The sequence below is a fragment of the Antrihabitans auranticaus genome, assembly GCF_016481275.1.
GTDB lineage: Bacteria > Actinomycetota > Actinomycetes > Mycobacteriales > Mycobacteriaceae > Antrihabitans.
Window position 1 is genome coordinate 230686 of record NZ_JAEMNW010000001.1, and the last position, 57671, is coordinate 288356.

General features: G+C 65.5%; 43 protein-coding genes and 1 riboswitch (2 of these 44 only partly in view). Of the genes, 21 read left to right on the top strand and 22 right to left on the bottom strand.

Annotation, left to right across the window (positions count from 1 at the left end):
- On the bottom strand, positions 1-350 hold the beginning of the coding sequence (metF, locus tag JGU72_RS00955) for a methylenetetrahydrofolate reductase [NAD(P)H] (protein WP_199681889.1). The gene continues 619 nt to the left of window position 1, outside the view; only the first 350 of its 969 coding nucleotides appear in the window; it begins with the start codon at positions 348-350; the stop codon falls past the left edge of the window.
- Between the two features lie 72 nt (positions 351-422).
- On the opposite strand from metF, the gene JGU72_RS00960 reads away from it, so the two are divergent.
- The 4 genes from JGU72_RS00960 to JGU72_RS00975 all read left to right on the top strand — a co-directional run bounded on the left by JGU72_RS00960 (position 423) and on the right by JGU72_RS00975 (position 5805).
- Positions 423-1535 (top strand): polyprenyl synthetase family protein, encoded by a 1113-nt coding sequence (locus JGU72_RS00960; RefSeq protein WP_374101087.1) that lies wholly within the window; start codon positions 423-425, stop codon positions 1533-1535.
- Positions 1535-3070, top strand: a complete 1536-nt coding sequence (gene crtI, locus JGU72_RS00965) for a phytoene desaturase family protein (protein ID WP_307828254.1) — start codon at positions 1535-1537, stop codon at positions 3068-3070. The genes JGU72_RS00960 and crtI overlap by 1 nt, the downstream gene beginning before the upstream one ends.
- Positions 3071-3202: 132 nt before the next feature.
- A complete protein-coding gene (locus JGU72_RS00970) occupies positions 3203-4840 on the top strand; it encodes an alpha-(1->6)-mannopyranosyltransferase A (RefSeq protein ID WP_199681891.1) in 1638 nt (545 codons plus the stop codon).
- Complete coding sequence (locus JGU72_RS00975; protein WP_199681892.1) at positions 4837-5805, top strand: phytoene/squalene synthase family protein; 969 nt, start codon at positions 4837-4839, stop codon at positions 5803-5805. The genes JGU72_RS00970 and JGU72_RS00975 overlap by 4 nt, the downstream gene beginning before the upstream one ends.
- Before the next feature lie 4 nt (positions 5806-5809).
- Here JGU72_RS00975 and JGU72_RS00980 read toward each other — a convergent pair whose 3' ends face one another.
- Positions 5810-6178 carry an Rv2175c family DNA-binding protein gene (locus tag JGU72_RS00980; protein ID WP_199681893.1) on the bottom strand — a complete coding sequence of 123 codons (369 nt, stop codon included), beginning with the start codon at positions 6176-6178 and terminating at the stop codon, positions 5810-5812.
- A 178-nt stretch (positions 6179-6356) separates the two neighbouring features.
- Here JGU72_RS00980 and pknB point away from each other — a divergent pair, with 178 nt between their 5' ends.
- Positions 6357-8459 carry a Stk1 family PASTA domain-containing Ser/Thr kinase gene (gene pknB / locus JGU72_RS00985; RefSeq protein WP_199681894.1) on the top strand — a complete coding sequence of 701 codons (2103 nt, stop codon included), beginning with the start codon at positions 6357-6359 and terminating at the stop codon, positions 8457-8459.
- 10 nt (positions 8460-8469) lie between these two features.
- On the opposite strand, the gene JGU72_RS00990 is transcribed toward pknB, so the two are convergent.
- Positions 8470-9858, bottom strand: a complete 1389-nt coding sequence (locus JGU72_RS00990; RefSeq protein ID WP_199681895.1) for a class II 3-deoxy-7-phosphoheptulonate synthase — start codon at positions 9856-9858, stop codon at positions 8470-8472.
- Positions 9859-10083: 225 nt separating this feature from the next.
- Between JGU72_RS00990 and JGU72_RS00995 the strand changes: the two genes are divergently transcribed.
- Both JGU72_RS00995 and JGU72_RS01000 read left to right on the top strand, forming a co-directional pair.
- Positions 10084-10587 carry a polyadenylate-specific 3'-exoribonuclease AS gene (locus JGU72_RS00995; protein WP_199683121.1) on the top strand — a complete coding sequence of 168 codons (504 nt, stop codon included), beginning with the start codon at positions 10084-10086 and terminating at the stop codon, positions 10585-10587.
- A gap of 73 nt (positions 10588-10660) precedes the next feature.
- Positions 10661-11938, top strand: a complete 1278-nt coding sequence (locus tag JGU72_RS01000) for a glycosyltransferase 87 family protein (protein ID WP_199681896.1) — start codon at positions 10661-10663, stop codon at positions 11936-11938.
- On the opposite strand, the gene JGU72_RS01005 is transcribed toward JGU72_RS01000, so the two are convergent.
- The 10 genes from JGU72_RS01005 to JGU72_RS01050 form a co-directional block, all read right to left on the bottom strand.
- Positions 11935-12666: a lysophospholipid acyltransferase family protein gene (locus tag JGU72_RS01005; protein WP_199681897.1), complete on the bottom strand. Its 732-nt coding sequence runs from the start codon at positions 12664-12666 to the stop codon at positions 11935-11937. The genes JGU72_RS01000 and JGU72_RS01005 overlap by 4 nt on opposite strands.
- Positions 12667-12760: 94 nt before the next feature.
- Positions 12761-13753: an ROK family protein gene (locus JGU72_RS01010; RefSeq protein ID WP_199681898.1), complete on the bottom strand. Its 993-nt coding sequence runs from the start codon at positions 13751-13753 to the stop codon at positions 12761-12763.
- The gene (locus JGU72_RS01015; protein WP_199681899.1) at positions 13735-14289 is read right to left on the bottom strand and encodes a hypothetical protein; all 555 of its coding nucleotides are present in this window, start codon (positions 14287-14289) and stop codon (positions 13735-13737) included. The genes JGU72_RS01010 and JGU72_RS01015 overlap by 19 nt, the downstream gene beginning before the upstream one ends.
- On the bottom strand, positions 14286-15572 hold the full coding sequence (locus tag JGU72_RS01020) for an ArsA family ATPase (RefSeq protein ID WP_233531337.1): 1287 nt from the start codon (positions 15570-15572) through the stop codon (positions 14286-14288). The genes JGU72_RS01015 and JGU72_RS01020 overlap by 4 nt, the downstream gene beginning before the upstream one ends.
- A complete protein-coding gene (locus JGU72_RS01025; protein WP_199681900.1) occupies positions 15569-16006 on the bottom strand; it encodes an SRPBCC family protein in 438 nt (145 codons plus the stop codon). Before JGU72_RS01025 ends, JGU72_RS01020 begins: the two co-directional genes overlap by 4 nt.
- A 105-nt stretch (positions 16007-16111) precedes the next feature.
- Positions 16112-16486, bottom strand: a complete 375-nt coding sequence (locus JGU72_RS01030; RefSeq protein WP_199681901.1) for a polyketide cyclase / dehydrase and lipid transport — start codon at positions 16484-16486, stop codon at positions 16112-16114.
- A gap of 71 nt (positions 16487-16557) precedes the next feature.
- Complete coding sequence (locus tag JGU72_RS01035; protein WP_199681902.1) at positions 16558-17685, bottom strand: glycosyltransferase family 4 protein; 1128 nt, start codon at positions 17683-17685, stop codon at positions 16558-16560.
- A gap of 9 nt (positions 17686-17694) precedes the next feature.
- Positions 17695-18957 carry a hypothetical protein gene (locus tag JGU72_RS01040; protein WP_199681903.1) on the bottom strand — a complete coding sequence of 421 codons (1263 nt, stop codon included), beginning with the start codon at positions 18955-18957 and terminating at the stop codon, positions 17695-17697.
- A 98-nt stretch (positions 18958-19055) separates the two neighbouring features.
- Complete coding sequence (locus JGU72_RS01045; protein ID WP_374101052.1) at positions 19056-20114, bottom strand: NlpC/P60 family protein; 1059 nt, start codon at positions 20112-20114, stop codon at positions 19056-19058.
- 324 nt (positions 20115-20438) lie between these two features.
- Positions 20439-20999: a C40 family peptidase gene (locus JGU72_RS01050; RefSeq protein ID WP_199681904.1), complete on the bottom strand. Its 561-nt coding sequence runs from the start codon at positions 20997-20999 to the stop codon at positions 20439-20441.
- A 15-nt stretch (positions 21000-21014) separates the two neighbouring features.
- A riboswitch (cyclic di-AMP (ydaO/yuaA leader) is annotated at positions 21015-21179 on the bottom strand.
- Positions 21180-21849: 670 nt separating this feature from the next.
- Here JGU72_RS01050 and JGU72_RS01055 point away from each other — a divergent pair.
- Both JGU72_RS01055 and JGU72_RS01060 read left to right on the top strand, forming a co-directional pair.
- Positions 21850-23544 carry a DEDD exonuclease domain-containing protein gene (locus JGU72_RS01055; protein WP_233531338.1) on the top strand — a complete coding sequence of 565 codons (1695 nt, stop codon included), beginning with the start codon at positions 21850-21852 and terminating at the stop codon, positions 23542-23544.
- Between the two features lie 48 nt (positions 23545-23592).
- Positions 23593-23868 carry an Lrp/AsnC family transcriptional regulator gene (locus tag JGU72_RS01060; protein ID WP_199681906.1) on the top strand — a complete coding sequence of 92 codons (276 nt, stop codon included), beginning with the start codon at positions 23593-23595 and terminating at the stop codon, positions 23866-23868.
- On the opposite strand, the gene trpD is transcribed toward JGU72_RS01060, so the two are convergent.
- Together trpD and JGU72_RS01070 are read right to left on the bottom strand one after the other, a co-directional pair.
- Positions 23865-24941: an anthranilate phosphoribosyltransferase gene (gene trpD / locus JGU72_RS01065; protein WP_199681907.1), complete on the bottom strand. Its 1077-nt coding sequence runs from the start codon at positions 24939-24941 to the stop codon at positions 23865-23867. The two genes, JGU72_RS01060 and trpD, sit on opposite strands and share 4 nt — an antisense overlap.
- 67 nt (positions 24942-25008) lie before the next feature.
- Complete coding sequence (locus JGU72_RS01070) at positions 25009-25485, bottom strand: hypothetical protein (RefSeq protein WP_199681908.1); 477 nt, start codon at positions 25483-25485, stop codon at positions 25009-25011.
- 126 nt (positions 25486-25611) lie between these two features.
- Here JGU72_RS01070 and ctaE point away from each other — a divergent pair, with 126 nt between their 5' ends.
- From ctaE to JGU72_RS01100, 6 genes are all read left to right on the top strand, one after another.
- Positions 25612-26223, top strand: a complete 612-nt coding sequence (gene ctaE / locus JGU72_RS01075; RefSeq protein ID WP_199681909.1) for an aa3-type cytochrome oxidase subunit III — start codon at positions 25612-25614, stop codon at positions 26221-26223.
- Between the two features lie 63 nt (positions 26224-26286).
- A complete protein-coding gene (gene qcrC, locus JGU72_RS01080; RefSeq protein ID WP_199681910.1) occupies positions 26287-27168 on the top strand; it encodes a cytochrome bc1 complex diheme cytochrome c subunit in 882 nt (293 codons plus the stop codon).
- A complete protein-coding gene (qcrA, locus tag JGU72_RS01085) occupies positions 27165-28370 on the top strand; it encodes a cytochrome bc1 complex Rieske iron-sulfur subunit (protein ID WP_199681911.1) in 1206 nt (401 codons plus the stop codon). The genes qcrC and qcrA overlap by 4 nt, the downstream gene beginning before the upstream one ends.
- The gene (gene qcrB, locus JGU72_RS01090) at positions 28367-30058 is read left to right on the top strand and encodes a cytochrome bc1 complex cytochrome b subunit (RefSeq protein ID WP_199681912.1); all 1692 of its coding nucleotides are present in this window, start codon (positions 28367-28369) and stop codon (positions 30056-30058) included. Before qcrA ends, qcrB begins: the two co-directional genes overlap by 4 nt.
- Before the next feature lie 109 nt (positions 30059-30167).
- The gene (locus JGU72_RS30510; protein WP_307828256.1) at positions 30168-30539 is read left to right on the top strand and encodes a VOC family protein; all 372 of its coding nucleotides are present in this window, start codon (positions 30168-30170) and stop codon (positions 30537-30539) included.
- A gap of 26 nt (positions 30540-30565) precedes the next feature.
- Positions 30566-31738 carry a zinc-binding dehydrogenase gene (locus JGU72_RS01100; RefSeq protein ID WP_199681914.1) on the top strand — a complete coding sequence of 391 codons (1173 nt, stop codon included), beginning with the start codon at positions 30566-30568 and terminating at the stop codon, positions 31736-31738.
- A 58-nt stretch (positions 31739-31796) separates the two neighbouring features.
- On the opposite strand, the gene JGU72_RS01105 is transcribed toward JGU72_RS01100, so the two are convergent.
- A complete protein-coding gene (locus JGU72_RS01105; protein WP_199681915.1) occupies positions 31797-32213 on the bottom strand; it encodes a cytochrome c oxidase subunit 4 in 417 nt (138 codons plus the stop codon).
- Between the two features lie 50 nt (positions 32214-32263).
- A complete protein-coding gene (ctaC, locus tag JGU72_RS01110) occupies positions 32264-33331 on the bottom strand; it encodes an aa3-type cytochrome oxidase subunit II (protein ID WP_199681916.1) in 1068 nt (355 codons plus the stop codon).
- A gap of 230 nt (positions 33332-33561) precedes the next feature.
- On the opposite strand from ctaC, the gene asnB reads away from it, so the two are divergent.
- A complete protein-coding gene (gene asnB, locus JGU72_RS01115) occupies positions 33562-35487 on the top strand; it encodes an asparagine synthase (glutamine-hydrolyzing) (protein WP_199681917.1) in 1926 nt (641 codons plus the stop codon).
- Here asnB and JGU72_RS01120 read toward each other — a convergent pair.
- Positions 35484-37082, bottom strand: a complete 1599-nt coding sequence (locus JGU72_RS01120) for an AMP-binding protein (protein WP_199681918.1) — start codon at positions 37080-37082, stop codon at positions 35484-35486. The genes asnB and JGU72_RS01120 overlap by 4 nt on opposite strands.
- A 187-nt stretch (positions 37083-37269) precedes the next feature.
- On the opposite strand from JGU72_RS01120, the gene JGU72_RS01125 reads away from it, so the two are divergent.
- Positions 37270-38061 (top strand): LuxR C-terminal-related transcriptional regulator, encoded by a 792-nt coding sequence (locus tag JGU72_RS01125; protein WP_199681919.1) that lies wholly within the window; start codon positions 37270-37272, stop codon positions 38059-38061.
- Here the strand turns inward: JGU72_RS01125 and JGU72_RS01130 are convergent.
- The 4 genes from JGU72_RS01130 to JGU72_RS01145 are packed head-to-tail and all read right to left on the bottom strand — an operon-like array spanning position 38058 to position 54018.
- Positions 38058-38918, bottom strand: coding sequence for an ABC transporter permease (locus tag JGU72_RS01130; protein ID WP_199681920.1), 861 nt, complete (start codon positions 38916-38918; stop codon positions 38058-38060). The two genes, JGU72_RS01125 and JGU72_RS01130, sit on opposite strands and share 4 nt — an antisense overlap.
- Entirely contained in the window at positions 38918-39727 is an 810-nt protein-coding gene (locus tag JGU72_RS01135; protein WP_199683124.1) for an ABC transporter permease, read from the bottom strand. Before JGU72_RS01135 ends, JGU72_RS01130 begins: the two co-directional genes overlap by 1 nt.
- 5 nt (positions 39728-39732) lie before the next feature.
- Positions 39733-40713, bottom strand: coding sequence for an ATP-binding cassette domain-containing protein (locus tag JGU72_RS01140; RefSeq protein ID WP_199681921.1), 981 nt, complete (start codon positions 40711-40713; stop codon positions 39733-39735).
- 33 nt (positions 40714-40746) lie between these two features.
- Positions 40747-54018, bottom strand: a complete 13272-nt coding sequence (locus tag JGU72_RS01145) for a non-ribosomal peptide synthetase (protein WP_199681922.1) — start codon at positions 54016-54018, stop codon at positions 40747-40749.
- Between the two features lie 341 nt (positions 54019-54359).
- Between JGU72_RS01145 and JGU72_RS01150 the strand changes: the two genes are divergently transcribed.
- The 4 genes in view from JGU72_RS01150 to JGU72_RS01165 are tightly spaced (at most 9 nt apart) and all read left to right on the top strand, a layout consistent with a single transcriptional unit that may run on beyond the window.
- A complete protein-coding gene (locus tag JGU72_RS01150) occupies positions 54360-55778 on the top strand; it encodes an APC family permease (RefSeq protein WP_233531021.1) in 1419 nt (472 codons plus the stop codon).
- 9 nt (positions 55779-55787) lie between these two features.
- On the top strand, positions 55788-56270 hold the full coding sequence (locus tag JGU72_RS01155; protein ID WP_199681923.1) for a peroxynitrite isomerase: 483 nt from the start codon (positions 55788-55790) through the stop codon (positions 56268-56270).
- Positions 56271-56278: 8 nt separating this feature from the next.
- Positions 56279-57580 carry a serine hydrolase domain-containing protein gene (locus JGU72_RS01160; RefSeq protein ID WP_199681924.1) on the top strand — a complete coding sequence of 434 codons (1302 nt, stop codon included), beginning with the start codon at positions 56279-56281 and terminating at the stop codon, positions 57578-57580.
- Positions 57577-57671, top strand: partial view of a phytoene desaturase family protein gene (locus JGU72_RS01165; RefSeq protein WP_199681925.1) — the start only. The gene runs 1318 nt beyond the window's last position; 95 of the gene's 1413 nt are visible here — the first part of the coding sequence; the start codon lies at positions 57577-57579; its stop codon lies beyond the right edge, outside the window. Before JGU72_RS01160 ends, JGU72_RS01165 begins: the two co-directional genes overlap by 4 nt.

Consider the following 57671-nt stretch of genomic DNA (forward strand, 5'->3'; position numbering starts at 1 on the left):
GCGTATGCGCCCACCAGCGAACGCAGTTCGTCGACGCTGTGCCCGACGGCCGTGAGATGGGCGACCGGCAGCAACGTCGTCTCTTCGGCCAACTGACCGGTCACACGAACCGTGCGGTCGCGGGTCGAGCCGCCGGCGCCGTAGGTCATCGAGACGAAGGCCGGTCCCATCCGTTCGAATTCCCGGACGGCTCGCCACAACCGGGCCTCGGCAGCGGCGTCGCGCGGCGGCGAGAACTCCACGGAAAACGGCACTCGACCGGAGTCCGCGGTGCGCAGCCGATCGACGATCGAAGGCGTGCGGGAAACCCAGCCGGCGCTTGCGCGGCCCCGTACGGAATCGAATGTCACCGACTCAGCATACGGAGGCACCGCTGCACTGCTCTATTGTGGAGGTGCCCCGCCGCTCGTTCTCGCCCGATCCTGGAGGTTGAACTGTCCACTGGACTCGTCCCGACCTCGACAGAGCCCAGGGAACTCACGGCGGCCTTCGAGCAGACGCTGCGTGTGTTCTTCGCGTCCCGCCGAGCGGTCGTCGATTCGATCGGCGGAGACTTCGCGCCCGCCGTCGACCAGCTGGAACAGTTCGTGCTCCGCGGCGGAAAACGCGTCCGGCCCGCCTTTGCCTGGACCGGCTGGCTCGGCGCCGGAGGCGATCCCGCCGAACCGCACTCGGCCGCCGTACTGCAGACCTGCGCGGCGTTGGAGCTCGTCCAGGCCTGTGCGCTGATTCACGACGACATCATCGACTCCTCCCGCACCCGACGCGGATTCCCAACCGTGCACGTCGCGTTCACCGACCGGCACAGGTCGCGTGGCTGGTCAGGTGAGTCCGCGCAGTTCGGCGATGCGGTCGCGATCCTGCTCGGTGACCTTGCGATGGCCTGGGCCGACGACATGGTCCGCGAATCCGGACTGACGCCCGATGCTGCGCTGCGGTTGGGTCCGGTGTGGTCGGCGATGCGAACCGAGGTGCTGGGCGGACAGTTTCTGGATATCACCGGCGAGGCCAGCGGCGACGAGACCGTGGCCGGCGCGCTCCGAATCAATCGCTACAAGACCGCTGCCTACACGATCGAGCGCCCGCTGCACATCGGTGCCTGCCTCGCTGGTTCCCCCGACGACCTCATCAGCGCGTACCGCAGCTTCGGTACCGATGTCGGCATCGCGTTCCAGCTTCGCGACGACCTCCTCGGCGTCTTCGGGGACCCCGCTGTGACGGGTAAGCCGTCCGGCGACGACCTGCGCGAAGGCAAACGAACGGTCCTGTTCGCCGTCGCGCTGACTCGCGCCGACGCGACCTCGCCGGCGACCGCGAAACTGCTGCGAACCAGCATCGGAACTGATCTGTCGGCTGCCGAGCTCGAACAGATCCGCGGCCTCTTGACCGACCTCGGAGCTGTTGCCGAGGTAGAACGACAGATCACCCAGTTGACCGAGCGCGCACTCCATGCGCTCGACGGATGCACGGCGACCACGCAGGCAAAGGAGCGTTTACGCGCAATGGCGGTTTCGGCGACTTCGAGGGCGAGCTAGTGGTCAAAACTGTTTCTGGGCCGACCGATCGGGTGGTTGTCGTCGGAGCCGGCCTCTCGGGTCTCGCCGCGGGCCTGCATCTGCTCGGCTCCGGCCGGGATGTCACGATCCTCGAGCGCAGCGACCGGCCGGGCGGCCGGGTCGGCAGCTTTACCGGTTCCGACTACGTAATCGATACCGGCGCAACCGTTCTCACGATGCCCGAGCTCATTGCGGATGCGCTTGCCGCCGTCGGTGCAACGTTCGAGACCACTACACCGCCGCTGCGTGTACGGCAACTCACACCGTCCTATCGCGCGCGGTTCGCGGACGGTTCGACCATCGACGTGCTCGCCGACGCGGACGCGATGGCGGCCGAGGTCGAGCGCACCTGCGGTCCCGAGGACGCCGAGGGCTATCGCCGCCTGCGGTCGTGGCTCGCCACATTGTTCGACGCCGAATTCGGCACTTTCATGGACGCCAACTTCGATTCGCCGCTGGACCTCGCCTCGTCGCGATCGTCGTTTGCTGATCTGCGCAAGTTGCTCGCGCTCGGCGGATTCGGCAAGCTCGGCCCGAAGGTCGAGGGGTTCATTCGTGACGAGCGCCTGCGGCGCCTCTTCACCTTCCAGGCGCTGTACGCAGGCGTCGCACCGCGACAGGCATTGGCCGTCTATGGCGCCATCCCCCACATGGATACCTGTCTCGGCGTCTATTTCACCGACGGCGGCATGCGCTCGATAGCTGCTGCGATGACCGACGCGTTCACCTCCGCCGGTGGCCGGGTGGAACTCGGCGCGGAGGTGACGGGAATCGAGTTCGACGGCACCCGTGCACGCCGGATTCGATCCGCCGACGGGCGCGAATTCGATTGCGATGCTGTGATTCTCACGACAGATCTCGGGTCGGTTCGACCGCTTTTCGGCGCCCGGGCACCACGCCGGCGCAAGCTGGTCGCGTCCCCGTCGGCCGTCGTCATGCACGGCACGGTGCCCGCCGACATCGCGTCGAGTTGGCCGGTCCAGGCACATCACACGATCGAGTTCGGCGCAGCGTGGAAGCAGACGTTCGAAGAGATCACCGCGCGCCCCGGCCGCGGAAAACTGATGACAGATCCGTCGCTACTGCTGACCAGACCGGCGCTGACCGATCCGGAACTGACGATCGACCGCGACGGCCGCGCGTACGAACCGCTGTCGGTTCTCGCACCGTGCCCCAACCTCGTCAGCGCGCCACTGGAGTGGGACTACCTGACCACGGCCTATGTCGGCGAAATCCTCGCCGAGTTGGAGAGCCGCGGCTACACGGGAATTGCGACTTACTTCACGGTCGACAAGGTGGACACCCCGCAGACATGGGCCGACCAGGGCATGCTCGACGGCAGTCCGTTCGCCGCCGCCCATCTTTTCCGGCAAACGGGACCTTTCCGGACGCGGAACCTCGTAAGAACGACAGCCAACGTCGTTCTTGCCGGCTGTGGAACTACACCCGGCGTCGGGGTGCCGACCGTCCTGCTGTCGGGAAAGCTCGCGGCCGCCCGGCTCGGCGACCGCTGAACGCGTGCCGGTGACTACGTCTGCGAGGCAGAAGCAAGGATTACGCCGCGGGGATACTAAACTGTTGCCTCGACCGGATACTTTTGCGGCCGCTGCCGCTGTCGCGACACTTGGGGAGAGGCACGTGGATTGATGTCTCCCCTCCGAACAGAACCTCGAGCACCGCGACTGCGCCGGTCTCTCGCGACCGCCGGAGTATTTCTCCGAAGTCCCGAAGGTCACGCGGCCCTGCTCGGCTTCGCCGGATCGGTGATGATTCTCGTCGGTGGGCTGGGCGCGGGAAGCGTTCGCCGGCGCGATCCGCTCCTCGAATGGGGTCATCTCTCCTGGTTGCGGTTCGGCCACGGCCTGGTGCTTTCCACACTGCTCGTGTGGGTCGGTGTGATCTTGATGATCACCGCCTGGGTTCGCCTCGGCCGGACAACCATCGCCGGCGGCGTCTCGCTGAACGAACTTCGCGCGATCGTGCCGATGTGGATCGGTCCGCTGCTGTTCTCGGTCCCGATGTTCAGCCGCGACGCCTATTCCTATCTCGCTCAGGGCGCGTTGCTGCGCGACGGCTTCGATCCCTACGAGGTCGGTCCCGTCGCGAATCCAGGGATTCTGCTCGACAACGTGAGCAACGTGTGGACCACGACGACAGCGCCGTACGGTCCGATTTTTCTGCTTCTCGGGCGCGGCGTGACGACAATCACCGGCGACAACGTCGTCGCGGGGACCATGCTGCTGCGCATCATCATGCTGCCCGGCCTGGCGCTGATGATGTGGGCCATTCCGCACATTGCGAGCCACCTGGGTGGCAAGACAGCTGTTGCGCTGTGGCTCGCGGTTCTCAATCCGCTCGTTCTCATTCACCTCATCGGCGGCGTCCACAACGAGATGCTGATGGTCGGCTTCATGGCCGCGGGTATCGCGCTCGTGCTGGAACGCCATCACGTCGCCGGCATCAGCGTCGTGGCAATCGCTGTGGCAATCAAAGCGACTGCGGCAGTTGCGCTGCCGTTCCTCGTGTGGATCTGGATGATGCACGAACGCGAGCGGCTGGCCGCGCTCGCAGAACAGAACGGTAGTGCGAAGAACGGCCGCTATCACGCCTTCGCAGTGTTCGTACGTACCGCCAGTGCGGGCGTCGCCGTGTTCGCCGCGGTATTCGCGGCGGCGTCACTGGCTGCGGGTGTCGGAATCGGCTGGCTGACGGCGCTTTCCGGTTCGCAGAAGATCATCAACTGGCTGTCGCTTCCAACGATCATGGCGCACCTGATAAGCATCGTCGCGTCGTGGTTCTCCGAGGTCCAGCCAGGCAGTACCCCACCACGCGAAATGCTCGACGTGACCCGTCTGATCTGCGGAATCGCGCTGGTGCTCATCCTTGCGTGGACCTGGTGGCGCTATCGCCGGACCGAGCGCGAGGCGGTGCTGGGCATCTTGATCGCGTTCGTCGCGATCGTCATCCTCTCTCCCGCGGCGTTGCCCTGGTACTACTCCTGGCCGCTGGCACTGGCTGCGGGTTTCGCGTTGTCGACGACGACTCTGATGATCATCGTCGGCCTTTCCACTTGGTTGATGCTCGTTTTCCAGCCCGACGGCTCGATCGGGCTCTATACCTTTCCGCACGTCGCGGCGGCAATTTTCGTCGCAGTGGTTGCTGCCCTTTCCCTGCGCACCGTCGACCCGCTGCGATTGCGGTCGACCCCGGAAGAAACACCACTCCCACCCGTCGAACCACGCAAAGCCGTCGACGGCGTAGTCGAGAATCGAGCTCCACGATGACTGTCGTACCGATCGCCACCGACGCCGAGTTGCTCGAGGCCTACGACAAGTGCCGCCAGGTCGCCTCCGGCTACGGGCGGACGTACTACCTGGCGACGAAGCTTCTGCCGCCGGCCAAGCGCCCCGGCTTCCACGCCCTCTATGCCTTCGCGCGGGTGGTCGACGACCTCGTCGACGTCGAAGCCGGTTCCAGCCGCACCTGGGCCGAATGCGCGGCCGAGGTGGACCGCGTCGAATTGCAACTGCGTGAACTGCTCGACCATCCCAGCGCACACACAGCCCTCGACCCCGCCTGGCGACCGAACCTCATCGCGTTCGCGGACACGATGAACCATTACGACATCCCGAGAGAGCACGTCTGGGCCTTCCTGCGGGCAATGCGCATGGACCTGCCCGGCACGCCAGAGTTTCGCGCAAAGTACGACACGATGGAGCAACTGCGGGACTACATGGCCGGTTCCGCCGCGGCGATCGGTCAGCAACTGTTGCCTATCCTCGGCTCGGTCGTGCCCAGGGAGGTCGCCGCGCCGCGTGCTGCGGCGCTCGGCGAGGCTTTCCAGTTGACCAACTTCATCAGGGACGTCGGTGAGGACCTCGTCCGTGACCGGCTCTACCTACCCGCTGACGAGCTCGCCGTGTTCGGCGTCGACTACGACCTCCTGAAGTACTGCCAGGCGCACGAGAAGACAGATCGGCGCGTGCAGAACGCTCTCGCGCACTTCGCGGCGATCAACCGGTCCATCTACCGGCGTGCGCTGCCCGGCCTGGACATGCTGGATCCGCAGGTGCGACCGTCGATGCGGGCCGCGTACACGCTCTACTCCGACATTCTCGAGGAGATCGAAAAGGCGGAGTATCGCGTCCTCGACCGTCGCGCGGTCGTCCCCAAACGCCGCAGGTTCGCTGTTGCAGGACCGGAGCTGTTGCGGGCGCTTGCCGTTCGCCGGTCCGCGCGCGCCAACTGAACGCTCAGAAAGCCATCGCCTGCGCCCGGCGCAGGACTTCACGCGCCAGATGCCCACGCAATGCTGCCGCCGGTGTGCCGGGCAGGCTGTCGTCCTCGGTGAACATCCACCGCAGCGACTCCTCTTCCGAGTAGCCGCCGTCCTTCAGGACGATCAAAAGCCCCGACAGTTGCTTGACGACCTTGCCGTCCTTGGTGAAGAAGAGCTCGGGGACACCGATGACGCCGTCGCGCTTGACGGCCACGAGTTGCCGATCACGCAGCATCTGATGAACGCGCGTCACCGGCAGCCTGAGCGTCTTGGCGACATCCGGAAGTTGCAGCAACGAAACCGACTCGGGGACGACATCGTCGCAGTAGGGAATTGCACTCACGGGCACAACGTTAACGGTTCGCGTCCGCGGAGTGCACAAGGATCGGCGTCCCAACGGCCGTGTTTCGCTGCAGCCCGTGCGATATCGGCGATGAATGGCTTCGAACAGATTGTGGATACCATCGATGTTTGAGACTGCGCATGTCGACGCGGTCGACGGTGACCGAGAGGGGGTGTAAATGAGGATCGATGGACATCATTTGATCGGCGAGGTACTCGACCGGCGTTATCGCGTGGATGCACGAATCGCACGTGGCGGTATGTCGACGGTGTTCCGCGGGCTCGATCTGCGGCTCGACCGGCCCGTGGCGATCAAGGTTATGGACGCTCAGTTCGCGGCCGACCCGAAATTCCTCGCTCGTTTCGAATTCGAGGCGCGCGCGGTCGCACGGCTCAAGCACCCAGGCCTCGTCGCGGTGTACGACCAGGGCCACGACGGCGAGTTGGCGTTCCTTGTCATGGAACTCGTCGAGGGTGGCACGCTTCGCGAGCTCCTTCGCGAACGCGGCCCGATGCCGCCGCACGCGGTGTGCGGCGTCGCCGAACCGGTGCTGAGCGCGTTGGGCGTCGCCCATGCGGCGGGGCTGGTGCACCGCGACATCAAGCCCGAGAACGTTCTCATTTCCGACAACGGGGACGTGAAGCTGGCCGATTTCGGTCTGGTCCGGGCTGTCGCCGCCTCGAACGTGACGTCCAACAGTGTCATCCTCGGCACAGCGGCGTACCTGTCCCCCGAGCAGGTGTCGAACGGCTATGCCGACGCCCGCAGCGACGTCTACTCGATGGGCGTCCTCGTTTTCGAAATGCTCACGGGCGGAACACCGTTCAACGCGGACACGTCACTGTCGGTGGCCTACCAGCGACTCGAGAAGGATGTGCCGAGCCCTAGCGACTTCATCGAGGGCGTGCCGCACGAGTTCGACGAGTTCGTCGCCGAGGCGACATCACGCGAACCGAGCCACCGTTTCGCCGATGCCGCCGAGATGGCCGGCGCACTTCGCACGATCGGGCGGGCATTGGAACTTCCCGAGTATCGGGTCCCAGCGCCCGAGCGTTCCGCCGAGCACGCAAGCGCCCGACCCGCACCCGTCAGTCCGCCGTTCGACGATCCCGAGCGAACAGACCCGCACAGGCGCAGACCCGACCAGCAGCGACCCGTCGACGTGCGCTCTGCAGGTCCGCATCCGACGACGGCGGAATTCGCGAACTCGGCGACCGCAATCGTGCAGCCCGTCGGACCGCACGCGGTCGACCGACCCGTGCAGCACCAACCGGTTCACCACCACACAAAGGTCGTCACGGGACCGACTCCGCGGCGCCCCGACGCCTACCCAGGTCCATCGGTACCCGACGAACCCGACCAGCGGCAGTATCCCTACCCGGACTTCATCGAGGACCGCAGGCGCTCGCGCCGCACCATGATCGTGTGGTTGCTCATCATCGCGCTCCTTGCAGTGGCGGTCGGGGTCGGTGGCTGGTGGCTCGGGTCCGGCCGCTATACGGCGGTACCGGTGATCAGCGGCCTCGACCGCGCCGCAGCGACCGAGCGGCTCACAGACGCGGGATTGCGGACCGAACTCCGCAACGAACACTCGGACATCGTGCCGGTCGACGCGATCATCGGCACCGATCCCGCAGCGGGATCACGGGTCGTCCGCGATTCGACGGTCGCCCTGTTGATCTCGCTCGGTAAACCCGTCGTTCCCGACGTCGTTCCCGGCGAGGCCGTCGACGTCGTCGAGCAGCGCCTGCGAGACGCCGGTCTCCGCCCGATCGATGGCGGAACCGCGTACAGCACGAACGCCGCCGCCGGGTCTGTCGCAACGCTCGATCCCGCCCCAGGGACCGAAGTTGCGGTCGACTCGGAAGTGAAGGTCGTGCGCAGCAAGGGCTTACCGCCGGTGACCTTGCCCGATCTGAAGGGACAGACCGAAGCCGAGGCGCGCCGCACACTCGAGACGCAGGGGATCACACTGCGCGCGAGCCAGGTGATCTTCGATTCCAGCGTGGATGGCGGGTCCGTGATCCGGTCCGAGCCCGCCGCCGGAGCTCAGGTTGCCGGTGGTAGCGAGGTCACGCTCGTGGTGTCCAACGCAGTGAAGGTCCCCGACGTCACCGGCCAGAGCGTCAACTCCGCCCGCGACGATCTCACAGCTGCCGGTTTGGACGTCGACGTGCGACAGCTCGCGCCGATCAACGCATCTCTCGTGATCGCTCAGAATCCGGCCGGCGGGAAACGGGTGCAGCCAGGTAGTTCGGTCACCATCACGTCGTTCCCCTGACCGGTCCGGGTCAGCCGCGCAGCATCTCCGCCACAAGGAACGCCAGCTCCAGCGACTGCTGGGTATTGAGGCGGGGATCGCACGCGGTCTCGTAGCGTCCCGACAGATCGAGATCCGAGATGTCCTGCGCGCCGCCGAGACACTCCGTGACGTTCTCGCCTGTCAACTCGACGTGAATGCCACCCGGGTGTGTACCGAGATTGTGGTGGACCTCGAAGAAGCCCTGCACCTCGTCGACGATCCGATCGAAGTGCCGAGTCTTGTAACCGGTCGACGCCTCGTGGGTGTTGCCGTGCATCGGGTCGCACTGCCAGATGACCTGGTGACCGGTCGCCTGCACCTTCTCGATGATCGGAGGCAGCAGGTCCCGGACCTTCGAGTTGCCCATGCGGGAAATCAGCGTGAGGCGTCCGGGCTTGTTCGTCGGGTCGAGACGCTCGACATATTCGACGGCCATTTCCGGCGTTGTGCTCGGGCCGACCTTGAGTCCGATCGGGTTCGCAAGCAACTCGGCAAATGCGATGTGGGCACCGTCGAGCTGGCGGGTCCGGTCGCCGATCCACAGGAAATGCGCAGAGAGGTCGTAGAGCGACGGGTTGCCGGCCTCGTCATGCGACAGCCGGAGCATCGCGCGCTCGTAGTCGAGCACGAGAGCCTCGTGGCTCGCGAAGATCTTCGCGGACTGCAGATTCGGATCGGTCACACCGCAGGCGTTCATGAACGCGAGCCCGCGGTCGATCTCGGTAGCCATCTGCTCGTAACGCGCACCGGCCGGCGAATTCGCGACGAACTCGCGGTTCCAGTCGTGGACCTTGTGGAGGTCGGCCATCCCCGCACCGGTCAGCGCCCGAACGAGGTTCATCGCGGCGCTCGCGTTCGCGTACGCCCGGACGAGCCGCGACGCATCGTGGACGCGGACCGCCGCGTCGGCAACCAGCGAGTTCACCATGTCGCCGCGGTAGGACTTCAAACCGAGAGCATCGATGTCCGCCGAGCGCGGCTTCGCGTACTGCCCGGCAATGCGCCCGACCTTGACGACGGGCAGGCTCGCACCGTAGGTGAGGACGACAGCCATCTGCAGCAACGTGCGGATGTTGCCCTTGATGTGCGGCTCGGTGTTGTCGGCGAACGTCTCGGCGCAGTCACCGCCCTGCAGCAGGAAAGCCTCGCCGCGCGCGACCTGCGCGAGCCTGTCCGAGAGCTCTTCGACCTCGGACGGCACGCAGATGGGCGGCACGCTCTCGAGCACGGTGCGCATAGCCGCAGCTTGCCCCTCGGGCCAGTCCGGCTGCTGTGCGGCCGGCTTCGCGAGCGCGACATCCAGCTTTTCGCGCATCTCGGGAGGCAACGGCGGCAGTTCGGGCAAGCGGTCGATCGGCACGTCGACAGTCCAGTTCACCATTACAGGATATTCGCATTCGGGCCGGTCGAAGGTGTCGGGATAGATCACCTTTGGTTATGGGTCGCGAGCGGGGTCTCACCGCGGCCGCGCGGGGGTCGATGCGGCGTTACCGTATGGGTACGGGGACTGGCATAGTGTGCGGCGACCACCTAATTCGTAGAAGTGACAAATCCGTTCCGGCACATACGAATCCGAATGCTCGTCGACGAGGAGAACCAGCGGTTGCGCTATTTCTATGATTGCGAGTTCATCGAAGACGGCGTCACCATCGACCTCGTCTCGATCGGCATCGTCGCCGAGGACGGGCGGGAATACTACGCTGTATCAACCGAATTCAACCCGGACAAGGCCGTGCCGTGGGTGCGTAAGAACGTGCTGCCGAAGCTGCCGCCCATGTCATCGCCCCTCTACAAGAGCCGGCAAAAGATCCGTGACGACGTTCTCGCGTTCCTGGTTCCGCGCCCGACCGTCGAGCCGGAACTATGGGCCTGGGTCGCTGCCTACGATCACGTTGCTCTGTGCCAGCTGTGGGGTCCGATGACGGCGCTGCCACGCGCACTGCCCCGATTCACCCGCGAACTGAAGCAGTACTGGGAGCAGTACGGCTGCCCGCCGATCCCGCCGGCCCCCGTCGATGCCCACGACGCGCTTGCGGACGCGCGCCACAACATGGCCAAGTTCGACGCCATCGAGGCCTATCGCTCGCGCTCGGTTGCGAGCAATTAGCGCAGGTCGCAAGTGGTGACCCGCGCGCCGGTTATGCTCTTTGGCGGAACAATTTCGGAAAACAAGGAGAATTATGGCGCGGGGACTACGGACTGCGGCCGGTAAGAATCTGGCGCAGCCACGTTGGACCAGCGCGTTTCAGGTCGGGAGCGGCGCGGCCTGGCTCCTGATGCTGATCGGCATTCCGGTACTGCTCGTCGGGCTCGAAGGCAGCGGGATGATCGATCTCGCGGTCTATCGAACCGGCGGGCGGGCCTGGCTCGAAGACCTCTCCCTGTATGCCAAAGATTTCCCCGGCACTCTGGGCGGACCGCGACTTCCCTTCACCTATCCCCCGATCGCCGCAGTCATTTTCGGCGGTCTAGCGGTAATGCCGCTCTGGGTGGCGAAGACACTGATCTGCGCAGGCACCTTCCTCGCGCTCTCGGGTACTTGCTGGGCCGTCACCGCGAAGTTCGACCTGCGAACCGGCATCGCACTCCCGCTGGCCGGTACAGCCGCGGTCCTCGCGGTGCTCTCTCAGCCGTTCCGCTCCACACTGGACTTCGGCCAGGTCAACGCGTTCCTGATGGTCCTCGTAGCGGTCGATTGCCTCGCTGTCCGCGATCGCCGGTTCCGCGGCATCCTGGTCGGCCTCGCGGCGGCCATCAAGCTGACGCCGGCAATCTTCGTCCTGTACTTCATCCTGCGTCGCGACTGGCGTGCCGCGATCACGACGTTCGTGTCGTTCGTCGCCTTCAGCCTGCTCGGATTCGCTCTGGCACCGCGCGACACCATGAACTACTGGTTCGACGCCCTACTCGACCCCAGCAGGGTCGGCGGCCTCGCGTACGCCTACAACCAGTCGCTGCGCGGCGTGCTGCACCGTTTCGATCCACCCGCGTCCGTCGAGTCGCTGTTGTGGGCAGGTCTCGCTGTTGCGGTGCTCGTCGTCGCGTGGCAAGCGGGTAAACGCGCTGTCAACGCAGGCAACGATGTGGGTGCACTGGTTGCAATCGCGACTGCCGGTCTCCTGGTTTCGCCTGTGTCCTGGGCCCACCACTGGGTCTGGATCGCGCCGGCAATGTTGCTCGTCGGCTGGTCGATCTGGCGCGCAAACGCGTGGCGCCTCGTTCCCTTCGCGCTCGCGGCATGCGCGATCTTCTATATCGGACCGTTCGAATGGTTGCCGCAGGAGAACAATCGTGAGCTCGATTGGTCGGTCTGGGAGATCATCATCGGCAACAGCTACGCCTGGCTGGGGATCGTGCTGCTCGTCGTGATGGCCTACTTCTGGCGCTACAGCCCGTCCGAAGCAGCGCCCGCCGTGGTCGACGAGGACTCGACGCCGACCGCGCAGGGTTCGCGCTAGCTCGCTCGGGTGTCCGGAATCCGGTCGGCGATCGCCTTCTCGGCGGCGGGCTTGCCGTCCGTCTTCTTCAACGACGAACCGTAGATGTCGACATATTCCTGACCGGACAGCTGCATCAGCTCGTACATGACTTCGTCAGCGACGGCGCGCTCGATGAAGCGGTTGCCGCCGAGGCCTTCGAAGCGCGAGAAATCCATCGGCTTGCCGACCCGTACCGTGACCTTGGCCGGTTTGAACTTCTTCGTTCCGGGCGGCGTGACGAGGTTGGTGCCGATCATGGCAACCGGAATCACCGGTACGCCGGTCTCGAGAGCCAGCCGCGCAAGGCCCGTCTTCCCCTTGTAGAGCCTGCCGTCGGGCGACCGTGTGCCCTCGGGGTACAGACCGACAAGCTTCTCCTTTTCCAGGTACCGCTTGGCGGTGATCAGCGCGGACTCGGCGGCGTCGGCACCGCTGCGGTCGATCGGTACCTGACCGGTCGCTGTGAAGAACCAGCGCTGCAGCAAGCCGGAGAGACCGGGCGTCGTGAAGTACTCACTCTTGGCGAGGAACGTGATGCGGCGACGCGACATCAGCGGGAGGAAGAGCCAGTCCTGAATGGAGAGGTGATTGCTGGCCAGGATGGCCGCGCCGTCCTCGGGAATATTTTCCAGACCCTCGATCCGCGGACGGTTGTACAGGCGAAGAATTGGTCCTACGAACACAAACTTCAACAGCCAGTACGCCATGGCGTCCTTCCCCGATCCGGGCAGATTTTCCAACAAGACTTCCGACGAGTAACTCTACCGAGCAATCAGAACCACTTCTACCTGCGCGGGAGGCTCAGCCCGACGACTCGGTCAGCACAGCGCGCGCCAGCGCCGCAGCGCCGATCATCGCGGCTGCTTCACCGAGCTGAGTTGTCCGAATTCGGGCCAGCGGACGGTGACCCGCACCCGTCACGAGCGCCGCATAGTGCTCCCGCGCTTCGTCGAGGTACAACGGCGCGGAACTGCTGACACCACCGGCAATCACGATGAGGTCGGGGTCGTAGATATCGCTGACGAAGGCGAACCCGATCCCGAGCCAGTGCGCGAAATCCGCGATCGCCTCGAGCGCGACCCGGTCGCCATCCTGCGCTGCGCCCGCAACCCGCCGACCCGTCAGCGAGCCCGGATCACGGACGACCTCGCGCGCCATGATCGCCGACTTCGCGGGGTTCGCGGCCAATAGCTCGATAGCCGTGTCTGCCAAGGCCGTTCCGCTGCAATACCGTTCCCAGCAGCCGCGCTTTCCGCACGCACACGCCCTACCGTCGGGAACCACCTGAACGTGCCCCAGTTCCGGCGCAACACCGTGGCTGCCCCGGTACAGTTCGCCGTCGATCAGCAGCGCCGCACCGATGCCGGTCCCGATCGCAACCATGACGACGTTGCGACCGCCCGCCGCCGAACCGAACTTGTGCTCGGCCCAGACTGCTGCGTTCGCGTCGTGCTCGAGGATCACGGGCAAGCCGAGCCGCTCACCGAGTTCGCGGCCGACCGGTGCGTTGATCCACGGGAGGTGTGGTGCGAACCGAACCGTCGTGCGGTCGCTCGTGATGAATCCCGCAACGGCCAATCCGACAGCACCGATGTTGTGGCGCCCCGCCAACTCCCGCACCGCTCGATCGAGACCGTTCTCGAGAGCACGCGCGGATTGGGGCGTCGGCGCCTGTGTCATGTCCAGCACCTGGCCGTCCGAGTCGACGACTGCCGCACGGATACTTGTGCCGCCCACGTCTATGCCGACGGTCAGCGACGCTTTCTTGCCGCGGTTCACACCACGGGTGCCCATGAACCGGGATTGTCCCCGTTCGAGTGCAGTTTCGTGCTGGATGTCGGATTGATCGTGATCGGAATGTTCACGAACTTGACGGCTTCCGGCCTGGCAGTGGTCCGTGGCGCCTCGGAACCGTTCTTTGGGCTGGGCGTGGTCTTCGCCAGATCAGCCGGAATCCTGGGCTCGACGGGGACGCCGGCGAGCGCTTCCCGAAGAACCACGATCACCGACGTGCCGTGGTCGGCGAGCGTGCCCAGAATGTCGTGGTGCTCCCCGCGGACCAGCGCGGTCACGGCGCAGACCGGGCACCAGTCGCAGCTCGACCACGCCTCTCTGCTGGCGCCGACAGCAGCGCGGCGCAGCGTCGGTTCGACGCGCTCGAGAAACGCTTCTGCGAGCAGCCGCAACTCGTCGCCGAAGTGCGGATGGTCATCGTGCGGAATCTCTTTGCCGGCAGCTCCGTCGTTCACGGCGCCGTTTTGTGCAGCGCCGTTATTTGCAGCGCCGTTGTGTGCAGCGCCGTTATTTGCACTGTCTTTCGCGTCGCTCATTTGGGCCATACCTTCGCATCCGGACGGAATCGGACAATCAAGCTGTCACCGGCCAGTTCGGCGGCATCGACAGTGCATCGGCGCAGCACCGACGCCAACCGAATCCGGCGACGGAAACCGTCGGCTCCGACTATCAAATCGTCCTCCGCTCGCGCTAGGCGCAGGCTCGACTTATCCACGACCGGCAAATGCAGCCGCATCGCGTACACCGAATCCACACCCGTTCCTGACTCCAGCGACACCGAGACGGTCTGCTCCGCGCCGTTGCGATCGGCGACCGTGTCGGTCATGTCGGCGTTCACCGCGTATGCGAGTGCGCCCAGAGACGACAACCCTACCGGCTCGGGACCCGTGTGCTGAGCCATCAGAATCGTCACGCCCAGCATCGACTCTTCGATCGAGGCGACCACGTCGAGTTGCTCGCCGCGGCGATTTCGGTACCACCGGACGGCGGGGTGGATGTCGTCGGACGGCAAATCACCAGGCGGATCCAGGGGCGGCAGCACCTTGTTGACGACCACGGCGTCGATCCGCATGCCGAGCAGCGCGAGCGCGGACCTGATTCTGACGGTCTCCGCAGCCGAGATTCGCTCGGGTTCGGTGATCAAACGCACACCGGTGCGGTCCCGGTCTGCGAGGAGGTCGCGCACGGTCCCGACCTCCGAAACGATCTTCTCCACGGTGGCCGCCAGGACCGCGCGGCGGATGTCGGTGCCGATCGCCGAAGCGATTCGGCGGTGCTTGGGCCAGATGCGTTCGAGGTAGCCGAGGAACATGTCCGGCCCAGCGAGGGTTCGCAACGTGTCGGCTGTCGGTCCGCAGTCGACGACGATGATGTCCCACTGGTCGTCCGAGCCCAGGTCCGCGATCTCGGCCAGGCCGAGGAGTTCCTGAACGCCCGGCAGACCGGTCAGCTCGCCGGCGTCCAACGTCGTGAATTCGGCGCCGTGATCGTGTCCGCCGCCCTTGCTCAGCAGTCCCGACGCCTCGCGGTACCGGTCTTCGAGCAGTGCCAGGGTGTCGATTTCGATGACTTCGAGGCCCGGCATCACCTGCTGCACGCCGGCGGTCGTGCCCGGATCGTGCGCGATCTGGATGCCGAACGCGTCTCCCACGGAGTGCGCGGGGTCGATCGATGCGAGTAGGACGTTCTCGCCCGAGCGGGCGTGTGAGATCGCGGTCGCCGCCGCGAGCGTCGTCTTTCCGACACCGCCCTTGCCGACGAAGAACTCGATCCGCGCGTTCTTTCGAGCTTGGCGCTCAGCGCCGGCCGAGCCGCTCAGCCTTCCACTCGTTTCTTCAATTCCTTCAACGCAGTGTCGGTGATGACCTTCTCCGCCTTCCTCTTGAAAGCGCCGATCATCGGAATGTTGAGATCGACACTCAGCTCGTAGGTCACCTCGGTGCAACCGTTCGGCTTGTCGACGAGCGTGTAGGAACCGTGCTGCGCCTTCTGCAGGTCGCCTCGGACGAGTTCCCAGCTGACCGACTTGCCATCGCCGGCCCAGTCGTAGACGAGATCGTAGCTTTCTTTGAACACACCCGCATCCAGGACGAAGCGAACCAGCTTTGCCCGGCTGTCACTGCCCGCTTCGACGACCTCGACGGTCTTCGCTGCCGCCACCCACGCCGGGTATCGATCGAAATCGGCAATCACGTCCATCACCAGCTTCGATGGTGCGCCGATGACGATCGACCTCACAGTACTGTCGGCCATCCGCTACCGATTCCTTTCGCGAAATGTTGCATGCGATCCTGACGCCGATCGCGGATCGCGTGACTATCACACACGAAACAGGCCATCCAGGACAATCGGGGGGATTCAGCCGACCGGCTCACCCGGCTTCCGGCCTGCTTCGAGCTCACCCTTGATCTCGAACGACATCTTTTTGCCCGCAACACGTCGAATTCTGTTCAGCTCCAACACCTTGCGACTGTCGAACGCGCCTGTCGGTTCCGCGTGCAAGAAGTAGTGCAGGATCACGCCGTCGAGCGCAGGTTCGAGCCATACCTCCATGGTGCCGGTCAACGCGCCGCTGACCGCCCAGCGAATCCCCTGCTCCGCCCGGTCCTCGCGGACCTCCAGTGAGAGGTCGGGCCACCACTGCCGCCACCTGTTCGGCGCCGCAACCGCGGCTCCGACGCGGACCGGCTGCGCCGCCACAAATGTCTGATCTGCGACCTGAATCGTGCTCATGGCGTCGAAGCATAGGGGCTTCGCTCCCGTGCGCGGTTAGCGAGTCCAGGGACTCTGCAACCGCGCACGGGTCAGCGCAGCAGTGCTTGCAGGCGCGCGGCGAGGACGTCCCATCGCCAGTTCTCCGCCACCCATGTCCGCCCGGCCGCCCCCATGGCGGCGGCGCGGTCTCGGTCCGCCAGCACGTTGACGACTGCTTCGGACACGGCGGCGACCGACCTTCCCTCCACGACATGACCGGTTTCGCCTTCGACGACGGTTTCCGGCGCACCGCCCGAATTACCGGCGATGACCGGCACACCCGTCGCCGACGCCTCGAGGAACACGATGCCGAGCCCCTCGACGTCGAGGCCGGCGCCACGCGTCCGGCACGGCATCACGAACACGTCGGCGATCGTGTGGTGTGCGGCAAGTTCGGCCGCCGGTACGCCGCCGGTGAAGACGACATCCTTGGCCACACCGCTGGACTCGGCCAATTGGCGCAGTGTGTCGCCGTACGGTCCGCCGCCGACGATCACCAGAACGACACCGTCGATCTGCTTCTTGATCGCGGGCAGTGCCTTGATCAACACGTCCTGTCCCTTGCGGGGTACCAGTCGGGACAGGCACACGATGGTCGGACGTTCGCCCAGCCCGTACCGGGTCCGCAGTTCGGCGCGGGCCGCCGGATCGGGACGGAACACGTCGGTGTCGACCCCGGGCGGCAGGTGCTCGAGCGCGGCCTCGGCGCCGAAGGCCGCCGCAAACCGGCCGCGGGTGTAGCGGCTGACATAGGTGACTGCGTCGGTGTGGTCACCGATGACGCGCAGGGCCTGGCGCGCTGCGGGCAGCATCGACCAGCCGACCTCGTGGCCGTGGGTGCTCGCGACGACACGCTGCGCGCCCGCCCGCCGAACGACCGGTGCCAGCAGTGCCAGCGGCGCGGCCGCGCCGAACCAGGCACTGTCGCACCCGGTCGACGTCATGAGCTGCGCAGCCCGGCGGGCGACGAACGGGGTCGGGACCATGAGGGTCGTCGGGTGACGGACCACCTCGAACGGCTGCTTGGCGTCGAACTTGATGTGGCTGTCGCCTCGCCAGCGCGGCGCGTAGACGACGAGGTCGTCGGCGGGCAGCTTGCCTGCGAGCGTGTGCAGGTAGGACTGGATGCCTCCGGGACGCGGCGGGAAGTCGTTGGTCACCAGGAGGGTGCGCGGCATGGGGTGACCTTACCCAGGAGCATTCGACAGAAGTCGGCTGCTTGTCCATTTACGCCAGCCGTCCAGGAAATCGGCCGTCCCCATGCCGAGAACCGCTCGAAAGGCGGCGTCCACCCCTGCCTCGTCGACCGGTCCGCGGGCGAGTTGCCGATAGAGGTCGACCAGGGCGCGCTCGCCGAAGTCGGCCGCCAGGTATGCGCACGCGGACCACGCCGTCTCGTACGCGAGCCCAGCGCTCTCTGGAGCCGCGAAGTCGGCGTCGGTGGGCAACGAGGTGGGCAGCGCGCCGTTCGCGACCTGACGCGCCAACGTCGGGGCTGTGCGCGCAAACGCCAGCTCCGAGTCGCGATAGCCCGAATAATCGGCAAAGCCTTCCAGGATCCACATGGGCGATCCGTCGACGGTCGCTGCACGCGCCGCGACGTGCGTCAACTCGTGCCGCAGCACCGATCGCCGGGTCACAACGGTCAGCCGATCTGCCGATTCGGGGCTGAACACGATCCGCTGGCCGGTCACGGGCGAACCCTGCGTGACCGCGTCGGATACCGACACAGCCGCGACATCGAGGCCGCTGCGGGGCGCTCCGGCAAGGGCGGCGAACTCTTCCTGGCTCGCCGCCGCAAACACGAGCGCGGAGCCCACCCACCCCGGCCCCCACAGGGACGACACTGCCGGGACCGCGGTCGCCAGCTCAGCCGCGAGGGCGTCGACGGTCTCGTCGGTGTGGCCGAGCACGACCGATGTCCGACCATCGGCCGTCGGGACCGAAACAGCGGTGAGCGGCCCGAAGTCCCACGGCCCACGCCAGGTGGTCCTGCCGCCTGCGGGCGCGTCGGACACCAACTTCCAGCCATCGCCCCGCCGCGCCACCGTCAGAGCGACAGGTTTGCGCGTCGGCATTGTGTCCGGTCCGGCCACTGCGTACCGCAGATAGACCGGCGGAGTCCAGACGTCGGCGGCACCGAGTGCGTCGGCAACGGCCGGATCGACGGGTTGCTCGGGTTCGGAACCGATTTCGAAGCCCCAGTCGGCAAGCGGAACGCCGGCGAGGTTGTGCGCACGTGCAATCTCGCGGTCCAGGAAACCGGGTTCGGCCTGCACATCGAAGAGCGGTAAGAGCGCGTCTGCGTCATCGGCACGCACAGCCGCTGCCCAGGCGTCGAGGACGGTCTGCAGCCCCTGGCGGCGTTGTTCTTCGTAAGGATTCGACGATGGCGTGCGGGTCGCCGGACCCGTGCCGGCCGACTCGGTCGAACCGCGCACAAAGACCATCACCGTGACGGTCAACGCCACAACGAGCCCGAAAAGTGCTGCAATTTCCCAGCGGCGAATGCGCCGCTTACCGGAGTTGAACGAATCCGTTTCGGTCGTCAGTATCGGCGAGCGCCGTAGTACGGGCCGCCCGCGCTGAGCGGGACGATCGCGACCGGCACACCGAACGTCGAAGCGTGCAGCAGCATGCCGTTACCTGCGTAGATGCCCACATGCGACGCGTCGGAATAGAACCCGACGACATCACCCGGTTGCAGATCCTTCTTGTCGACCGGCGTGCCCCCGGCCATCTGAGCCTGGCTCGAACGCGGCAAGTTCTTGCCGATCTGGCGATACGCCCACACGACGAGTCCGGAGCAATCGAACGAACCCGGACCTGTCGCACCCCACGAGTAGGGGCTGCCGATCTTCGTGATGCCCGCGCGCAGCGCGTCGACCCCCCCGCCGGTCAAACCCTGCAGCAAAACGAGTGGATCGAACCCGGGTGGCAGCGCCGAGCCGGCAAACATTCCCTGTTCGGCGGTCGAGAGCTGGGTCCAGGCCTGCAATACCTGCGCGATCGACGCGTCCAGTTCGCTCTGCTTCTTCTGCAGCTCGTCACTGACGGCCTTCGCCTGCTCGACGGCCCCGCGTGCCGCCTCGGCGGATGCGCGGGAAGCCGATTCGGCCGTAGCTGCGTCGGTGCGAGCCTGTTTGAATTCGCCGACCTGCTCGGCGGTCGATGTCGAGATGACGTTGAGCATCGACATCTGATCGAGCAGCTGCTGCGGCGAATCACTCGTCAGCACTGCGAAAAGGCCGGTGGTCGATGCTCCGCGATAGTTCGCGACGGCCACGCTGTCGATGACCGGCTGGTATTCGGCGATCTTCGCGTTGACCGATTCGAGCGCCTGCTGATCTGCCACGCGTTTGGTTTCGGCGGTGTTCTGGTCGGCCAACTTCTTGTCGAGTTCGATCTGTGCGTTGTGCAGTGACTCGTTGAGTTGCTCGGACTGGCGGGCCAACTCGGTCAACTGCTGTATCGCGTCGTTCGAATTGCCCGGCGTCGAAGCTGGGTCCGCAAGCGCGGGCCCGTTCGGGAGAGTCACCACCGCGATCGACAACAAGCTGACAGCAATAGCGCCGGCTGCCGTTCGGCGCACGCTTCGCATTGCCACGGATCGAACTCCGTTCCATTCCGTCGTGCTCGGTTCGCATGTGGGCATGAACCGGACCCGCCACAGATCAGCGCCCGCGCGCGGGGTCCAGCCGAGTACATCGGTCTACGTTGCCCGACGCTCTCCTAGCGGGGATAGCGCATCGACTCGATGACGCCGAGTCCGGAATCGCCCGCAAGGTCTCGGACAGGTTACGAAAGTGCGTACGTAGATGTCCAGCGCGGACACGAATTGATTACGCCCATCCCGTCGTCCGGACAACGCCGAAGGGGCGGTCCGGATAACCGAACCGCCCCTTTCGGTGGCAGTAGAACTGCGGATGGATCAGATGCGGCGGGCCGCCATGATGGACATCGAGTGCAACGGCGCGTACTGCACCGGCGTGCCGGAGGTCGACGCGTGGATGATGTTGCCGTTGCCGGCGTACATCGCGGCGTGGCCGCCACCGTTGTAGATCAAGATGTCGCCGGGGCGAAGGTCGTCAAGCGAAACCGCGTAGCCGGCGCCTGCCTGCGAACCACTGGTGCGCGGCACGCCGATTCCGGCCTGGCTGTACGCCCACTGGACGAGACCCGAGCAGTCGAACGCGTCCGGGCCGGAGGCGCCGTAAACATAGGGCGAACCGAGCTTGGACTGCGCCGCGGCAAGCGCGCGCTCTCCGACTGCCTGGACGGGCGCGATGGGGGTCGGCAGAGCGAACGGGGCGGGCAGGTTCGAGATGCCGGGGATGCCGGCGACACCTGGGATGTCGACAACTCCGAAGCCGGGAACGTCGACCGGTTCGGCCATCGCGGGGGCGGCAGTCGGGACAATCATCGCGCCGAGTGCGAGGGCCCCGGCGACGGCAGCCCGACGCGCGGGTCGATGCGTGGTGTTAAGCGCCATGAAAAGTTGTGCTCCGTTTCTTCCGTTCGTCCACCGGCCGGGTTAGCTGACGGGTTCGGGCTCGGAAGTGCCCTACCCACCGAGTCGCGCTGTACGCGGTCCGGCGGGATTCACCCCAGTCGAAACCTGGGTTCCCGGCTCGTTCGCTCATGAGAGCGTCCGATTAGGCGGTGACCTGCAGTGCTGCACGAGGTAGTCCAGCAAGACTCTGCAATGTCTCGAAAAGATTACGAAGCGATATCTGCCGCGTCTAACCGTCGACCGCCGATTCGCTGTCGGCGGCTAATTCAACTTTTGATCGGTGCGACCGCCGTCACGTTTTCGCCGTTCGGAGGTTTCGCCGGGGCAGCCACGGGGAATAGAAGGGGGGAGCAAACGCAATTCGAGCGCATATGCACTGCCTTATCTCAGGCAGTATTCAGCACATCACTGCAGGTCAGTGACATTTTCTCGCAGCCTGGAACCAACTGGTCGGTTACGCGGTGGGCAATCGGCTGGAAATTCGGACAAATCCACGCCCGCACGCAAGAACGTCGATTGCCGACTCGGGGAGCATTGATTCATTTCGTCGATGACTGTGATCCGCGCCTCCAATCGCAGCCAGAGCCGTTATTTGGCGAATGATCACGTAAAAGCATTCGCGAATACCGCGAATTCGAATTTGCGCGATCAGGACTATTCGCCGCGGCGCGTCCACGAGAGCCTGTCGGTGCCCGGTCCTACTCTGACGTTCGTGAGCTTGCCGATCCCCTGGGACAGTCGTCCGAGACGCGCGTCGAGCTCCACATTCTCGGGATACGACCAGGTTGCCGGCTGGCAAGGTCCCGCGCGCCAGCTCGCGTTCGACGAACTGGACACTCCCCTCTGCGATACGACGTTCGTCGTCGTCGACCTCGAAACGACCGGTGGGAGCAGCGAGAACGACGCCATCACCGAGATCGGCGCGGTCAAGATCCGCGGCGGTGAGGTTATCGGCGAACTCGCGACCCTCGTCGATCCTGGCCGCTCGATTCCGCCTCTGATCGTCGAGATCACCGGGATCACCACCGCGATGGTGATGGGCGCGCCCACGATCGATCGCGTGCTTCCCAGCTTCCTCGAGTTCGCGAAGGGCGCCGTGCTCGTGGCGCACAATGCGCCTTTCGATGTCGGTTTCCTGCGTGCCGCCGCGGCCGAACGCAACATCCCATGGCCGCAGTTCAAGGTGCTGTGCACTGTGAAGCTCGCGCGCAGGGTGCTCACCCGCGACGAGGCACCGTCGGTCAAGCTCTCCGCTCTCGCTTCGCTCTTCCGCGCGACGACCCAACCTACGCACCGGGCACTCGACGACGCCCGCGCAACCGTGGACGTCTTGCACGCTCTACTGGAACGCATCGGCAATCAAGGCGTCCAGAGCTACACCGAACTCGTCGACTACCTGCCGGCCGTTTCTGCCGGCCAGCGGTCCAAGCGCGGGCTGGCGGCCGGCCTACCGCGAACTCCGGGGGTCTATCTGTTTCGTGGGCCCGGCGACGAGGTCCTCTATATAGGCACCACCGTCAACCTGCAGCGACGCGTGCGCAACTACTTCACCGGCTCCGAGACCCGTGGCCGGATGAAGGAGATGGTGGCCCTCGCCGAGCGGGTCGACCACGTCGAGTGCGCGCATTGGCTCGAGGCGGGGGTACGGGAGCTCCGCCTTCTGGTCGCGCACGCCCCGCCGTACAACCGCCGTTCGAAGTTCCCGAAACGCGCATGGTGGGCAACGCTCACCGACGAGGCTTTTCCGCGATTCACCCTGACGCGCAAGGCCAGCGCAGGCTCACTGGGCCCGTTCGGATCGCGCGCGCACGCAGCCGATGTGACGGCCACGATCGGCGAGTTCTGCGGCATCCGTACCTGCACCGCTCGCATCCCGGCGGGCGAAATGCACGGTAGGGACTGTCCCTACGCCGTGGTCGGCGGTTGTCCCGCATCGGCACGTCAGGCCTTCCAAACGGCCGAAGAGTACAGCTGCTCGGCAGCGGCGGTCCGCGACCTGATCGCAGGTCGCGACGACGAACCGCTCCGGCGCATGCGACACCGGATCGAACAGCTCGCGGACGCCGAACTCTTCGAAAGTGCTGCGCGCCTTCGCGATCGGGCCGCGGAGGTCGTCCACGCAGTGCGTCGCGTCCAACGCCTTGCGGCAATCGCGGCGATCACCGAACTGATCGCCGCACGGCGTGCTCCCGACGGCGGCTGGGAAGTGGTGGTGGTCCGCTCGGGAAGGCTCGCGGCCGCTGGAGTTGCCGCTCGCAACGTCCCGCCGATGCCGGTGATCGACGCCATCGCCGCGAGCGCGGAAACAGTGATCCCCGACGACTCTCCACTACACGGTGCCCTGGCCGAGGAGGTCGGGCTGGTCGCAAGTTGGCTCGATACTCCCGGCGTGCGCATCGTGCGCACCACCGAGGGATACGCCGAACCCGCCTACGGCACCGGCCGCTGGCTCGGTTGGGCGGAATTGGCTCGCGATGCGGTCCGCGCGGAGTCCGCCGGTGCCACCTACCTGCGCCTGGCCTGACGATGCCAGGCCTAGGCTCTGATTCAGCCGCCGAAACGAAGGGGTTCCATGATCACCGCCATTGTCCTGATCCACGCAGACGCCGCACGCATCCCCGAAACCGCGCAAGCAGTCGCAGACACGTCCGGCGTGGCGGAGGTCTACTCGTGCGCGGGTGACGTCGACCTGATCGCGATCGTCCGGGTCCGCGATCACGAACAGATCGCAGGCGTCGTGACCAGCGGAATCAACAAGATTCCCGGTGTCACGAAGACGGCGACCCACATCGCGTTCAAGTCCTATGCGAGCGCTGACGTGGAAGCCGGATTCTCCCTGGGCGACTAATCCGAGCCGAGTGCTGCGGTCAGCGTCTTCCAGCGGTCGAGCAACGCCGTCGCCGCACCGTTGTCCAACACTTCGGCGGCACGTTCGATGCCGCGAGCCAGAGCAGCCTCGAGGTTGTCGCCCACACCCTCGAAGGCCGCGATTGCACCCGCCGCGTTGAGGAGGACCGCGTCCCGGACCGGACCTTCGACGCCCGCGAAAACCGCGCGCGCAACTTCGGCGTTCGCCTGCGCATCTCCACCGCGAAGCGCGTCGAGGGGAACCCGGGCGATGCCGAGGACGGTCGGGTCAAGCGTGTACGGCGTCACCTTGCCGTTTTCGACCACGAGAACTTCGGTCGTCGTAGATGTCGTCATCTCGTCGAGGCCGTCGTTTCCACGCACGACGAGAGCGCTGTTGCCCCGATCGGCGAAAACGCCGGCAATGACGGGCTGCAGATCTGCAAATGCGCAGCCGACCAGGCCCGCGCGCGGCTGTGCGGGGTTCGTCAGCGGTCCGAGGACGTTGTAGACGGTCGGGATGCCGACCTCCTTGCGCGCCGGACCGGCAAAGCGGAGCGCGGGATGGAAGACCGGTGCGAAGCAGAACCCGATGCCGACCTCCTCGACGCAGCGCGCGACGCTCTGCGGCCCGAGGTTGATCTTGACGCCCAGCGCCTCGAGCACGTCGGCACCGCCGCTTTTCGACGATGCCGCACGGTTACCGTGCTTCACGACCCTGATGCCCGTGGCCGCAACCACGATTGCGGACATGGTCGAAATGTTCACGGTGCCGGATCGATCGCCACCCGTGCCGACCACGTCGACCGCGTTGTTGTCGACGGGTACGGGCCGGGAGTGGGCGAGCATGCCCTGCGCCAGCCCGATCAGTTCCTCTGGGGTGGGCCCTTTCATCTTCAGGACCACGCCGAACACACCGATCTGAGCGGACGTCGCGTTGTCGGACATGATCTCGTTCATCGCCCACGCCGCGTCAGCGCTGGACAGGTCGCGCTTGTCGCTCAGCAGACCGAAGATCTGCTGCCAGCTGCGCACGGAATCGCCTTCACCTGAGATCTCGAGGCCCGTCGTCATCGCGCGCACCCAGTCATTCGTCGCCTGCCCTCCAGGAATCGTTGCGTGCAGCTTAGTCAGCCGCCCCTCAGGACTCTTTACGGAGGGAATCGGCACCGGGTTGAAGCGACAGGGGTTGAAGCACTTCCCAACCCAGGCAGTTGCCGTCGTTGCGTTGGGCGAGACCGACCATCCGCGACCGTTCCTGGGAACAGTGCAGCGCGTCGACGAGTTGCACCCGCTGCAGCGCCAGCGCCACCATCCCGGCAACCGGCTCCGGAATCGGTTCCAGAGGGCGGTAGTCCTCTTGCGCGGCAACGGCAATGACGCCCGGAACGGCGGCGGCGGGCAGCTCGAGCCGGTGCCGCAACACCGCTTCGCGCGCCGGATCCGGCAGCGGCGCACCGCCGACCGGGCGCAGCAGCGCCTCCGAACAGGCCTCCGCATCGTCGAAGCTCGCGGCGACCACGATCAAGTCCGGGCGTCCTGGATCGAGAGATTCGCGGCCGCCGCGGCGCGGCAGCAAACGCCGCCACCAACGGTCGGCGCGTCGTATTCCAGTCATGCCTGCAACCATCGCATGGCCGTCGACCTGCACAAATACCGAGGCTGACGACGCAGACAAAAATCTTGGCGAACCAATTTTCCACCCCCGCACATCTTTCGTACTACGACGGGTCATACTTCTCTTGTGACGACCGCAGTAGGCACTCAAGGATCGGCAATCACCCAGCGCGTGCACTCGCTGAACCGACCCAACATGGTCAGCGTCGGTACCATCGTCTGGCTGTCGAGCGAACTCATGTTCTTCGCAGGGTTGTTCGCGATGTACTTCGTCGCGCGCGCCCAGGCACCGAGCGGATGGCCGCCGGAGCCGACAGAACTGAACATGAAGCTCGCGATCCCGGTTACGGCCGTGCTGATCGCGTCGTCGTTCACGTGCCAAATGGGCGTCTTCGCCGCAGAGAAGGGTGATGTCTTCGGCCTGCGCCGCTGGTACTTCATCAGCCTGATCATGGGCGCGATGTTCGTCGCCGGTCAGGGCTACGAGTACTACCACCTGGTTCTCGAAGGCACGTCGATCTCGAGCAGCGTCTACGGCTCGGTCTTCTACATCACTACCGGCTTCCACGGCTTGCACGTCATCGGCGGTCTCATCGCCTTCATCTTCCTGATCGCCCGCACGATGGTCAGTAAGTTCACTCCAGCGCAGGCCACCGCCGCGATCGTCGTCTCGTACTACTGGCACTTCGTCGACATCGTGTGGATCGGGCTGTTCGCGACGATCTACTTCGTCCGCTAGCACCACACCAACCAGTCGGCCCGTCGGTCCCCCAACAGCCCCCGCGACAAAAAGGGATACCAGATGAGTTCCTCCCCACCGTCAGAAGCAGAGCCAAGCCGCCCGGGTGACACCCGAGCGGCCGCAAAGGTCCGTCGGCAACGCAAGCTTCGGCGCCGCGTTGCAGGTGCGATGGTCCTTCTGCTCGGCCTCGCGGGTGCTGGGCTTCTCGCCTCCGTGTTTACGCCGACCCCCCAGGTCGCAACCGCGGACAAGGATCAGCAGGCGCTGATCCGCGAAGGCAAGCAGCTGTACGACACCTCGTGCATCACCTGCCACGGCGCAAACCTGCAGGGTGTGACGTCGCGCGGCGGCCCGAGCTTGATCGGCGTCGGTGAGGCAGCGGTCTACTTCCAGGTCTCCACCGGACGCATGCCCGCAGCTCGCAACGAAGCGCAGGCCGAACGTAAGCCGGAGAAGTTCACGTCCGAGCAGATCGACGCGATCGGCGCGTATGTCGCGGCGAACGGTGGCGGCCCCAGCGTCGTGCGGGAGAAGAACGCCGAAGGCGAAGAGGTACTGGCAATGCAGTCGTTGCGCGGCAACGACATTGCCCGCGGTAGCGAACTGTTCCGCTTGAACTGCGCGTCATGCCACAACTTCACCGGTCGCGGCGGCGCCCTTTCCTCCGGAAAGTACGCTCCCCCACTGGTCGAACCGAACGAGCAGCAGATCTACACCGCGATGCTGACCGGACCGCAGAACATGCCGAAGTTCTCGGATCGCCAGCTCACGCAAGAAGAAAAAGAAGACATCATCGCCTACGTCAAGTCAGCGACCGAGACCTATCCGCAGGGTGGATACGGCCTCGGCGGATTGGGCCCGGCAACCGAGGCTCTCGCGATTTGGGGCATTGGAATCGTCGCCGTCGTCGGCGCAGCACTGTGGATCGGAGCAAGGTCATGAGCGACGCCGGACACGGCGCTGACGAGCCCAAGAAGGACTACACCCGCGAAGAGCTCGAGAACATGAGCAGCGAGGAGTTGTTCAAGCTTGGCACCGCGCTGGACGGGGTGGATGTCGTATTCCGCCGCGACCGCTGGCCGGTCAAGGGCACGATCGCCGAGAAGCGAGCCGAGCGAGCCATTGCTCTCTGGTTCACGATCGCCGGGCTTTCGGGCCTGGCATTTGCGGCTGCCTACATCTTCTGGCCATGGGAATACCGTGGTCAGGACGACGACGGCTACATCATGTACACCCTCGCGACACCGGTCTACGGCCTCACTCTGGGCCTCGCGGTCCTGGCCATCGGCATCGCGGCCGTGCTGTACACGAAGAAGTTCATTCCCGAAGAGGTCTCGATCCAGGACCGCCACGACGGTGGTTCGACCGAGGTCGACAAGAAGACCGTCGTCGCCGTCCTCGGTGACTCGTTGCAGACCTCGACGATCGGCCGTCGCAAGATGGTCATCGGCAGTGGTCTCTTCGCGGTCGGCGCAGCCGGTCTCGCCGCGGTGCTCCCCTTCGTCGGGTCGATGATCAAAAACCCGTGGGCCAAGGGCGACGATTCGCCGCTCTGGGTCTCCGGCTGGACCCCGAAGTTCAAGGGCGAAGCGATCTACCTGCGTCGCGACACCGGTCGTCCGCACGATCCGGTCGAGCTCGTCCGTCCGGAAGATCTCGATGCCGGCGCGATGGAAACCGTATTCCCCTTCCGCGCAACGGATCTCGTCGACGATCCGCACGACGACCCGCACGGCGAGTCGAGCGAGGAGAAGCTCTTCAAGGCGCTGCGCGGTATTCGCAATTCCGTGATGCTGATCCGCCTCCGCACCGACGACGCCAACAACGCGATCAAGCGTGAGGGCCAGGAAAGCTTCAACTACGGCGACTACTTTGCGTACTCGAAGATCTGCACGCACCTCGGTTGCCCGACCTCGTTGTTCGAGCAGCAGACGAACCGCATTCTCTGCCCCTGCCACCAATCGCAGTTCCTGGCAACGGAGTTTGGAAAGCCGATCTTCGGACCCGCGGCCAGGGCATTGCCCCAGTTGCCGCTCACTGTGATCGACAAGGGACCCAACGGCGAGCCTGGACCGTTCCTCGTTGCCGCTGGTAACTTTATAGAACCCCTCGGTCCGGCATTTTGGGAGCGCGAAACAACATGAGCATCAAGGAAGCCGTAAACCAGAAAGCCGCCGACCAAGCCGAGGCAGTCGACTCTCGCTACCACCTCGCCGCCGGCCTTCGACGCCAGGTCAACAAGGTATTCCCCACGCACTGGTCGTTCATGCTCGGCGAGATCGCGCTGTACAGCTTCATCGTCCTGCTGTTGTCCGGCGTGTATCTGACCCTCTTTTTCGACCCGTCGATGGCCGAGGTCACCTACAAGGGCGCCTACGAGCCGCTGAACAACGTCGAGATGTCGAAGGCGTACGCGACTGCGCTCGACATTTCGTTCGAGGTCCGTGGCGGTCTCTTCGTCCGCCAGGTCCACCACTGGGCAGCTCTGCTGTTCGCGTGCTCGATCATCATTCACCTGCTGCGCATCTTCTTCACCGGCGCGTTCCGTCGTCCGCGTGAAGCCAACTGGGTGATCGGCTGCCTGCTGCTCGTGCTCGCCATGTTCGAGGGCTTCTTCGGCTACACCCTGCCTGACGACCTCCTGTCCGGCACCGGTCTCCGCGCCGCCATGGGCGGTATCACGATGAGCATCCCGATCATCGGTACGTGGTTGCAGTTCGCGCTGTTCGGCGGGGACTTCCCAGGCACGATCATCATTCCGCGCCTCTACATGTTCCACATCTTGTTGTTCCCCGGCATCATCCTGGCCCTGATCGGTCTGCATCTGGCACTGGTCTGGTACCAGAAGCACACGCAGTTCCCCGGCCCGGGACGCACCGAGAGCAACGTCGTCGGCGTTCGGATCATGCCCGTGTTCGCTCTGAAGGGCGGCGCGTTCTTCGCGCTGGTCGTCGGCATCATCGCGCTGATGGGCGGTCTCGTTCAGATCAACCCGATCTGGAACCTGGGGCCCTACAACCCCGCTCAGGTTTCGGCAGGATCGCAGCCTGACTTCTACATGATGTGGACGGACGGCATGGCCCGCCTCTGGCCGGCGTGGGAAATCTATCCATTCGGTCACACCGTTCCGGCTGTGTTCGCTGTCGCTCTGATCATGGGCTTGGTCTTCGGTTTGCTCTTCGCCTATCCGTGGATCGAAAAAGCGCTGACCAAGGACGACGCGCACCACAACCTGCTGCAGCGCCCGCGTGACGTTCCCGTCCGCACCGCCATCGGTGCAATGGCCGTCTCGTTCTACCTGCTGCTTACACTGGCGTGCGTCAACGACATCATCGCGCTGAAGTTCGACATCTCGCTGAATGCGACGACGTGGATCTTCCGCATCGGCTGCCTCGTCGTCCCGCCGATCGCCTACTACGCCGCCTACCGCCTCTGCTTGGGCCTGCAGCGCGCGGATCGTCAGATCCTCGAGCACGGCATCGAGACGGGCATCGTCAGGCGTCTGCCGCACGGCGAGTACATCGAGGTCCACCAGCCGCTCGGCCCGGTCGACGAGCACGGCCACCCGATCCCGCTCGAGTACCAGGGTGCCGCGGTTCCGAACCGGATGAACAAGCTTGGGTCTGCCGGCAAGCCAGGATTGGGCAGCATGCTGCGGCCCGACCCCAAGCACCAGGCCGAGGCGATCATCGCCGCCGAGCACGAAGCCGAGCACCGGCAGCTTGCGATCCTGCAGGCCTACCAGAACAAGGTGCATGGCAACCGCAACGGCTCCTCACCCAACGGGTCGTCGGGCAACGGGTCGTCCGGTAACGGCGACAGCCACCACTGATCCGCAACGCGTCGTAGAAGGGCCCGAGTCCACACGGACTCGGGCCCTTCTGCTGTGTACAGCCCCATACGCCCCCTCCCCCACCGAGACGTGCGTAACGTGTGCTGACGTGGCCGTAGCGCGCTTGTGGTCGATCACCCTGGACTGCGATGACCCCGGGAGCCTCGCGGGCTTCTGGTGCGCGCTCCTGGACGGTGAGATCGCTGCCGCTACGGAGAAGTTCGTCGCGGTTCGCACACCTCATCTGCTTCTGACCGCCATTCGAGTACCCGACTACCGACCGCCCTCGTGGCCTGAGAACACCGTGCCCAAACAAATCCACCTGGATATCGCGGTTGACGATCTCGACGCCGCAGCCGACCGCGCAGTGAGCCTCGGCGCAACCCTCGTCGCCTTCCAAGCTGCACCCGACCGGTGTCGAGTCCTGCGCGACCCTGCCGGTCATCTCTTCTGCGTTTGTATTCCGCCGGCAGGCATGTAACCCGTCCAATCCCGAGAAGGAGCCCTATGAAGGCCGTCAGCTGTCAGAACGGCGACCTCACGGTCGTCGACCGCCCGACGCCTGTGCCTGGGCCCGGCCAGCTACTGATCGAGGTGCTGCGCTGCGGTATCTGCGGCTCGGACCTCCATGCGCGGCGTAGTTGCGACGAACTGGCCGACATCGCAGCCGAGATCGGCTACGACGGTGTGATGCGGTCGGACCAGTCCGTCGTCATGGGACATGAATTCTGCGGCGCGATCCTCGAGCACGGACCGAAGACTCGCAAATTCGACAAGAGCGGCACGCGGGTGGTCGCGTTTCCACTGCTGCGGTCGGGCGATCAGGTCCACACCACCGGCCTGTCGGCCGCAGCGCCCGGCGGCTACGCCGAGCAGATGCTCGTCGAGGAGTCGTTGGCGCTCGCTGTGCCCAACGGTCTGTCGACCGAAATGGCTGCTCTGACAGAGCCGATGGCGGTCGGCTTGCATGCGGTACGGCGCGGGCAGGTCGGCAATGGGCAGGTTGCCATCGTGATCGGTTGCGGACCAGTCGGCCTTGCCGTAATCGCCATGCTCAAGGCGAACGGTGTTCGCACCGTCGTCGCGAGCGACTTCTCTTCGGGCAGAAGGACTCTCGCACGTACCTGCGGCGCCGATATCGTCATCGATCCTGCCGTGGACTCACCGTTCACCGCCACGACGGGCCACGGACATTTCGACAGTGCACCCGCGTTGTTCGATCTCGCCGTCTCGAGCATGGAGAAGCTGCGTCGAGTCCCGCTGTGGTGGCACGTCTTCCGCGCCGCGGACGTAGCCGGGCTGACCACACCCAAGCATCCCGTGGTGTTCGAATGCGTCGGAGCTCCCGGCGTACTGGAGAACCTGATCAGCGCAGCTCCGATCGCAGCGCGCATCGTCGTGGTCGGCGTGTGCATGGAAAAGGACAAGATCCGCCCGGCAATGGCGATCAACAAGGAGGTCGACCTGCGGTTCGTGCTCGGCTACACCCCGTTGGAATTCCGGGATGCCCTCTACCTGCTCGCCGACGGCAAGGTCGACGGCAGACCCGTATTCACCGGCGAGGTCGGCCTCGCGGGCGTCGAGAACGCGTTTGCCACGCTTGCAGATCCGGAAACGCACGCAAAGATACTGATCGACCCTTCGAGTGGCGCGACCGAACCGCAACTCGCGAAGGCCTAGAAAGTGCTCGAGGGGTGCCTGGAGATCCAGGCACCCCTCGAGGTAAGTCAGTTGCGGGTCAGTGCTTCTCGGGTCCGATGTGGTACTCGAAGAGCAATCCACCGACCGCGAACAGCACACACAGGACGCCGACCGCGATGAGCCACGGCTCGAAGAACGCCAAGCCTGTCGCCGTCAGTGCGGCCGCAGCAGCCAGCGTGACGGGCCAGAAGCTACCCGGGCTGAAGAAGCCGAGGTCGCCGGCGCCGTCGATGATCTCGGCATCCTCGTAGTCCTCAGGACGCAGGTCCAGACGCCGTGCGACGAAGCGGAAGTACGTGCCGATGATCAGGCACAGGCCGCCGGTGAGCACGATGGCGGTCACGCCGGCCCACTCGACACCTGTCCGCGATACGCCGGTGAAGATCGCGTAGATGACGGCAACGAGAAAGGCGAACAGCGTCAACAGCTCGAAGAGTCTTGCTTCGATCTTCATCGAATTCGCGTCCTTACTGAGATTTCCTGTTGGTCAGGTCGTGAGCCGGATCAGTTGTCGTCGCGAACGACAACGGACTTCAAGTCGCGCTTGGCACTGAAGGGGTACGTCGTCGTGGCGGTCGGGCTGCAGAGCTCACCGCACTCCGGGTTCTCCTCGCCGAGCTTGGTCAGCGACATTGCGTTGGAAAGACCCGACATCCGGTACTCGACATACTTGTCGAACATCTCGGGCTCGATCGCCCGGACCTCGAAGTTCATCATCGAGTGGAACGTGCCGCACATCTCGGCGCAACGACCGACGAACGCACCGGTCCGTTCGATCTCCGTGATCTGGAAGACGTTCTCCGAGTGGTTCTGCTCCGGGTTCGGGTTAACGTCACGCTTGAACAGGAACTCCGGCACCCAGAAAGCGTGGATGACATCCGCGGAAGCGATGTGGAACTCGATCACACGGTTCGTCGGGAGGACGAGAACAGGGATCTCTTCGCTGGATCCGATGGTCTCGATCTTGTCGTAGCGCAGGTAGGAAAGGTCGTACGGATCCTTGCCGTGGACCGAACCGGGCCGCGGGTGGCCTTCTTCGTTCGTCCGCTCGGCCGCCTCGGCAGCCGCGTCGTCGAGCACCTTCTCGGCTCCCTGGTCCGAGAGATCCGGCTCGGTGGGCGTGCTGCGGTAGCCGAACTTCCAGTTCCACTGGAATGCCGTGACATCGACGACGACCGCGGGATCACGATCGTTCGTGTTCACGTCGTTCTGCACGAGAACGGTGAAGTAGAAGAGGACCGCGATGATGACGAACGGCGCTGCGGTGTAGCTCAATTCCAGCGGCACGTTGTAGCCCGTCTGGCGGGGGAAATCGGGGCTGTCGGCCTTCTTGCGGTGGAAGGCGACGGTCCAGAACGTCAAGCCCCACACGATGACACCCATGACGAGCGCCGCAATGACCGACCACGTCCACAGTTCACGCATTTGGTGCGCTTCGGGGGTGACGCCGGAAGGCCAGCCGAAGCGGAGGACCTCGTTGTCGATGGAACAACCCGAAAGCACCAACGCGGAGAAACCGAGGGATGCAGCTAGCCCGGCTCGCCGAAGTATCCGACTGTGCGCCACGTTCACGCCTTCCTTTATCGCCGCTTTTCGATGGCCGAGTTACGAGTGCAAGCCACCCGGGATGGCTCGAATACTACGCAGCGTAGACCAAGTCCGGGGGCGGTTCGGCGTTGGGTCTGGACCGACACTCCGGACCGGTTACGGCATACTCGGCGTGGAGTTTCGGCGAAACCCCCGCTCCTGGGCGATCGACCTGCCGATTCGACTTCGAAAGCTATGAGGAGGGGCGAAACGCAATGTGCGGACTGCTCGGATTTCTGACGTCGAACGGAACGAGCGACGACGCCGTTGCGCAGGTCGATGCAGCCATGCACTGCCTGCGGCACCGCGGCCCTGACGAGCACGGCACGTGGCATGACGACGACATAGTGCTCGGCTTCAACCGCCTGTCGATCATCGACATCGAGCATTCGCATCAGCCGCTGCGCTGGGGTCCGCCATCCAACCCCGATCGGTACGCCCTCACCTTCAACGGTGAGATCTACAACTACCTCGAACTGCGCGCCGAACTGACGGAAAAGCACGGCGCACAGTTCCATACGGAGGGTGACAGCGAGGCGATCGTCGCAGCCTTACATCATTGGGGCCCGACGGCGGTCACGAGATTGCGCGGCATGTTCGCGTTCGCGATCTGGGATACCGAGACGCGGGAACTCTTCCTTGCGCGCGACCCCTTCGGCATCAAGCCGCTCTTCCTCGCGTCCGGGCCGAACGGCACGGCGTTCGGCAGTGAGAAGAAGAGCCTCCTCGAACTGGCACCGCTCATCGGGATCGGCACCGATCTCGACCCGCGCGCAATCGAGCACTACACGGTACTGCAGTACGTGCCCGAGCCCGAATCCCTGCACAAAGACATTCAGCGTCTCGAATCGGGCAGCTACGCCCACGTTCGACCTGGTGACACCCCAGAGGTGACGCGCTATTTCCAGCCGAAGTTCCGGGTCCGGCCGTTCGTCAAGGGCACAGAGGCCGCGCGCTACCGCGAGATCGCGGATGCGCTCGAAGATTCGGTCGCCAAGCACATGCGCGCGGACGTCACGGTCGGGTCTTTCCTGTCCGGCGGAATCGACTCCACGGCGATCGCCGCGCTGGCGATGCGGCACAACCCGAAACTCATCACCTTTACAACGGGTTTCGAGCGGGAGGGCTATTCGGAGGTCGACGTCGCAGCCGAATCCGCTGCAGCGATCGGCGCCCGCCACATCGTCAAGGTGGTCAGTCCCGAAGAGTTCGCAAACGCCATCCCCGAGATCGTCTGGTATCTCGACGACCCGGTCGCGGACCCCGCGCTCGTGCCGCTCTACTTCGTTGCCAAGGAAGCGCGCAAGCACGTGAAGGTCGTGCTGTCCGGTGAAGGCGCAGACGAGTTGTTCGGCGGATACACCATCTACCGGGAACCGCTGAGCCTCAAGCCGTTCGAGCGCCTCTCCCCCGGACTGCGCCGCACCGCCGCTCGGCTCTCGGACAAGATGCCGGAGGGCCGCCGCGGCAAAAGCTTGCTGAACCGCGGCTCGATGACGCTCGAGGAGCGCTACTACGGAAATGCCCGCAGCTTCAACGACGCCCAGTTGCGCAGGGTACTGCGCGACTTCCGGCCCGAGTGGACCCACACCGATGTCACCGCACCCATCTATGCGCGCTCGGAGGGCTGGGATCCGGTCACACGAATGCAGCACCTCGACCTCTACACCTGGCTGCGAGGGGACATCCTCGTCAAAGCCGACAAGATGACGATGGCGAACTCGCTCGAGCTGCGCGTGCCGTTCCTCGACCCCGAGGTGTTCGCGGTGGCCGAGCAGATCCCGCTCGAGCAGAAGATCACCAAGGACACCACGAAGTACGCCCTCCGCCAGGCACTCGAAGGCATCGTTCCCGGCCACGTACTGCACCGCGCGAAGCTGGGCTTCCCCGTGCCACTACGGCATTGGCTGCGCGGGCCGGAGCTGTTCGACTGGGCGCACCAGCAGATCGACGAATCGCAGACCGATCACCTGCTCGACAAGGCCGCCATCAAGAGCATGCTCGACGAGCACCGGGCAGGCACCACAGACGCCAGCCGGCGTCTGTGGACACTGCTCGTCTTCATGATCTGGCACGGCATCTTCGTCGAGAAGCGGATCGTGCCGAACATCCAAGAGCCCGAGTACGAGCTGGCACCTTAGCGGGACCGCAGCACGAACCGCTGGACCTTTCCACTAGGCGTCTTCGGCAAGCCGTCGACGAAGTGCACGGTCCGCGGGTAGGCGTGGGCCGCGAACTTCTTCTTGACGAGGGTCTGGAGTTCGGTTTCGAGTGCCGGCGTCCCCGCGTAACCGTCGCGAAGGACCACGAACGCTTCGAGCACCTCGCCGCGCAGCTCGTCGGGCATGCCGACCACTGCGGCCTCCGCTACCGAATCATGCAGTACCAGAACGCTTTCTACGTCGAACGGCCCGATGCGGTAGCCGGCCATGATGATCACGTCGTCGTCGCGCGCGGAAAAGAAGTAGAACCCTTCGTCGTTCACCATGCCGGCGTCGCCGGTGATGTACCAGCGCCCGTCCGCCGTGTAGCGCGACGCCGTCTTTTCGGGCGCGTCCAGGTAGCCGGAAAACCACAGCAGCGGACTGTTCGCACAGTCGATCGCGACCCGGCCCATCTTTCCGACCGGCGCGACGTCGTCGGAGCCGTCTTCGAGCACGCCCGTCGTCCAACCGGGCAGCGGTCGGCCCATCGATCCGGCCGGGACGTCGCGACCGACCTCGTCGTGCCAGCCGTTGGCGATGAACATGCCGTGCTCGGTCTGCCCGTAGTGGTCGCGGACCGCAACACCCAGCGTGTGCGCCGACCACGACACGACGTCGGGTGTGAGCGGCTCCCCCGCCGACGACGCGCGGCGCAGCGACACCGCCGGACTACCGCCCGCCGCGCGCAGGCTCCGATAGACGGTCGGGGCGGCCGCGAAGTTGGTGACGCCGAACCGCTCGATCACTTTCCAGGTGAGGTCGGCCGAGAAGCCGGCGTGCAGCAGGATGCTCCGCACGCCCGCGGCCAGCGGCGCGATGAGCGCGTAGTAGAGGCCGTATGCCCAGCCGGGGTCGGCGGCGTTCCAGAACACGTCGTCCTTGCGGACGTCCAACCCGAACTCCTGATACGCGTGGAACGACGCCAGCGCGCGGACCGGTACGGGCACGCCCTTCGGCGTTCCAGTGGTGCCGCTCGTGAAGATTTGCACCAATCGCGCGTCGGCTCCCATCGCCGCTGCCTCGAATTCCGGTGAACCGGCGGCGAGCAGGTCTGCGAATCGCAGCTCAGCGCCTGTCCCGGCACCCGCGGCGATAACCCGCCACGGCGCATCTGCGGGCATGTCCTCGCCCGGTTCGAGCTTGGGCAGCTGATCCGTGTCCGCGACGACGACCTTCGCGGCGCTGCTCTCGAGGCGGAACGCGATCGCCGGGGGCGCAAACGCGGTGAACAGCGGCACGTGGACCGCACCGAGACGCCAGATTCCGACCAGGGCGACGACCAACTCGGCCGACTTGCCCATCAGCGTCGCCACGTGGTCGCCGGGCTCGACGCCGAGGTCTGCCAGCGCGGAGGCGAAGCGAGTCGACTGCTCTTGCAGCTGACCGAACGTCAGGTCGGTCGAGGTCAGGTCGCTTTCGACGACCGTGAATGCGACGTCGGCGCTCGGGTGGCGGTCGCACAGCAGGTACGCCGCACAGGCGTCGGGGGTGTCGTACTGGGCAAGCAATTCACGCACACGTGCAGCCGTCATGTCGTCTCTCCTTCGATCGCCACGGGGTGTGGCTCGGGCTTCAAATGGGAAGCTCGCACTTTCAAATAGGATGTAGGTCACACCGGCCTGCCCACCACCCCCGGAAAGGGGTATCCCCTCGCCCACCCGACCGACCGCCCTGCTGCGACCACGAGACGGCGACGCGCTGCGCGCCGAGCTCCGGCTGATGGCTGCCCAGATCGATACCCCCGTCCTGTTCGGTGGCGAGGTACAGAACGGTCACCTCCAGCTGACTGAATTCGTGGGTACCTGGACGAGTGGCTTGAACGGTTTGGTCATCCCCCCACGCTCGGGTCTCGGCGGACGTGTGATGGACCAGTTGCGCGCGGCATCGGTTGCCGACTACGCCAACTCGTCGTCGATCACCCATCACTACGACGGCCCTGTTCTCGGCGAACGCATCCGTTCGGTGCTGGCCGTTCCGGTTGTCGTCGACGGCAAAGCCCGCGCGGTTCTCTACACGGCCGATCGCGGGACCACGCCCATCGGCGACCGTACGGCGGACCACGTGATCGGCGCGTGCCGTCGGCTGGCCACCGAGATCGCGATTCGCGACGAGGTCGACCGCCGGCTCCGCATGGTCGACGCGGCGGCGACGGAGCGAGCGGTCGACGGCGTACAGACCGAAGAACTCCGCGGGATTCATGCGGAGTTGCGCGGCATCGCGCAGGGCGTCGACGACGCCGGCCTGCAGCGGCGCCTGCGCGCAGTCAGCGAAAGGCTCGCGCGCTCGATCGCGGGTGATGTAGCTCCCGGGGGTGCTGTTGCGCTGTCGCCCCGCGAGCTGGACGTCCTTTCTCAGGTCGCACTTGGCTGTACCAATCAGCAAGCAGCGCAACGACTGTCGGTCGGACCGGAGACGGTGAAGAGTTATCTGCGCAGTGCGATGGCAAAGCTCGACGTGCGGTCGCGCAACGAGGCCGTCGTTGTTGCGCGGCGACTGGGACTACTGCCCTAGCGCCGACTTGCGCGGAAGTATCCGAGCAACGCCGGAGCACCGAAGACGGCGATCAAGCCCGCCGACCACAGCAGGGACCCGATGAGCGGACCCTGGACGGGTCCGCCGAGCGACAGGCCCTTCATCGCCTCGATCGTCAGCGACATGGGCTGATACTCCACGACCGGCTTGATCCACAGCGGGAACGCGAAGACCGGGACGAAGCCCGTGCTGAAGAACATCATCAGCGAGCTCAGCAGCGAAATCGCTTCGACGAGTGTTGCTTTCGCCGTGAAGACTGCCGCGGCGGTCACGAGAACCGAGAACGCGATGCCGAACATCAGCGGCACCAGGATGAACGCGACGGCAGGCAGAAAGCCCTGATCGAACCGGAAGCCGAGGGCGATGCCGGCGATGAGGAGCACGATCGTCGTCAACAGAATCCGCACACCCTCCGCGACGATTCGGGCCAGCAGCCCGGACGCGCGATGGACGGGCAGTACCCAGAAGCGAGCGAGCAGACCCGAATCCCGTTCGCGGCCGAGCGCGACCGCACCGGCCATGGAACCGGACATGACGCCGACGAGGGTCGTCATCGGCACAGTGCCGTAGAGGGCGTTGTAATCGGCGTACTTCGTGATCTGGTTGCCCAGCACGGTGTTCAGCATGATCAGCAGAAACGCTGGGAAGACCAGGGCCTGCAGGACGGTCAGCGGATCACGCGACCAGCGCAACAACAATCGCTGGGTCTGCACGAACGTGTGCGGGATGAGCACACCCAGCGCGTTCTCGCGATTTCTACGATGACGCGAGTGTGGCTTGTCGGGCACCGACTGCGTCTCGAGCGTGTGTTTGGCGACTCCGGGCTGCGCGGTCATCATGGCCTCCTCGATGTCACGTAAACCGCGAACGGCGCGAACACGACGACAAGCCCGATGACCCACGCGAGCGGTGGGCCCATTGTCGGCCAGTCGACGACTCCGGCGCCGTCCGTGGTGTCCCCGGCCAGCGCACGCATGCCGTACGCGAACTGTGAGACGGGCTGGTTTCGCACGAATCCTTCGATCCAGTCCGGGAATTGGCTGGCGGGCAGGAAGCCGGCGGACAACATGCCCAGGATCAACTGGGGCAACGTCAGCGACTGGGTGGTCGCTTCGGGGCTCTTCGACAGCGAACCGATGACGTCTGCGCCGAGCGAGAGCGCCGCGCCGACCGCGAGCGCGAACAAGAGGAAGCCGGCCGTATAGAGCGGGCCGTTCTCGAACCTGAACCCGATCACGTACCCGCAGACGATGGCCGCCGCGATCGAGATCACGCAGCGGTACATGTTCGCCGACATGCGCGCCGCGAGTGGTACGCCGGTACCGATCGGCATCGAGCCGAAACGCTTGTTGATGCCGTCGACCGTGTCCGTCGCCGCCCGGAAGGCCGCCGAGATCGCGCTGAATGCGAGTGCCTGCAGCACGATCATCGGCATCAGGAACTGCGCGAAGCTGCTCATGTGATGCGGCGGGTTGTCCTTGGGGAACGACATCACGAGGTTCAGCGGAATGTAGAAACCCACGGTGAAGACAACTGGGGTGAGAATCGCGGTGAACACCTCGCCGTTGCGCAACGTCGGCGTGATCAGTCGAACGGTCAGCACCCACCATTGGCGGAAAACCGAAGGATTCCGGTCGATCGTCATTGCCGTCACGATGCGTTCACCTCCTCCGGAACCTCGGCCGCATGCCCGGTCAGGCTGAGGAACACGTCGTCGAGCGATGGCCGCCGCAGCGCGATGTCGACGAGTTCGATCTGTTCCTGATCGAGGCGGCGCAGCGCCTCGGCCAGCGTCTTGGCGCCGTCCGGCGCGGGTACGGCGATCCGGTCGGAGCTGTCGGTGAGCGCCGCACGGTATTCGTCGGGCAGCAGCGAACCGAGCGCCGCGACGATCTGCGGAATGTCCTTGAGCCGTTGCGGCACGATCTCGCAATAGCTACCGCCGGTGCGCGCCTTCAGCTCGTCTGCCGTGCCTTCGGCGATGACGGTTCCGTGATCGATGACGATGATCCGGTCGCTCAACGCGTCGGCCTCCTCCAGATACTGGGTCGTCAGCAGTGTGGTGATGCCCAGGTTCTTGAAATTGGTGACGAGGTCCCACACCGCTTGGCGGCTGCGCGGATCGAGGCCGGTCGTCGGCTCGTCGAGGAAGACGACCTCGGGCCGGACGACCAGACCGCACGCGATGTCGATGCGCCGGCGCATACCGCCCGAGTAGGTCCCGACTCGACGGTCCGCAGCGCCGACGAGGTCGAATTCCTCCAGCAGCTCCTTGGCACGAGTCCGCGCGACGGATTTCCGCATACCGAGGAGGCGACCGAACATGAGGAGGTTCTCGTAGCCCGTGAGCAGGTCGTCGAGCGAGGCGTGCTGGCCGGTCAGCATGATCGACCGGCGCACGCCGGCGGGGTCGCTGACCACATCGTGACCGGCGACGATCGCCCTACCGCTGTCCGGACGCACCAGAGTCGACAAGATGCTGACCGTGGTCGTCTTGCCCGCACCGTTGGGTCCGAGCACGCCGAGGACCTCGCCCTTGGCGACCTGGAAGCTGATCCCGCGCAACGCATGGACCTCGCCGAACGACTTCTTGATCTCGTCGACTACGACGGACGGTTCTGATTCCCGCATGTGATTTTCTCCAACAGGTTCGGTGGTCGGGGGTCAGGACGCTTCGCGGACGGCCGAATCGGCGCGCAAGCGCCGATCCAGAACCGCTGCGATGTCCGCAAGGGCACTCGGTGTCGTCATGTCGTCGTGGCCGGCGTCGACATCGTGATTTTCGCGTTCGCCGGTGACGTAGGGCTGCCAGCTGTCGACAGCCGTACCTGACGCGTCGGGTTCGGCTGCCGCAGTGAAGAAGAGCAGGTCACCGTCGAATACCTCCGGATCATGTCGAGCGAGCATATGCGCGGATTGGTTGTAGGCAGCGGTCATTCGCACCAAATGTCCGGAGTCGACGAACCCCGCGCCGCCGATGCTGCTGCGCACGATCTCCGCAGCTTCCTCGGCGGTCAAGTTGGGCGGGATGTCGTCGAAGCCGAACACCTTGCCGAACTCTGCGAAGAACCCACCCACGTCCAGCGGTTCGGGCGCGGGCAGATCCCGTACGCCGAGATCGGCATCGAGCAGAGCCAGCAACGACACCGTCTCGCCGAGGCTCTGCAGCCGAGTCGCGACGGCCTGCGCGATGAAGCCACCGAGCGACCAGCCCAGGATGTTGTACGGACCGTGCGGCGCAACGGTTCGAATCGCGAGCACATAACGGTCGGCGAATGCCGCGATCGTTTCCGGACGTTCCTCGACGCCTTCTAGTTCCGGGCTCTGCAATCCGTAGATCGGGACATCCGGGTCGATCAACGCCGCGAGACCGGCGTAACTCCACGCCAGACCCGATGCGGGGTGGATGCAGAACAAGGGTGCGGCCGAGCCCGAGGTGCGGATCGGCAACAGCACCGCCAACGGCGAGGCTGCCGGTTCGGCCGCACCGTCGGAATGCCGGGCAATCCGGCGCGCGAGGGCTTCCACCGTCGGATCGTTGAAGATCCACATCACCGGAACATCCAATCCGACAGCAGATCCCACGACATCGACGAGCTTCGTCGCAATCAGGGACGTGCCGCCGAGATCGAAGAACGATTCGTCGATACCGACGGCGTCGAGTCCGAGCACCGCGGCGAACGCTGCCGCCACCGCTTCCTCGAGCGGCGTCCGTGGCGCGCGGACCGTCCGTGAGCGTGCGGAGAAGTCCGGCGCCGGAAGCGCTTTCGTGTCCAGTTTGCCGACCGGTGTGAGCGGAATCGACTCGAGGACGACGATCGCCGACGGCACCATGTAACCGGCGAGCGATTCCGCGATCTGGTCGCGGACCCGATCGACGTCGATTTCGACACCCGGTGCAGGCAAGATGTACGACACGAGAACGGTGGCACCGGTCGGTCCGGGCACGCCCATGGTCGTCGCGAACTCGACGTCCTCGACGGCCGTCAACGCGGCATCGATCTCGCCCAGTTCGATGCGGAAACCACGGATCTTGACCTGGAAGTCGTCGCGACCGATGTATTCCAGTTCACCATCGCCGTTCCAGCGGACCAGGTCACCCGTCCGGTACATCCGTTCGCCGCCGGAACCGAAGGGATTCGCGACGAACCTCCCGAACGTCAGGTCGGGCCTGTTGCGGTAACCCCGCGCCAGCGCCTCGCCCGCGAGGTACAACTCGCCGACCACGCCGACCGGCACCGGCCGCAACCAGGCATCCAGGACGAGCAGCGACGCCCCACGAATCGCCGTACCGATGGTGACCGGTGCGCCCGGCGCCATCGCACCGGTGCCGGTCGCCCAGATCGTGAATTCCGTCGGGCCGTACAGGTTGGCCATCGTCCGGTCGGATGCCCACCGAGCAACCAAGTCCTGCCCGACCGCCTCACCGGCCACGGTGAGCACGCGCAGGCACTCCAACCCAGCGGGTTCCATCGTCGACAGCGCTGCGGGGGTGATCACCATGTGCGAGACCTGCTCGGCGGCGATCAGGTTCGCCAGTTCGCGTCCGCCGAGTATCGACGGCGAGACCGCGACCAGTCGCGCACCCGACCCGTAGGCCATCAGCGCCTCGAAGGCAGACGCGTCGAAACTCGGCGACGCGAAGTGCAAGACCGCCGCGTCCGCGGTGATACCGAGCGAATCCCGCTGCGCGCGGACAAGATTTGCCAGCCCACGATGGGTGACGGCGACGCCCTTGGGCACACCGGTGGAGCCGGACGTGTAGATCAGCCACGCCGGCTGGTCGAAGAGCATGGGAGTTATTCGGTCCGAGTCGGTGATCGGATCGGATGATTCAGCCCACACTGCGGCGACGACCGCCGGATCGTCGAGCACCAGCCACTCGGTCGTGTCGGGCATCGGCTCTCGATGAGCCTCGACGGTGACCCCGACGACGGCGCGCGAGTCGTTCAGCATGTGCGCGATCCGGTCGGCCGGGTGCTTCGGGTCGACGGGCACGAATGCCGCGCCGGTCTTCGCAACCGCCCACATGGCGACAATCGATTCGACCGACCGCGTCAACGCCAGCGCGATGACCTTCTCAGGTCCGGCTCCCGCGGCGATGAGCAACCGGGCGAGCCGGTTGGACCGCTCGTCGAGTTCGGCATACGACACGTGCACGCCGTCCGCAGTCAGGGCGATTCCGGTCGGGTTTGCCGCCGCGGCTGCGGTGAACACCTCCGCGAGGGTGACGGGTTCGAGCGGCGCGTCCGTCGTCGGCGCGGTCAGCTGTGCCCGTTCTTCCGGCGAGAGTAGTTGCAGCGCGGCGGTGTTGACGTCGGGTCGGGTGGCGAACGCATCCAGAATCCGCGCCAGGCGATCTGCAAGTACCGCCACCGCGGCCCGGTCGAACACCGCGGCAAGCGATTTCAGCTCCAGCTTCAACTGCTCACCCGGCATCGTCAGCAGTGTGAGCGGATAGTGCGTGTCATCGAATGCCGCAACGTCACCGACCCGCATGCCGGCGATGTCCATCGTCTGCAGCAGTTCGTCCTGGTCTATCGGGTAGGACTCGAAGACCGTCACCGTGTCGAACAACGCGCCGACGCCCACCGCATGCTGAATCTCCGCGAGACCGACGTACTGGTGATCGAGCAATGCGGTCTGCTGACCTTGAATCCGATCCAGCAGGGCAGCAATCGATTCCGCCGGGTTCAACTTCACGCGCATCGGCAACGTGTTGATGAACAGCCCGAGCATCGATTCGACGCCCGCGATCTGCGCAGGCCTGCCGGAAACGGTAGTACCGAAGATCACGTCGTCCCGACCGGTCATGCCGGCGAGCAACACGCCCCACGCGGTCGACACGATCGTGCTGAGCGTGACGCCCTGCTCCCGCGAAAGCTCTGTCAGGGCCGTCGTTTCCGCGACAGGTAGTTCGATCGTCACGGCCACCGTTTCGGGCGTGTGCGCCTCGTTCGGATCGAGCGCAGGCGCAACCAGGGTCGGCTCGTCCACTCCCGCAAGCGCATTCGCCCATGCCGCATGAGAAGCGGGCCTGTCCTGCCTGCCGAGCCATGCGAGGAAGTCCCGGTACGACCGCACCGGCGGCAGCACCGACGCATCGGCATTCGCGGCATACAGCACGAACAGATCCTGGATCAGCAGCGGCATGGACCAGCCGTCGACGAGGATGTGGTGGCACGAGATCACCAGGCGGTAGGACTCCGCAGCTGTTCTGACGAGCCGCAACCGCAGAAGCGGCGGCTTCGACATATCGAACCGTTCTGCCCGGTCGAGTCCGAGCACGCGGTCGATCTCCGCAGGTTCCGCAGCGGTGCAGTCGTTGTGCCGCACGACGAGCCGAGCGTGCGGTAGCACCACCTGGACCGGGTCACCACCCCGGTCGAGGAAGGCGGTCCGCAGGTTCGGGTGCCGATCGATCAGTGCCTGCCCGGCGCGCTGCAGCCGGTCGGCGTCCACAGGACCCTCGAGATCGAGCACCATCGACACGGTGTACGGGTCCACGCTCTCACCTGCGAGGAGTGCATAGAACAGCAACCCGGCTTGCAGCGGCGCCAGCGACCACACATCCTCGAAGCCCGGGAATTGCTGCTCCCAGCCTTCGATTTCGGTCTGCGTCGTCGAAACGAGAGCAAGATCCGACGGCGTGAACCCACCGGCGTCCTCGGATGCGCTGTGTTCGGCCAGCGCCGCCAGCGCGTCTTCCCACAGTTGCGTCAGGGTTGCCACCTGCTCGGCGTCGAGCAGGCCCGCCGGGTAGCGGAAGGTTGCGGTCAGTTGCGGACCGTCGGCACCCTCCTCGGTGACCGCATCGATGGCGATGACGGCAGTAGCGGGCATCTCGTCGTCGTGCGTGCCGTCGAACGCCTCGCGACCGGTGACCGGCAGGAACGGTCCCTCGGGCAGGGCGCCACCGGTACGGCCGAGGTAGTTGAAGCTGATCTGGGGGGCACTCAGTTCGCGCAGGAGTGCACTCGTCGACCTGTTGACGTAGCGCAGCAGACCGAACCCGATGCCCTGATCGGGCACCGCGAGCAGCTGCTCCTTCACTCGCTTCACTGCGGCCCCAGCCGCCTGGCCGCCCGCGAAGGCCTCGTCGAGGTCGATGTCCGCGACGTCGAATCGGACAGGGAACACCGAGGTGAACCAGCCTGCCGTCCGCGAAAGATCGGCTCCGACAACCTCTTCCTGCCGGCCGTGCCCCTCGAGGCTGAGCAGCACCGAACCCGCAGCCGCCTCACCCCGCCAGCGCTCCACTGCCAGGGCGAGTGCCGCGAGCAACCCATCGTTGACGCCGCCGCGGAATTTCTCCGGCAGCGTCGTGAGGAGCCGATCCGTGACGTCGACAGGAATCCGGACTCGAATCTGCTCGACGGTCGACGCCGTGTCCAGTGCTGGATCGAGGCCGCGACTGCCGATCGTGGGATCGGGGCCGCCGAGAATGTGGTGCCACATGTCCAGTTCGGCAATCCGGGCATCGGAGTTGGCAACGTCGACGAGTCCGTGCGCCCACCGGCGCAGCGAGGTGCCGACCGGCGGCAGCACCGGTTGCTTGCCATCGACGACCTGCGCCCATGCCGAAACGAGGTCCGGTATCAGGGTGCGCCAGGTGACTCCGTCGACCGCGAGGTGGTGGATCACGAGCCACAGGCGCGGCTCGCCCTCGTAGCTGTCGGTCGGGTCGAACCAGACCGCCTGCACCATCCGGCCCTCGTCGGGCTCCAACTGATCGGCGGCAATCGAAAGTTCGCGCGCCGCAACGGTGTCGAAGTCGGTCTTACCGCTGACCCGAACACGGTGGATGATGCCGTCGGCGGCGACAGACCCCACCGGCAGCACCTCGAACGACCATTCGCCGTACTCGCGAACGAGCTTGGCGCGCAACGCGTCGTGATGATCGAGGACAGCCTGCAGTGTGGCCGCGATCGTCGCCCGCTTGATCCCGGTCGGCAGCGACAGCATGACGGCCTGGCTGAATCGATCGAAGCTCGCTTTCGAGTCGACGAGCCACGACACGATCGGCGTCAGCGGAACGGCGCCGACGCCACCACCCGGAAGTTCGTCGACGACGTCGATGCGGTGATCGGCATCGCCTCTGGCACCGGCGATCTCCGCGAGGCCGGCAACGGTCTTGCGTTCGAACACGTCACGGGGAGTGAAGTGGACACCCGCCGCCTTCGCCCGCGAGACCAGCTGAATCGACATGATGCTGTCCCCGCCGAGCGCGAAGAACGAATCGTTGACACCGACCTCGTCCATACCGAGGGTCTGGGCGAACAGCGCGCAGAGTTGCACCTCCATCTCGTTGGCCGGAGGGCGCGAGGCCGCACCGACCTTGACGAACGTCGGACGCGGCAACGCCTTTCGATCGAGCTTGCCGACCGGAGTCAACGGGATGAAGTCGAGAAACTCGATCGCCGTCGGCACCATGTAGGACGGCAACGACTTCCCCACCAGGTCGCGCAGCTCCTCGCCGTCGACCTCGGAATCCTTCGCCGCGAGCACGTAGGCAACGAGAACCGTAGCGCCGGTGGGACCTTCGACGCCGATCGTGGTCGCGAACTCGATACGCGGGTCGGCGGTCAGCGTCGCGTCGATCTCGCCGAGCTCGATCCGGAAACCGCGGACCTTCACCTGGAAATCGCTGCGGCCCAGGTACTCCAACGCACGAGAGTCGGTCCACCGGACCAAGTCCCCCGTGCGATACATGCGCGCACCGGGCGAACCGAACGGGTTGGCGACGAAACGGCCGCCTGTGAGGTCCGCGCGATTGTGGTAGCCACGCGCCAGGCTCGGGCCCGAGAGGTACAGCTCCCCCACGACGCCTGCCGGGACGGGTCGTAGCCAGGTGTCGAGGACGAGCGCGGTCGCGCCTCGAATCGGACCACCGATGTCGATCGGCTTGTCGGCCGCCATCGCGTCGGATCCTGTTGCCCAGATGGTGAATTCGGTCGGACCGTAGTGGTTGAGCATGGTGCGGCCCGTACTGTTTTCCCCTCGCTCCGCTCCACCGCCCGACCAGCGCGCGACCACCTCCTGCCCGACCGCCTCGCCGGCCACCGCGAGGAACCGCACACATTCGAGGTCCGCCGGATTGACCGTTGCCAGTGCCGCCGGCGTGATGATCATGTGCGATACCTCTTCGGTGGCGATCAGCTGCGCCAGATCGTCACCGCCGAGCACGGTCGGCGGCACGATGACCAGCCGGGCACCCGACCCGAATGCGAACAACGCCTCCGAGACCGACGCATCGAAGCTCGGCGACGCGAAGTGCAGGAATCGCGAGTCGGCGGTCACCGACATTTCGTCGTGTTGTGCACGAACGAGATTCGCGAGTCCGCGATGAGTTACCGTCACACCCTTCGGCACACCTGTCGATCCCGAGGTGTAGATCAGGTAAGCCGGATGATCGATGTGGAGCGGGTCGATTCGCTCGTCCGGAGTGACCGGCGCCGTGGATTCCTTGGCCAGCAGCCGGGACGTCCACGGATCGTCGAGTTCGAGCCAGTCGAGCTGACCTGGCAGACCTGCCCTGATTTCCGCCGTCGTCACGCCGACCACAGCGCCGGAATCGGTGAGCATGTGGACGATGCGATCTTCCGGATGCTTCGGATCGATCGGCACGAACGCGGCACCCGTCTTGGCCACTGCCCACACCGTCGACACGGACTCGATCGACCTCGTCAACGCGACGGCCACGAAGGTCTCGGACCGGGCGCCCGACCGGATGAGCACCCGGGCAAGCTGATTGGACCGCTCGTCGAGTTCGCGGTAGGTCACCGATGTGCCTTCGAAACGCAGCGCGACGGCGTCAGGATCGAGTGCGGCTGCGTCGGTGAGGATTTCGGGCAGCGTGCGCAACGGAAGCGCTTCCGGCCCCGACATCGAGGTCAGCTCAGCACGCACCACCGGCTCGCAGGGCTCGATCACCGCGACGCGGGTATCGGGCGCGGTCGCCATGAGATTCAGGTAACGCACGCACCGCGCGACGAGTTCCTTGGCACCCGCATCGTCGATGGCCGCTGTCAGGTACTTGAGCGTGACCGTCAAAGACTGACCCGGAATGACCATGACGCTCAACGGATATGGCGTTGCGTCCGAACCGTCGGCATCGAGCACTCGCATGCCGGCGATGTCGAGCGATTGGGCGAGCGCCTTGCGGTCGACGGGATAGGACTCGTAGACCGTCAGCGTGTCGAACAACTCGTGCAGACCGACCGCCTGATGGATCTGCGACAACCCGACGTGCTGGTGATCGAGTAGTGAACTTTGCTCGATCTGGATGCGGGTGAGCAACTGCGCCAACGTTTCCGCGGGATCGAGCGCCACACGGACCGGGAGCGTGTTGATGAACAGACCCAGCATCTGCTCGACGCCCGCGAGCTGCGGGGGCCGCCCGGAGACGGTGCCGCCGAACACGACATCGGTGCGGCCGGTCAGCGTTGCGAGCACCATCGCCCACGCCGCCTGCACCGCGGTGTTCATCGTGACGCCGTATTCGCGCATCCGTGCAGTGAGCGCGGCAGTCGTCTGCGCACCGAGCCCGAGACTCGTTGCGCCCGCCTCGGAAGTGGCGACGAGGTGGTCGGTCGACATCACTCTCGTGGCGGAGTCCACGCCGGCGAGCGCGTCCTTCCATACGGCGAGGCTCGCAGCCTGATCCTGCTTGCCGAGCCACGCCAGATACTCCTTGTAGGAGCGGGCGGGCGCAATTTGGCCGACACCTTCGAACGCCGCGTACAGGCCGAGCAGTTCCTGCACCAGCAGCGGTGTGGACCAGCCGTCGAGCAGAATATGGTGACCGGTCATGACCAGCCGGTAGCGATCGGCAGCGGTGCGAATCAGCATGAACCGCAACAGCGGTGGCGTCGCCGTGTCGAAACGCGTGGTGCGATCCTCTGCGAGGAGTCGCTCGATCTCCGCGGCGCCCAGCTCCTCGTCGAGATCGCTCAGGTCGACCGATCGCCAGAGCACCGCGACGTCACCGAGCACGATCTGGCGCGGTCCGTTCGGAGTCTCGAGGAACGCCACTCGCAGATTGTCGTGCCGGTCGAGCAGAGCCTGTGCTGCCGCTCGCAGCCGTTCCTGATCGACGGTGCCGGCCAAGGTCAGGATCGACTGGTCCGTGTACTCGTCGGTGCTGCCCGCGGCGAACACCGCGTGAAAGAGCATGCCGGTCTGCAGCGGTGACAACGGCCAGACATCGGCGAGCGACGGGTAGGCCCGCTCCCACAGTTCGATCTCGGGCTGGCTCGTCGGCACCAGGTCGAAGTCCGATGGCGTGTGACCGCCCGCATGCGGCGACTTGGCATGGGCTGCAACGCCACCCAGTGCCACCATCCACAGGTCGACGAGCTGACGCACGTCTGCCTCGCTCAGCACACCGGTCGCATAGGTCCAGGTGACAGCGATGTGCTGCCCATCGGGTCCGTCCTCGACGAGCGCGTCGACCTCGATCGCCGCCCGCAGCGGCAACAGCGAGTCGCGAACGCTGACAAAGGAGGTCGGCCGCCACGCACCCTTGGTACCCAGTCCGGTCCGGCCGAAGTACCCGAAGCTGATCTGCGGCAACGGTCCTGCCGCCAGGTCTGCACCTGTATCGGCATCGGCAGCGCCATCGGCATCAGCATGGGTATAGCGCAGCAGGCCGTAGTTCAGGCCCTCGTCCCGAACTGCTCGCAACTGTTCCTTGATCTGCTTCAAGGCGATTCCGGCGTGCCTGCCGCCAGTGAAGGCGTCGTCGAGATTGACCTCCGCCAGGCTCAACCCGGCGGGGTGCGCTGTAGCGAAGGCCCCGACGGTACGTGCCATGTCGGCGCCGACACCGTCCAGCGCGTGGCGTCCGCCGCCGGAAACGGACACGAGCAGCGAATCGCATACCACGCCGCGCTCCCGCCGGAACCGGCTGACCGCCATCGCGAGTGCGGTGATCAGGCCATGCGACGGATCGCTGTGGAAGCGGTCGGCGAGGACATGGATCAAGGTACGTGTGAGGGCCGACGGCACCGAGACATGCACCTGAGCCGACGCTTCGACGACGTCGATCCCCGGATCGAACGCGCGAACGCCGAGCACAGGGTCGGGCGTCTGCAGTACCCGCCGCCAGGTATCGAGCTCCAGAAGCCGTTCGGCCACAGCAGCTTCCGAGCTTATCGCGTGCGACCAAGCCCGCAACGACGTACCACCGGCTGCCAACTCCGGTTGCGCGCCGGTGCTGATCTTGTTCCACGCCGCTGCCAGATCGCCGACCACGCTGCGCCAGGAATCGAAATCGATGACCAGCCTGTGGATGACGAGCCAGAGCAAGCCCGTCCGATCGTCCTCCGGATCGAGCCAGACCGCCTGCGTCACCGCACCCGCGGTCGGGTCGAGTCGACCGGTCGCGGCATCCAGTTCACGCTGCGCGAGCAGGCGCATGTCCTCGCCCGGTGCCGCACGAACGTGGTGGAGTATCGCGGCTGCGCTCACCGAACCGACCGGGCCGACGTCGAGCATCCAGTCGTCGAATTCGCCTTCGTAGCATTCGGTTTCCTGCTCGGTGCCCGAAACGATGACACGCATTGCGGCGCGCAGCATGTCGTGCCGATCCAGCACGGCCTGCAGGGCTGCGGTCAACTTTTCCGCATCCACGTCGGCGGGCAGCTGCAGCAGAACCGCCTGTGCGTCGCGGTCGAACGGTGCGTCGCGGGACAGCATTTCGAGCGCATTCGGTGTCAGCGCAAGATGACCCACCGCGCCACCCGGCAGCTCCTTGAGTCGACCAGCTGCTTCACCGAGGTCCGTCGCCACCGCGGCAAGGCCGGCAACTGTCTTGAGCTCGAACACATCTCGTGCCGTGAATCCCAAACCTGCTGTCTTGGCGCGCGATACGAGCTGGATCGACACGATACTGTCGCCGCCGAGTGCGAAGAAGCTCTCGTCGACACCGACCGTCTCGACACCGAGGACCTCGGCGAACAGCTTCGCGATCGCATGCTCGCGCGGTGTGGACGGCGCACGTCCGAGACCGCCCGTCGGTGCGAATATCGGCTCCGGCAGAGCTTTTCGGTCCACCTTGCCCGAAGGGCTCAGCGGGACCGTGTCGAGCACCATGATGACCGACGGCACCATGTAGGAGGGCAAGAATTCTTCGACGAAATGCTTCACGGCCACCGTGTCGACCTTGGCGTCGGGGACCGCGCTCACGTACGAGACCAGTACGGTCGCACCCGCGGGCGTCTTCGCACCTACTGTCACCGCAAAGTCCACCGAGGCGTGCTGCGCGAGAGCGGAGTCGATTTCACCAAGCTCGATCCGGAAACCGCGGATCTTGACCTGGAAGTCGGTGCGTCCGACGAACTCCAGATTCAAGTCTGCGCCGATCCCCCTCGCTCCGCTCGGCCGTTCCGTCCAGCGGACGACGTCCCCGGTGCGATACATCCGCTCCCCCGGCTCGCCGTACGGGTTCGCGACGAACCGGGATGCCGTGGTGGCGAACAGATTCGCGTAGCCACGCGCAAGTCCCGGACCGGCAAGGTAGAGCTCGCCACCGGCGCCGACCGGCACAGGCTGCATCCAGCGGTCCAGCACGACGGCGCGCACTCCGCGCAGCGGCCCACCGATGGTGACCGGCTCGCCGGGCAGCAGGACCGCCGAGGTTGCCGTGATGGTCGCTTCGGTCGGTCCGTAACCGTTCGTCATCCGGCGTGTCATGGCCCAGCGCGCGACCAACTCCGGCGGGCAGACGTCACCACCCACGACGACAGCCTCGATGTCGGGCAGCACCGCCGCATCGAGGGACGACAGCATCGCCGGTGCGACGTCGAGATGGGTCACCCTTTCCGCGCTGAGTACGTTGCTCAGCTCCTCGCCGCCGATGATGCCCGGCGGAACGATCACCAGCGTGGCGCCGGTTCCGAACGTCACGAGCAACTGCTCGACCGACGCATCGAAACTCGGCGAATAGGCGTAGGAGATACGGGATTCCGGGGAGACACGCAGGTCGGAACGGCGGTCGTCGATGAGGTTCGCAAGGCCACGGTGCGTGACGAACACACCCTTCGGCAGCCCCGTCGATCCCGAGGTGTAGATGACGTATGCGGGGTTGCCGACCCGCACCGGCGCACGGCGGTCGGCGTCGGTGATCGGCTCGCTCGATAGTTCGGCGACGAGTTCTTCGGTCGCCGGATCGTCGAGCACGACCCAGCTCAGGTGATCCGGCAGTACGGCCTGCGACGCGGTCACCGTGATGCCGACGACAACGCCGGAATCTGTGATCATGTGCTCGATACGGTCGGCCGGGTAGGTCGGGTCGACGGGTACGAACGCAGCACCGGACTTGGCCACAGCCCATACCGACAGCACGGACTCGATCGATCGCGAAACAGCGATGGCGACTGTGGATTCCGGTCCGGCGCCGCCCGCGATGAGCAGTCGCGCCAGCCGCGACGACCGTTCGTCGAACTCTCGGTAGGTCATGCCCCGATCGCCCTGCGACAGCGCCTGACCGTCCGGATTCGCCGCGACACCGGCTGCGAGAACCGCCGGGAGGGTGCGCTCTTCGAGGTCCGCCGGACCGCGCACGGGAAGGAGCGTCTCGCGCTCCTCATCGTCGAGTAGCGGCAGCGACGACAGCAGGCAGTCCGGTCCGCCGGCGAGGAAGCGTTCGAGATAGGCGAGGAAGCGACCGTGCTGGCGGCGCAGGTCGTCGTCGGTGTACAGGTTCGGGTTGGCCTGGAAGTCGATGTGCGTACGTTCCTCGCCCGCTGCGGGATACACGTTGACGAACAGGTCTTCCATGAGGCCGGAGGTGAGGACGTTCAGCCGGCCGACCACCGAGCCGAGAGAGATGTTGTCGAACATCATGATGTTGACCGACGGACCGAACGACGCGGCCTCGTCGGGTGCGTAGCCGAGATCCCGGAAGATGTCTTCCTGCCGATACCGCTGCCGGCGCAACGCGCCGGTGAGTTCCAACTGAGCGGACCGGATCAGCTCCCCGACCGTGGAATGCGAGCCGATCGTCAGGCGCAACGGGACGACGTTCGCGACCATGCCGCCGGAACGGCGCAGCACCGCGGTCGTGCGCGCGGATACCGGCAGGCTCAGCATCACATCGTCGGTACCGGTCATCCGGCCGAGGAACGCACCGAAGGCCGCGACGATCACCGGTGCAATGCTGGCGCCGCCGCCGCTGGCGACCGACTCGAGCAGATCGGCCGTGTGGTCGGGCAGGCCCGCACTGAACAGGCGGGGGTGCGCGTTCGGCGGGGCGGTCCGACCGGCGAGGCTGACTGCCTGCGGCGCGCCGGCGAGATGCTCGGCCCAATATTCCTTGTCGTTTCCGAACCGGTCCGATCCGCGGTATTGCATGTCGGAGGCCACGATTGCGGCCAGGTCCTCGGCGCGACTCGCGGGCTGGGGGGCACCCGCGACCGCAGCGCTGTACAACTCGGCGGTTCGTTGCACGAGCGTCATCGCCGCAAAACCGTCGAGCGCGATGTGGTGGATGCGCGTGTACCAGAAATAGTGGTCGTCCCCGAGTCGCAGCACCGTCGAGTTGACGAGGCGATCCCGCAGCAGATTGAGCGGGGCGGTGAACTCCGCCCGCATCCACTCCTTGGCTGCCGCAATCGGATCCGGCGTGGCTTGCGCCAGATCGAGGTACTTGGGCTTGGCGTCGAGCGTCCCGTCGACCATCTGGAACGGCACGCCGTCGACCTCGATCAGCCGCAGGAAGCCGGACCCGAACTCCTTACCCGACTGCACACATGCGTTTTCCAGCGCCTCGATATCGAGCGCACCGACGATCTCCACGTACTGCGCGATCGAGATCGGCGCCGAGCCCGCAAGGTGCTGGGCAAACCAGATCCCGCGCTGGGCGGCCGAAAGCGGAAAAGCTCCCGGTGGCACACCGGGTAATAGCTCCGTCGGTGAGGTTGATCGCTGCTGCATGTCTTCTCTCATTCGAACTCCAAGTCAAAACTCGGACAGAAAAACGCACTCTCTTGCAATCTCGTCCGGTTCCGCCTGTTGCGACACCAACCCCAGTGCTGGCACCGCGAACCCGAGGGGTGAGGGATTCCCACCCAAAGGGTCCGCGGTCGGGCTGCCTGGTAGGGCCTACTCTGCCCCGATCCGGGCACGTTGTCATCGGTTTGCAGGTGTGTACGGTCGGCGGGATTTCTGCGCCGTTGTGGCTGTTGTCGCTGAAACTACTTCGGCCGCAACCAGCCGTGAGTGGATATGATCTAGATCACATGTGCGATCTCGGACCCAGCGGGAAGAGGCGAGTGATGACCGATTCAGGCAAAAGCGGCACGGCAACCGAGGAGCCCACCCTCAAAAGAGTTATGGGGCCGGGTCTTCTGCTCTTGTTCATCGTCGGCGACATCCTCGGCACCGGGATCTACGCGCTCACCGGACGCGTTGCCGGACAGGTCGGTGGCGTCGTGTGGCTGCCCTTCCTCGTCGCGTTCGTCGTTGCGCTGATCACAGCCTTCAGCTACCTGGAACTGGTCACAAAGTATCCGCAGGCCGCCGGCGCTGCCCTGTACACGCACAAAGCATTCGGCATCCAATTCGTGACGTTCATGGTCGCGTTCGCCGTCATGTGCTCGGGCATCACGTCCGCATCGACGGCGTCGCGAGCATTCGCGTCGAACTTCTCCAGCGCATTCGAACTCGACCTGAAGACCGGCGTGTGGATCACAGTGATCGGCTTGCTGTTCATGGGCGTCGTTGCCGCCGTCAACTTCCGCGGTGTCGGCGAGAGCGTGAAGTTGAACGTGCTGCTGACGTGCGTCGAACTTTCCGGGCTGCTGATCATCATCTGCATCGGTGCGTGGGCACTCGGTATCGGTGACGGCGACTTCTCGCGGGCAACCGAATTCGACACCGGCGACCGCACCGCACTCGGCGGTGTGATCGCGGCGAGCACGCTGGCGTTCTATGCGATGGTCGGCTTCGAGGACTCGGTGAACATGGCCGAAGAATGCAAGCAACCGAGCAAGATCTTCCCCAAAGTGCTACTCGCCGGACTGATTACGACCGGCATCATCTACATGCTCGTATCGATCACATCGGTGGCCCTGGTCCCCCACGCAGAGCTGATCGAAACCGACACGCCCCTGCTGTCGGTCGTCGAACGCGGTGCACCGGCCTTCCCGACGGACCTGTTCGCCTACATCTCCATGTTCGCGGTTGCGAACTCGGCGCTCATCAACATGCTGATGGCGAGCCGACTGCTCTACGGCATGGCGCGCCAGGGCGTAATTCCGCGCGTGCTCGGCAAGGTTCACCCGACGCGGCGAACCCCGTACGTATCGATCGGATTCACGACGCTGCTCGCGTTCGGCCTGATCATCTTCGTCGGCGAAGTGCCCGCACTGGGCGGGACGACGTCGTTGCTGCTGCTGTGCGTGTTCACGGTGGTGAACGTCGCGTGTCTCGTCCTGCGTAAGGACCCGGTCAAGCACAAGCACTTCAGGGCGCCGACCGTGCTGCCCGTGGTCGGCGCACTGGCGTGCGCGTTCCTCGCGACGCCGCTGACCGACCGTCCGGTCGCGGAATACAAGGTAGCCGGAGTCCTGCTGGCAATCGGACTCGTCCTGTGGGCGATCACCCACTTCATCAACAAGCGAACCGGCGCGATGTACGTGCACATCGACCCGGAAACCCTGCTCGACGAGGACCCGGTGGAGACCCAGAAGTAGGCTGGCCGGATGCCGGACCTGCATCCGAATCTCACGCCGCTCGCGCCCCTGCTCGGCACCTGGGCGGGCAAGGGCGAAGGCGAATATCCGACGATCGAATCTTTCGGCTACCTCGAGGAAATCACCTTCGGTCACGTCGGCAAACCTTTCCTCGCCTACGGCCAGAAAACGAAGGCGGCCGACGACGGACGTCCGCTGCATGCAGAGACCGGTTACCTGCGCGCGCCCGCCCCCGGCCGGGTCGAACTGGTCCTCGCCCATCCGACCGGGGTCACCGAAATCCAGGAGGGCACCGTGACCGTCGGTGCCGACGGCGCGCTGGAGTTGGAACTGAACGCGACGGCGATCGGGCTGACCGGTACTGCCAAAGAAGTTACTGCACTTGGCCGTTCGATCCGCGTGGTCGGTGACGAACTGACCTACACCCTGCGTATGGGTGCGGTGGGTCTGCCACTGCAACACCATCTCGCTGCCACCCTGCACCGTCGATAAGGAGTCTCATGCGACTGCCGTTTCAAGCGGAACAGCCGCCGGTCCGCCGTGTCGCGGTACCGGCCGATGTGAACGCGGTCTCACGGCGCGGGGAAGAAGTCGAAACGACCATCGACGTCGACCGCATCTGGGCAGCAGTCCGCGAGTGGTACGGCGTCGGGGTGAATCCGGCGATCCAGTTGTGCCTGCGCCGAAACGGCGACGTCATTCTCAACCGATCCATCGGGCATGCCTGGGGTAACGCGCCGACCGATCCCGAGGACGCCGAGAAAATCGTCGTCACCCCCGAGACGCCGTTCTGCGTGTACTCCGCGGCCAAGGGCATCACGACGACGCTGATGCACATGCTGATCGAGCGCGGTTCGCTCGGCCTCAGCGACCGCGTGTGTGACTACCTGCCGGACTTCACCAGCCATGGGAAAGACCGCATCACGATTCGGCACGTCCTCACCCACAGCGCAGGCATGCCGTTCTTCTCGGTCGGCGGCGGCCGTAAGAACCTGGATCGCGCGGGAGATTCCGAATTCGCCGTCCGGGCCCTGTGTGAGGCGAAGCCGATCTACCGGCCCGGGCTCTTCCACGTCTACCATGCGCTGACGTTCGGGTTCCTGACGCGCGAGATCGTCCGGGCGGCGACAGGCCGCAGCATTCGTGACGTCCTCGCCGAGGAGATCCTCGACCCGCTCGGCTTCCGGTGGACCAACTACGGCGTCGCACCCGCGGACGTTCCTGCGGTCGCGCCGAGCCACGCCACGATGCGCGATGTTCCCGAACCCATCGCCACCGCCTTCCGGAAAGCGATCGGCGGCACGCTGTACGACATCATTCCCGTCACCAACGACCCCCGTTTCCTGACGTCGGTCATCCCGTCGAGCAACACCGTCTCCAACGCCTTCGAGTTGTCCCGGTTCTACGAAATGCTGCGGCGCGGTGGCGAACTCGACGGCGTACAGGTCCTCGAACAGGAGACTCTGCGCCGCGCGGTCACCCCTGCAACCCGCATGCGCCCCGATGTCTCCACCGGCCTCAACCCCATGCAGTGGGGTGTCGGTTTCATGTTGGGCGGCAACAGGTTCGGACCGTTCGGCCGGAACACCTCGACAGCGTTCGGGCACATGGGTCTCATCACCGTTGCGGGCTGGGCGGACCCGCAGCGCGGGCTCGCGGCCGCACTGGTCACCAGCGGAAAGCCCGGCATGCACAAGGAGGCCGACCGCTACCCCGCGCTCATGAACCTGATTGCCGCCACAATCCCCGACATCCCCGAGCGCGAGCGTCCGTTCGTGCGCAACGTGAGTCTGCGCGCGTGACCACGGCGACCGTCGTCGGGTCCGGACCGAACGGCCTGGCGGCGGCTGTCCGGCTCGCGCAGCATGGGATCGACGTGACCGTGCTGGAAGC

Bases quoted from the DNA above. Each gene is read 5' to 3' on its own strand.
- JGU72_RS00970 (WP_199681891.1), top strand. From the start codon at position 3,203: ATGTCTCCCCTCCGAACAGAACCTCGAGCACCGCGACTGCGCCGGTCT.
- JGU72_RS00975 (WP_199681892.1), top strand. From the start codon at position 4,837: ATGACTGTCGTACCGATCGCCACCGACGCCGAGTTGCTCGAGGCCTAC.
- pknB (WP_199681894.1), top strand. From the start codon at position 6,357: ATGAGGATCGATGGACATCATTTGATCGGCGAGGTACTCGACCGGCGT.
- JGU72_RS01000 (WP_199681896.1), top strand. From the start codon at position 10,661: ATGGCGCGGGGACTACGGACTGCGGCCGGTAAGAATCTGGCGCAGCCA.
- JGU72_RS01005 (WP_199681897.1), bottom strand. From the start codon at position 12,666: ATGGCGTACTGGCTGTTGAAGTTTGTGTTCGTAGGACCAATTCTTCGC.
- JGU72_RS01010 (WP_199681898.1), bottom strand. From the start codon at position 13,753: ATGGGCACCCGTGGTGTGAACCGCGGCAAGAAAGCGTCGCTGACCGTC.
- JGU72_RS01015 (WP_199681899.1), bottom strand. From the start codon at position 14,289: ATGAGCGACGCGAAAGACAGTGCAAATAACGGCGCTGCACACAACGGC.
- JGU72_RS01025 (WP_199681900.1), bottom strand. From the start codon at position 16,006: ATGGCCGACAGTACTGTGAGGTCGATCGTCATCGGCGCACCATCGAAG.
- JGU72_RS01030 (WP_199681901.1), bottom strand. From the start codon at position 16,486: ATGAGCACGATTCAGGTCGCAGATCAGACATTTGTGGCGGCGCAGCCG.
- JGU72_RS01035 (WP_199681902.1), bottom strand. From the start codon at position 17,685: ATGCCGCGCACCCTCCTGGTGACCAACGACTTCCCGCCGCGTCCCGGA.
- JGU72_RS01040 (WP_199681903.1), bottom strand. From the start codon at position 18,957: ATGGTCTTTGTGCGCGGTTCGACCGAGTCGGCCGGCACGGGTCCGGCG.
- JGU72_RS01050 (WP_199681904.1), bottom strand. From the start codon at position 20,999: ATGGCGCTTAACACCACGCATCGACCCGCGCGTCGGGCTGCCGTCGCC.
- JGU72_RS01060 (WP_199681906.1), top strand. From the start codon at position 23,593: ATGATCACCGCCATTGTCCTGATCCACGCAGACGCCGCACGCATCCCC.
- trpD (WP_199681907.1), bottom strand. From the start codon at position 24,941: ATGACGACGGGCCTCGAGATCTCAGGTGAAGGCGATTCCGTGCGCAGC.
- JGU72_RS01070 (WP_199681908.1), bottom strand. From the start codon at position 25,485: ATGACTGGAATACGACGCGCCGACCGTTGGTGGCGGCGTTTGCTGCCG.
- qcrC (WP_199681910.1), top strand. From the start codon at position 26,287: ATGAGTTCCTCCCCACCGTCAGAAGCAGAGCCAAGCCGCCCGGGTGAC.
- qcrA (WP_199681911.1), top strand. From the start codon at position 27,165: ATGAGCGACGCCGGACACGGCGCTGACGAGCCCAAGAAGGACTACACC.
- qcrB (WP_199681912.1), top strand. From the start codon at position 28,367: ATGAGCATCAAGGAAGCCGTAAACCAGAAAGCCGCCGACCAAGCCGAG.
- JGU72_RS01100 (WP_199681914.1), top strand. From the start codon at position 30,566: ATGAAGGCCGTCAGCTGTCAGAACGGCGACCTCACGGTCGTCGACCGC.
- JGU72_RS01105 (WP_199681915.1), bottom strand. From the start codon at position 32,213: ATGAAGATCGAAGCAAGACTCTTCGAGCTGTTGACGCTGTTCGCCTTT.
- asnB (WP_199681917.1), top strand. From the start codon at position 33,562: ATGTGCGGACTGCTCGGATTTCTGACGTCGAACGGAACGAGCGACGAC.
- JGU72_RS01120 (WP_199681918.1), bottom strand. From the start codon at position 37,082: ATGACGGCTGCACGTGTGCGTGAATTGCTTGCCCAGTACGACACCCCC.
- JGU72_RS01125 (WP_199681919.1), top strand. From the start codon at position 37,270: ATGGCTGCCCAGATCGATACCCCCGTCCTGTTCGGTGGCGAGGTACAG.
- JGU72_RS01130 (WP_199681920.1), bottom strand. From the start codon at position 38,918: ATGACCGCGCAGCCCGGAGTCGCCAAACACACGCTCGAGACGCAGTCG.
- JGU72_RS01135 (WP_199683124.1), bottom strand. From the start codon at position 39,727: ATGACGATCGACCGGAATCCTTCGGTTTTCCGCCAATGGTGGGTGCTG.
- JGU72_RS01140 (WP_199681921.1), bottom strand. From the start codon at position 40,713: ATGCGGGAATCAGAACCGTCCGTCGTAGTCGACGAGATCAAGAAGTCG.
- JGU72_RS01145 (WP_199681922.1), bottom strand. From the start codon at position 54,018: ATGCAGCAGCGATCAACCTCACCGACGGAGCTATTACCCGGTGTGCCA.
- JGU72_RS01150 (WP_233531021.1), top strand. From the start codon at position 54,360: ATGACCGATTCAGGCAAAAGCGGCACGGCAACCGAGGAGCCCACCCTC.
- JGU72_RS01155 (WP_199681923.1), top strand. From the start codon at position 55,788: ATGCCGGACCTGCATCCGAATCTCACGCCGCTCGCGCCCCTGCTCGGC.
- JGU72_RS01160 (WP_199681924.1), top strand. From the start codon at position 56,279: ATGCGACTGCCGTTTCAAGCGGAACAGCCGCCGGTCCGCCGTGTCGCG.